Here is a 56,453-nt window from a genome sequence, read left to right on the forward strand (position 1 = left end):
GCGCTGAAGCGGGGCTCGCGCACGTGAGCACCGTCCAGCCTGCCCCTGTCGTCGAACTGGACGGCGCCGACCTGGCCCGCCGCTTCGGCGGCCTGGAGCGGCTTTATGGGGTACCGGGCGCGGCCCGCATCCGCGACGCGCATGTACTGGTCGCCGGCATCGGTGGCGTCGGCTCCTGGGCTGTCGAAGCGCTCGCGCGCAGCGGAGTCGGGCGGCTGACGCTGATCGACCTCGACCACATCTCCGAGTCGAACATCAACCGCCAGATCCACGCGCTCGACAGCACCATCGGGCAAGCAAAGGTCGAGGCCATGCGCGAGCGCATCGCACACTTCCATCCTGCCTGCGAGGTGCTGGCTGTCGACGACTTCGTCGAGCCCGGCAACTGGCAAACGTTGCTTGCGAGCGCGCAGGCTGCGAACGGGCCGGTGGACGCCGTCGTCGATGCCTGCGACCAGGTGCGCGCCAAGCTGGCGATGGCCGCATGGGCGCGCCAGACCGGTGCCGGCTTCATCACGGTGGGGGCGGCCGGCGGCAAGCGGCTCGCGCACAAGGTCGACATCGACGATCTCGCCGCGGTGACGCACGATCCGCTGCTGGCGCAACTGCGTCAACGGCTGCGCAAGGAATATGGCGCACCGCGCGAGGGCCGCAAGATCGGCGTGACCTGCGTCTTCAGCCGCGAAAGCGTCGCACCGCCCGATGCTTCCTGCGCCATCGAGGACACGGGCGACGGCTCGCTGAACTGCCATGGCTACGGCTCCGTGGTCAGCGTGACGGCCACCTTCGGGCAGTGCGCGGCCGGCTGGGTACTGGATCGGATCGCCCGCAGCGGGACGCTATAATTTCGGGCTTTGCCGGCTTCGATGCCGGCCGAGAGAAGAAGATAAAAAGTGTGGGACGTTAGCTCAGTTGGTAGAGCAGCGGACTTTTAATCCGTTGGTCACAAGTTCGAATCTTGTACGTCCTACCAGAATCTCAAAAAGATCCCCTATGCGATAAGCATCAGGGGATTTTTTTTTGACTACTCAAAGCGGGAATCGCTGAGCGTGTGAACCACCACCTTGGAATCACGCCTGCCTCAGCTCGGCAAGATCCCCAGGCGCTTGATCAGGTCCCCCCAGCGCTGGCTGTCCGCCAGCACGAGCTTGCGGAAGTCGTCCCCATAGACCTGTGACGGAATCCCGCCGCCCTTGCGCACGGCTTCCTGGAACACGGGGTCCGCCTGCATGTCCTGGATGGCCTTGCCGAGCTTGGCTAGTATGGCGGGCGGCAGGTTGGCCGGAGCGACCATGCCGAAGAGCTGGTCGGGCAGCGCCGCAGGGGACCCTGCCTCCTTGAGCGAAGGGACGCTGGGCAACGAGGGATCGCGGGTCTCGCCCGTCACCACCAGGGGCTTGAGCTTGCCGGCGTTGATCAGCCCCAGCGAAGTGGGCACGGAGGCGAAGGTGTATTGCACCTCGCCGCCGATGATTGCTGCATCCGTCTCCGGCCCGGCCTTGAACGGAATGTGCACGGCCTTGATGCCCACGGCCGAGTTGAACTCCTCGGCGGCCAGGTGAATGCTGTTGCCGATGCCGGAAGAGCCGAAGTTCAGCGCGCCCGGCTTGGACTTGGCGAGCGCGATGAACTCGGCCAACGTGTTGACGCCGAGCTGCGGCGACACCACGAGGACCTGGCGCGATGTCTGGATCAGGCCCAGGTAGGTGAACGAGCGCGCGACGTCGTAGCCGGGGCTCTTGATCAGGTGCGGCGCAGAGGTCAGTGCCGTGCTGGTGCCCATGCCGATGGTGTAGCCGTCCGGAGCCGCGCGGGCGACGTGCGCCAGGCCGATGGTGCCCGAGCCGCCCAGCTTCAGGTCGACGATGACGTTGCCGTTGAGCCGCTGGTTGAGCTGCACGACGATGAGGCGCGCCAGGAAGTCGACAGCGCCACCGAAGGGCGAAACCAGGGTGATCGGCTTCTCCGGATAGGCGCCCTGTGCCAGTGCGGCCAGCGGCATGGCGCCGAGCGACGCGGCGGCCAGGCCGCCCGAGATGATGGCCGTTCGGCGGGTGACGAGAGGGCGGTCGGTCATGGGTTTCCTTCGGGACGGTTGAGTCCAATAGATTAATGGACGGACCAATGGACGGTCACTCTCATTTACCCGGATGTCGAATGCCGTGGCTGCGTCAGGAAGCGGCTGTCGAACATGAACGCGGCTCTGCGCATGCCCGCGTCGCATTTTTGGGTCGTAAGTTGGCTTTTAAAATGGTATAACCATTCTATCCGCCCATCGACAGGAGACTTCCTTGCAATCCAATCAACCCGTCGCGCTGGTCGCGGGAGCCAGCGGGATCGTGGGCACGGGCATCGCGCAGCGGCTCGTGGCCGACGGCTGGCGCGTGTTGTGCGCCTCGCGCTCGGGCGGCGGCGGCGTCGCCGTGACCGAGGGCATCGCCGTGGACCTGATGGATCCGCACGCATGCCGCAAGGCCATCGCGCCGCACGAGGGAATCAGCCACGTCTTCTACGCGGCTTACCAGCAGGCACACAGCCGGGCTGCCGAGGTGGCGCCCAATCTCGGCATGCTGCGCAACGTGGTGGAGGCCGCGAGCGCCTCGGCACCGCGCCTGCGAAAGATCGTTCTGGTCACGGGTGCCAAGTTCTACGGCATCCAGTGGGGCGCCGTGTCCACGCCATGCCGCGAGAGCGATGCGCGGCAACTGCCGCCCAATTTCTACTACGACCAGGAAGACTTCCTGCGCCAGGCGCAGCGCGGCCAGGCATGGTCGTGGGTCAACCTCATTCCGCCTTTCGTCTCGGGCTTCGCGGTCGGCAACCCGATGAACCTGGTGCTGGGGGTCGGCATCTACGCTGCCGTCTGCAAGGAGCTGGGGCTGCCGCTGCGCTTTCCGGGCAGCGCGGGTGCCTACGATGCCTTGCACCAGATCGCCGACGCCCAGCAGATCGGCGCGGCTGCGAGCTGGGCCGCGACGGCCGACACAGCGGCCAACCAGGCCTTCAACGTCGCCAACGGCGACGCCGCGCGCTGGCGAAATACGTGGCCGGTGATCGCCGCGGGCCTGGACATGGAAGCGGCGCAGCCCAAGACCATGCCGCTTGCCGACGTGATGCCCGACCAGCAGGCCGTGTGGGATCGGATCGCGCAGCGGCACGGCCTGCGCAGCATCGAGATTGCGAAGATCGTGAACTGGGCCTGGGTCGACTACATGCTGCGCATGTCGCATGACGTGGTGCTCGAGACCGGCAAGATCCGCCGCGCGGGCTTTCATGACTGCATCGAGACCGACCGTGTGTTCGTGCAGCGTCTGCGCGAACTGCAGGAGCACAAGGTGATTCCACAATGAATGCGCGGCACCGCAGGACGGCTGACCTGACACTGGGCTTCCTGACGCTGGGCGCGCAGGCAGCACCGCTGGACACCATCGAGGCCGCCGCACAGGCCGGCTTCGGCGCGGCCGGGACGCGCGTGAGCGGACGCTACCCCGGCGATGCCTGGCCGTCGGTCGAGGCCGACCCTTCGGCATTCGAGAGGATCCGCGCCACCGCTGCCGAGAAGGGCGTTCGCATATCGAGCATCAGCGGCTACTACCTGTCGCCGCAGGTGCGCTCCTCGCACCTGATGGCCAACGTCGAGGCGGCCAGGGCCGTGGGCGCCCCGATGATCCTGCAGGGCTGCTTCGAGGCGGACCACGCGCGCGTCGCATCGCTGCTGCGCGACTACGCGGCCGCCGCTGCCGACGCGGGCATCCGGATCGCGCTGGAGTTCATGCCGATGAGTGAACTGAAGACGATCTGGCAGGCGCAGGCGGTCATCACCGCCAGCGGCGCGGGCAATGCCGGGCTCCTGATCGACACGCTGCACCTCGCACGCTCCGGCGCCACCGCCGCAGATGTGGCCGCGCTGGACCCGGCCATCATCTACCTCACGCAGCTCAGCGATGCGCCTGCGCAACTGGCCGCCGGCAGCACGCTGTTCGACGAGGCGATGTCGGGGCGCATGTATCTCGGCGACGGCGGTCTCGACCTGGCGTCCGTGGTGAATGCGCTGCCGGCCGATGCAGAGCTCGAACTGGAGACGCCGGTGGTCGCGCACGCCGGGCTACCGCCGGCGGCGCGCGCGCGCCAGGCTGCCGAGGCGGCGCAACGATTCTTCGACCGCCACTTTCCCGCTGCCATGGAGGGACCATGATGCTCATCAAGACGCTTTGCCTGGCTGCCTCGCAACCGGCTCCCGCGGCCGCGGATGCACTCGAGCGGACGGCCGCACAGGCGTTGCGCGAGGTGCCTGGCCTGCAGCTGGCGCAGGTGAACCGCGTCGTGCGCCATGTGCCGACGGACTACATCGAGAACGACAGGCCTTATGGCGGCGTGGTGGCGCAGGCGGATGCCATCGATGTGTCGATGGATCTGCATTTCGCCGATGCCGCAGCCGCCCGGCAGGCCGTCGAGTCGCCCGCATGGGCGGCGCTGATGAAGGGCATGCAGGGCGTCGCGCGTCTGCTCTTTGCGATGGACAGCGAACCGAACGTGCCGGTGCCCCTGCGCCACGGTGCCGTCGACGGCGGGTTCCGCCGCTGGTTGCTGCTGACGCGCAAGGCCGCCTCGCGAGAGGATTTTCGAGCTGCCTGGTTCGGCCGCCATGCCAGCCTGGTCAGGCACCTGCCGCTGCTCGACGGCTACGTGCAGAACCTCGTGTCGGCGCGCTACGACGCAGCCGGGCGGCCGGCTGCCTACGAGAGCCTGCCGATCGACGGCATCGCCGAGGTGTGCTTTGCCGACGAAGCCGCCATGAACACGAGCTATGCATCCGATGCGCGCCTGCCGCTCAAGGACGATGGACGCGAGCTCAATGCGCGGGTGAGCACCATCCTCGTCCAGGGCAGGTGGTCCGATGAAGGCGGCAAGCGAGGGCTTCGACCAGACGGTCGACGTGGTGGTGATCGGCACCGGGGCCGGCGGCATGGCGGCCGCGGTGGCCGCACGCAAGATGGGGCTCGAGGTGCTCCTGCTCGAAAAGGAGCCGCTGTACGGTGGCACAACGGCGCGATCGGGCGGCGTGCTGTGGATCCCGTGCAATCCGATCTCCACCTTCAAGCCCGAGCCGGACTCGATGGACGACGCACGCACCTACCTGAAGTACGAATGCGGCGATTTCCACGACGGCGAGCGCGTGGAGGCCTTCCTCGCCAACGGTCCGCGCATGGTCGATTTCTTCGTGCGCCAGACCGCGGTGAAGCTGATCGCGCTCCCGGATTACCCGGACTACCACGCAGAGAGTCCCGGCGGGCGCATGGCCGGGCGTTCGATCATGGCCGCGCCGCTCGACGGGCGCGAGCTCGGCGATCACATCCGATCGCTGCGGCCTCCGCTCAAGGAGATCACCTTCGTGGGCATGATGTTCAACTCGAGCGCCGAGGTCGGGCACTTCTTCAACGTCACGCGGTCATTCAAGTCGGCGGCCTACGTCGCGAAGCGGCTCGTGACGCATGCGATCGAGATGATGTTCCACGGCCGTGCGATGCGGCTGACCAACGGCAATGCACTGGCCGCAAGGCTGGCGAAGTCGGCCTTCGATCTCGGCATTCCGATGTGGCTCGAATCGCCGGCCCGGGCGCTCGTGCGCGATGGCGGGCGCGATGGCGGACGCATCAGTGGCGTCGTCGTGGGCAAGCCAGACGGCAGCAGCGTGCGTGTCGGCGCGCAGCGCGGCGTTGTGCTGGCGGCGGGTGGATTTCCGCAGGATGTCGAGCGCCGGAAAAGGCTGTTTCAGCATGCGCCGACCGGCCACGAGCACCTGTCGCCCGCACCGTCCGGCAACACCGGCGACGGCCTGCGCCTGGCCGAGTCGGTGGGCGGGCAGGTCGGCACGGAGCTGCCGAACGCGGCGGCATGGATTCCGGTGTCGAAGGTGCGGCGCGCCAATGGCGAAACCGGCGTCTTCCCGCACCTGATCGACCGCTACAAGCCGGGCATCATCGCCGTCAACCGCGAGGGCCGGCGCTTCACCAACGAGTCCGACTCGTACCACGACATGGGCATGGCGATGCAGAAGCACTGCGCCGACGGGACCGAGGTCGCCGCCTGGCTGATTGCCGATCACCGCACCATCCGCCGCTACGGACTCGGCTTCGCGAAGCCGTTCCCGTTGCCACTGGGCGCGCATCTTCGCTCGGGCTACCTGCTGCGCGGAAAGACGCTGGGCGAACTCGCCGCCCAGGCCGGCATCGATGGCGCGGCGCTGCAGATGACGGTGGACGACTACAACGTCGGCGCGGAAGAAGGCAAGGACCTCCAGTTTCGCCGCGGCTGGCGTGTCTACAACCGCTTCCTCGGCGACAAGACCCATGGGCCCAACCCCTGCGTCGCGCCGGTGAAGGACGGGCCGTTCTATGCGGTCAAGGTCGTCATGGGCGACCTGGGCACTTTCGCCGGCATCAGGACCGACCGCTTCGCGCGCGTGCTCGACGGCGAAGGCCGGCCGGTGCCCGGGCTGTTCGCGGCCGGCAACGACAACGCGAGCGTCATGGGCGGCGGTTACCCCGGAGGCGGCATCACCCTCGGGCCGGCGATGACGTTCGGCTTCGTGGCGGCCGAGTTCATGGCCGGGCACGGCGCGTCGGAGGCCACCGCGGAGGCACGGCCGTCGATGACCACTGCCCGAGGCGGGAGCGAGAGATGAGCCGCACGGCCGTTCCGAAGGCGAATAGCACCGCAGCCGAAGGCGAAGGTATTCCAGGAAGCCGCGCCACCGGCCCCTTGGGCGGCCTCAGGATCATCGAGATGGCCGGGCTCGCGCCCGGCCCCTTTGCCGCCATGATGCTCGCCGACATGGGCGCGACGGTGCTGCGCATCGACCGGCCCGATCCGGCGGCGCGCGCAATGCCGCAGCGCTTCTACTTCACCGACCGCAATCGCCGTTCGATCGCGGTGGACCTCAAGTCGAGCGGCGGCGCCGCGCTGGTCAAGCGCCTCGTTGCAGGTGCGGACGCGCTCATCGAGGGCTTCCGCCCGGGCGTGATGGAGCGGCTGGGACTGGGTCCCGAACCTTGCCTGGCGCTCAACCCGAAGCTGGTCTACGGCCGCATGACGGGCTGGGGCCAGGAAGGCCCGATGGCCATGGCGCCCGGGCACGACATCAACTACATCGCGCTGTCAGGCGCGCTGGAGGCGATCGGCAATGCGGACGGCCCACCGGTGGTGCCGCTGAACCTGGTCGGCGACTTCGGCGGCGGCGGCATGTACCTTGCCTTCGGCATCGCCTGCGCGCTGATCGAAGCCGCTCGCTCCGGCAAGGGCCAGGTCGTCGATGCGGCCATGGTCGATGGTGCGGCCTCGCTCATGACCTACTTCTTCGGCTATCGCGCAGGCGGTGCGTGGCCGGGGAGGGGGCGCAGCGTGACCGGCGGCGGCTCGCCGTTCTACGCCGTGTACGAGACGCGCGACGGCAAGTACATCAGCATCGGCTCGGCCGAGCCGAAGTTCTACGCCGAGCTGCTGCGCCAGACGGGACTCGAGAACGCGGGCCTGCCCGATCGCGCTGACCCGGCCAACTGGCCGGCCATCCGTGCGCGACTGGCCGAGGTGTTCCGCACGCGCACGCGCGGCGAGTGGTGCGCGCAGCTCGAGACCAGCGAGACCTGCTTCGCGCCCGTCCTGAGCATGGAGGAGGCCGCCGCGCATCCGCACAATCGCGCGCGCGGCACCTTCGTCGAAGTCGACGGCATGGTGCAGCCCGCGCCGGCGCCGCGCTTCTCACGAACGCCGGCCGCGTTGCCGGCAGCCGGGGTGGAGCCGGGCATCGATCTGCATGCGGCGCTGGCAGGCTGGGGCCTGGAGCTGGCAGAGATCGACGGGCTCGCGGCCGCCGGCGTCGTGGGCTGAAAGCCGCCGACCCGGGGATACCCGCTTCCTGTTGACGAACATCGGGCTTCAAGCATAATGGTCTTACCAATGAATGACAGGGCCATGCGGCAACAGCAACCCTGCGTCCGAATCCAAGGAGACGAACCATGATTTCACGCCGCCACCTCATGGGCGCCGCTGCCCTTGCGAGTCTGCCGTATGGCATGGCCCGCGCGCAGGGCTTCCCGAACAAGCCGATCCGCATCGTCGTGCCCTTTGCCGCCGGCGGCACGGGCGACGTGCTGTGCCGCAACCTGCAGGAGCCGCTGCAGCGCCTGCTCGGCCAGCCGATCGTCATCGACAACCGGCTGGGCGCCAGCGGCACGATGGGCACGCAGTATGTCAAGAACGCGGCGCCTGACGGATACACGCTGCTGCAGGTGGGCAACAGCACAGTCACCACATCGCTGATGCAGAAGACGGCCGGCTACGACGCCATCAAGGACCTTGCGCCGGTCGCGAACATCGCGACCACGCCGATGGTGTTCCTGCTCAACCCGGTGATCCCGGCCAAGAGCATCGCCGAGCTGATCGCGTATGCCAAGACGCGGCCGGGCGAGCTCGAGTACGCGTCTGCCGGCCGCGGCTCGCTGGGCCATCTCGCGAACGAGCTCTTCAACCAGATGGCCGGGCTGAAGATGGTCTACGTTCCGTACCAGGGCTCGTCGCAGGCCACCAACGCGGTGCTGGCGGGAGACGTCAAGGTCGTGATCACCACGCCCTCCGATGCGATCAATGCCTTCGTGGGCAGCGGCAGGCTGCGCATGCTGGGCGTGTCCTCGCCCAAGCGCAGCCCGCTGCTGCCGAAGGTGCCCGCCATCGCCGAGTCGCTGCCCGGTTTCAGCGTGATGGCGTGGTTCGGCCTGGCGGCACCGGCGGGCACGCCCGCGGAGATCGTGGCGCGGATCAACGAGGCCGTGAACATGGCGGTGGCAGAGGCGGCCATGCAGGAGAAGCTCAAGGGCCTGGGCATGACGCCCCAGCCCGGCAATGCCGCCGCCTTCGGCGAACTGATCCGCAACGACCAGCAGATCTGGACGCGCGTCATGCGCGAGGCCAACCTGTCGCCTGAGTGAGAAGGTGACCGCGGCAAGGGTTCACCTGCAACAGTGTTCGGCCGGCCATTGAACCGATAGATACAAATGGATATTCAGCGATGACGAATCGATCACTTCGGGGCCGCGTTGCCATCGTCGGCATCGGCGAGACCACCTACTACAAGCACAGCCAGTCGCCCGATGCCGAGTTCAAGCTCGCGCTGAAGGCGGTGCTGGCCGCCTCGAAGGACGCGGGCATCGACCCGCGCGACATCGATGGCTTCGCCTCCTATTCCAACGACCGCACCGACCCTTCGCGCCTTTCTGCGGCGCTGGGGGCGAAGCAGCTGCGTTCGACCACGATGCAGTGGGGTGGCGGAGGCGGTGGGAACTGTGGGGCCGTTGCCAACGGGGCCGCGGCCATTGCGGCGGGGCTGGCCGATTGCGTGGTCGCCTTTCGCGCGCTGGCCCAGGGCGAGTACGGCCGCTTCGGCAAGGCGCCGACCGCGCCGACCATCGCGGGCGACATGGCCTACCAGGCGCCCTACGGTGTGCTCTCGCCGGGGCAGAAGTTCGCGATGAAGGCGCGGCGCTTCATGCATGAGCACGGGGTACGGCAGGAGGCGTTGCGCGCCATCGCCATGGCCTCCTACCGCCACGCGCAGTCGAACCCGCGCGCCGTGATGTACGGCAAGCCGCTCACCGAGGCGAAGTACGACGACTCGCGCTGGATCGTCGAGCCCTTCCACCTGTTCGACTGCTGCATGGAGAACGACGGCGCCGCCGCGGTGATCATGGTGCCGGCCGAGCGTGCGAAGGATTTCCCGAACAAGCCGGTGTACGTCCTCGGCGCGGCAACCGGCTCGGACCATCGCGTGGGTGCGAATGCGCACAACCAGCCGAACTACGCGAGTTCGAGCTTCTCTACCGTGGCGCCCCACATGTACGGGATGGCCGGCCTGGGCCCGAAGGACGTGGGCGTGGTGCAGAGCTACGAGAACTTCACCGGCGGCGTGCTGATGGCGCTGGCGGAGCACGGCTTCTTCGAGCCCGAGGAGGCCAACGATTTCCTGCGGCTCGAGAACCTGCTGGCACCGGGCGGCAAGCTGCCGCTCAACACCAGCGGCGGCAACCTGGCCGAGTGCTACATGCATGGCTTCGAGCTGGTGCTCGAAGCAGTGCGCCAGGTGCGTGGCACTTCCACCGCGCAGGCGCCGCGCAACGACGTGGCGCTGGTGATCGGCGGGCCAATGGTCACGCCGGTGAGCAATCTACTTCTCGGATCGGAGGCGACCCTGTGACCCCCAGCACGACGAACGAAGCGTACCTGCCGGCCGGGCTGCCGATCCCGGTGCCGGAGGCAGACGGCCTGTCCGCGCCTTTCTGGAACGGCCTGCGGGAGAACCGGGTGATGGTCCAGCACTGCCGGGCCTGCGGCACGTTCCAGCATGGCCCCGAATGGATCTGCCATGGCTGCCATGCTGTCGATCCGCCGTTCGAGCAAGTGGCGCCGCGCGGGCGGATCTTCAGTTGGGAGCGCGCCTGGCATCCGGTGCACGCCTGCCTGAACGGGCACGGCCCCTATCTGGTGGTCGTGGTCGAACTGCGCGATGCGCCCGGCGTGCGAATGCTGGGCAACCTGCTGGGCGATCCGATGGCCGAGGTCGTCATCGGCGCCGAGGTCGAAGGCGTGTTCGAACACCATCTCCAAGCAAGCCCGCCCTTCACGCTGCTGCAGTGGCGTTGCGTGAAGTAGAACCGCCGAACCGGTGCTGGTTCAAGGATGAACCTGCACCATCGCGGAGCCGATGCCGAGTGCCAATGCGGCGACGCCCAGGCAGATCAGCGCGAACACGTGGTTGACCCGGACGGTGACGGCATAGATCGAGAAGCCGGAGTAGCGGCTCGTCATGAGGGCGATCATGGAGAAGGGCGTCGAACAGGTGGCGATGGCCCAGCCGACCAGGATCGCCGCGAGATGCGGCATCGGCGCGAGATGCAGCACGCCGGGCGGCAGGGACGAGGCCACCAGCACGGCAGACAGGACCGGATGCACAGCCATGAAGCCGAGGGCGATGATCGCCAGCATCAGGGCCAGGCAAGCGAGCACGGGTGAATGCGACAGTGCGCCGCCGATCGTCGCCGTCCAGGCCGGCGGAACGGCGCTGGCGATGATCGTGCCGCCGCAGCCGGCGACCATGAAGAGGGCGACCTCTCCGGCCAGCGCAGGCAGGGCGAGCACATCGGTGCGCAGCAGCGCGAAGGCCTGCGCAAGACGGTGCGGGCCCTTCGCCTGGGCCCGGTGCAAAGCGAGCACGGCCGGCGGGATCAGGACCACGATGGCGCCGACCACGGCGATGTGCAGCGCCTGCGCCAGCAGCATCACGGCGCCGAGAAAGCCGGCCATGGCCGCGATCATCGGCAGCAGCGCGCGGTACAGCGCGATGTCAGGCCGCGCCGCGGGAGCCGGCGTCTTGCGGCCGCGCAGCCGCCACAGGTCGAGCGCCGTGCCGATCAGGACGGCGCTGACAGCCAGGCCCAGCGTCAACGGGACGATGGTGAACCAGTCGAGGCCGGGATAGAGCGCAACCAGGATCGTCAGGTTGCTGACCATGGGGCTCCACAGGGTGGCCGCGGCGAAGCTGCGGTTGATCGCCGCGAACATCGCCAGCCGGTCTTCCTCCACCGCGAACTCGCCTCTCGAGGCCATCTGCAGCAGCAAGGTGACTCCGGCCATCCCCAGCAGGCCGCCGAAGAGCTGGGCTGCCACCGAGAACCACGCGTACCGGCTGCGCATGCTGCTCGCCAGCAGGTGCTGCGTGACGACATGCGTGTGCGGGCTGTGCAGCGCGGCGCGTGCCAGCAGCGACACCGAGGACACCAGCGAAACCAGCAGTCCTCCGATGGCAATTCCCTTTGCAAGGCTTGCGATCGGCGCCGCCGAGAAAGGCAGCATCAGCAGGCTCGCCGAGCCCACGGCAAGTGACATGCGGCGGATGCTGGGCGGAATGCGCCGGTGCTCCAGCAGAAGAAAAAGTGCCGCCGCGGCACCCATCACCCACACCGCGCCGGCCCGCGGCCAGAACAGATGGGCGAGCGTTCCGAGCGCGACCACGATGAGGCAGGCCGCGCCGGGCCAGCCTCGGGATCCGGTCACGGCGATTGCTTCGTTCACTGGAGTACCTTCGCCTTCGGCTGCGGTGCTATTCGCCTTCGGAGCGGCCGTGCGGCTCATGGGCGCAGTCAACTCAGGAGGAGCAAGGCGGCTTCCTTCGCGCTCTGGCCGACCTGCACGCCCTTGTCGCGGGCGAGCTTGTTGGCGGCGCTGATGACGCCGTCGAAGTAGGTGCTCTGGCCGTCGCCCATGCGGGCGGTGAGCGCGCTGACCGAGGCGCCGGGGATGCCGTCGGGCTCGACGGCTTCCAGCGCGCTCAGTCCGGAGTTGTTCTTGCCGATGCCGCCGTCAGAGCAAATGAAGGCCCAGGGCCGGTAGTCGCGGAAGTAGCCGACCACGCTGCGCCCGGTGTGCCCGGCGGTGCACAGCACGTTGCGCTCCCTGTCCTCGGGCAGGGCGTAGGCGATGGAGTCGGTGCACACGATGCTGCGTCCGTTCGCCGCAGTGTGGACCAGGCGCCGTCGCGTCGGCTCGAACACCGCCGGCTTCTTCTCGCCGGAGAGAAGGTATTGCGCGGCCTCGCGGGCGCGCATGCCAGGCTCGATGCCCAGCGCCTGAGCCGCAACGTTGACGCGGCTCACGATGCCGTTGTCGTGGAGGTCCGAGCCGTTGCCCATTTCGGCGGTCATCACGTCCACGGCGGCGGACGGGATACCCAGCGCCTCGTAGTACCAGAGTCCGGCAATGCCGGCGCCGTCCTTGCCGATGGCGCAGTCCAGCCCGATGACGGCACGGGGCCTGGCCGCCATCACCATGCGTGCGCACAACACGCCGCAGTAGGAGGCGTTCACCACCACATCGCCGGCGGTCTCGGGCGCCTGGGCAACGTAGCCCTCGACGTAGGTGGCCGAGTCGAAGATGAGGACGCGCCCCTGGGGGCTGCGAACGATTCGGGGAGCGGGGCTGGATGTCATGGAAGAGGGGCCTTTGCCGAAAGAGTAGGTGCCTGGACGGCAAAATGCCGTAATGGTAAATCCATTTGCACAATCTTGGGCGCGGGCACGGCGGGTCGGGTATGCCCCCCAGCCCCCTCTGGGCGAGAAGTGCCCGATAAGGGTGTTGACCAATTGTTTGTGCCAGGCATAATGGTAAGACCATTATATTGGAATGCACATGGCCGCGTTCACTCCCTTTCATCCGCACCACGAGAAGCTCGCCGACGACGCCTCGCGCTACGTCGACGTCGCGAGCATTCCATGGAAGCCGACGCCAACGCCGGGCATCGACATGAAAGTCCTGATGCAGGACGAGGCGAGCGGCCTGCTTACGGCGCTGTTCCGCTGGGAGCCCGGCACCCAGCTGCCGCTGCACGAGCACGTCGAGATCGAGCAGACCTACGTGCTCAAGGGCAGCATCGTCGACGAGGAGGGCGAAGTGCGCGAGGGCGGCTACGTCTGGCGTCCCAAGGGCAACCGCCACCTCGCGCGTTCGCCCAAGGGGGCGCTCGTGCTGTCCTTCTTCCTGAAGCCGAACAAGTTCCTCGAGGGCGACCACGCGGGCGAGGAGCTCAAGTAGATGATCCACCGCTGCATTGTTCATCCCATCATCGTGGACAACCCGCCCGGCGCTTCCGCCGGCAAGACCGGAATCACCGCCGAGTGAAGCCGGGGTTCGATGTCCTTGTCGTCGGCGGCGGCGCGTCGGGGCTGAGTGCCGGCATCGAGGCTGCGGCGGCGGGCGCGCACACGGCGGTGCTCGAGAAGAACGCCCAGCCCGGAGGCAGCAGCCGCCTGTCGGTCGGATCGATCAATGCCGCCGGCTCGAGCCTGCAGAAGCGCGCCGGCATCGTCGACACGCCTGACGAGCATTTCGAGGACATGGATCACTACATGGGTGCATTCGCCTCGCACGAGAACCTGGCGCTGCGCCGGCTGCTGGTCGACAACGCGGCGGGCACGCTCGATTGGCTGATGTCGCTCGGCCTCAGCTTCTACGGCCCGACGGCGGATCCGCCGCACCGCCATCCGCGCATGCACAACGTGGTGCCGAATTCGCGCGCCTATCCCTACTACCTGGGCCGCGAGGCAAGGCGCAGGGGTGTCGACCTGCGGCTCGGCACGCGCGTGGTCGGTCTGCTGCGCGCGGATGACGGCGGCGTGCGCGGCGTGTCCGCACTGGTGGACGGCCAGACGGTGGAAATCGAAGCGCGCAAGGGTGTGGTTCTCGCTGCCGGCGACTACAGCAACGGACGCGATCTCATGCAACGCTTCCGTCCCGAGCTGGCCGGCATCCCGGGGGTGAATCCAACGGCGACCGGCGACGGGCACCGGATGGCCGAGGCCTTCGGCGCGCGGCTGGTCAACGGCGAAGTCATCTATGGGCCGGGGCTTCGCTTCGCGGAGCCCGCGCGGCCGAGCCTGGTGCGCCGCCTGCCGCCCTCGTGGCTGCTGGGCAAGCTGATGCAGCTGTCCTTGAACCATTTGCCGATCGCGCTCTTCCGGCCCTTCGTGATGGCCTTCATGACGGCGTCGCTCGGGCCCGAAGCATCGCTCCTGCGCGCCGGGGCCGTGCTCGTCAACGCCGACGGACGGCGTTTCACCGACGAACTGGCACAACCGGGCCTGGCGATCGCGCACCAGCCCGCCGGGCAGGCATGGCTCGTGTTCGACGAACGCGTGGCGCAGATGTTCTCGAAGCCGCCGCACTACGTCTCGACCGCACCAGGCGTGGCCTTCGCCTACCTGCCGGACTACCGGCGGCATCGCAAGGATCTCTATCACCGCGCTGGCGACCTCGGCGCCCTGGCCCGCAGCCTGGGCATGCCGCCTGATGCCCTTCGAGCCACGCTCGAGCAGCACAACGCGGACCTGGCCGCAGGCGCCGCCGGTGCGGCGGCAGGCCGGGGAACGCTGGCGCAAGCACCGTTCCACGCCCTGGGCCCGTTGGAGAGCCGCATCGTCATCACTGACGGCGGGCTGGCGGTCAATGCCGTCCACCAGGTGCTCGATCGAGAAGGGGCCGTGATCCCCAGGCTCTATGCCGCCGGGGCCGTGGGGCAGGGCGGGGCGCTCCTGGCCGGCAACGGCCATCACATCTGCTGGGCGGTGACTTCCGGGCGGCGCGCCGGGCGGTTCGTGGCGCAGGGCCGAGTTGGTTGATCCATCAACACTCTTGCTTCGGGCGACTCAGCAGGGCCGCCGGTCCGGGTGCAAGGAGGCCGTAGCGAGGAACATCAGGTAGCGCTCCACGGCCTGTTGTTCCGCTTCTTCCAGCGACGCCAAGGTCTGGATCTGTTCCGGCGTGGGGCCGCCACCGCTCCCGCACAGGCGATTCCCCAGGGACTCGATCAACAGTTCGCGCCACGCAACGGTGGCCGCCCTGGTGCTCAGCACCTTCGAGCGCAGCCGTTCCAGTTCTGCGTGGTCGGATGTTTGCATGCCATCCCTCTTGATTAGAGTGCTTAAGTTCTAATTCAAGATCGAGGATGGCTCCAATCTCGTCTGTAGGCAATCAGCCGAAAAGTGAGCGGGCGCAGAGGTGCAGGGAGGTCATCTCCGCCCGGATTGGACGCGGCCCTCAACGCTTCGGATGAACGTAGGCCAGCGCCTTGAAGTCCTCGAAACTCGGGAGCTCCCAATCTACGTCGCTCGAGAAGCGGTGGCTGTCCAGCCAGGCCGACCAGCAGGCGAACTGTGGTGGAGACGGCGCCACGATGGGGCGCTGCTTCTTCATCAGCGCGAGCGCGTCGAGCGGCGCGAGGCCGCGGTGCACCAGCAAGCACAGCGCCAGCGTGGCGGAGCGGCCGATCCCGTACTCGCAATGGATCAGCACACGCTGGCCCTGGTCAAGAAACTCGTTGGCGAAGCGAATGCCATGCTCCAGATCCGGCATCTCCACCGGGCGCATGTCCGTGGTAGGGAGGTGCAGCAGCGTGATGCCGTGGCGCCGGAACAGTTGCGTGTCGGGCATGGCCTCGCCACGCAGGTCGATCACGGCCTGGATTCGATGCTCGTGCGCCAGCAGCTCCGCACATTCGGAGGGGTAGCTGCCCCCGACGGCAAGCAGGTCGGTGATCCAGTTGAAATTGGGTTGCCAAGCATCCACGGAAAAAACTCTAGCGTCATTGATCCAGCGGGAGCGCAACGGGATACCACAGGCCGCGCGACCCTGATGTAGGTGGATTCTGTAGACGAAGGTGTGCTTTTTTACCTGGATCTCGCGGCCCGATGTAAGCACAATGGATTACATGAAGAGCACCATCCAACCGACGACCCACGAATGGTGGGAGGACCATACGGATCAAGCCGAGCAGCGCGCCTTTCTGGATTCATATCGGTCTGCTCAACGCATCGAGCATGCGGTAGCTTGGCGCCGCAACGTGATGCTCGGTTTTCTGGCTGTCGCAGTGCCGTTCCTGGTGCGCTTGCTCAGCACCTTGTGACGAGGGGACTCCGCGGCAACGAGCTGCCGACTGGGCCGTTTGGAGAAGAGAGACTCTCGAGGATCGATCAGTCGGGAACGTCGCCCAGTATCGGCTGGCCGCCCGCTATCGCCGAGACGAGGCCGACGGCGCCTGCACGCAGCAGTTCCTGCCTCAGCGCCGTCTCCAGCTGATGGCGAGCCGTGTCCGGCCGATCGTGGTCGTACTCGTCGTCCAACTCGCAGTGCAGGTAGTAGTCAACCCGTGCCATGAGCCGTTCCACCGATGCTGCGAGATCTGTCTCATTCATCTGTTAACTCCTCACCTCGATCCCTGACATGAATTTCGGGCTGCCTTGTTCGGTTCGCTTCGGCACCTTGCCCGGCATTATGAACTTGACAGTCGGCCAGACTGGATTTCGTCAGATGGTATGCCGTCATCATGTGGGGACAAACAAACAGGTCCAGCCGGGATGACAGCGATGCCTGCTCAGTTGGGGCGCAGCCGCGCCCATCCGGAGCGGCGGCGCGGGGCGGCGCCGGCCTCGATCTGCCCTTGTTCGGGCCCTGGCGGAGGCGGAAGGAGATGCCGCACCGACTGCGCTACCACGACGCAATCGCGGATGTGGAGCTCGCCCAAGGCCCGCAAAGCGGCGTAGCCGATTGCGGCGGAGACCAGTTGGCCCGCGACGGGAACGTATTTGGTGGCCTGCTTTGCCGTCAGGCGTATGCCGGCGTGACTGGCCAGCTTGATCAACAGCTCGCGCGTCATCAGCTTGCCCACCAGCAGGGCGCCGGCGGCGGCAGCAGCTTTCTGTATGCGCTCGCGCTGATGAGGCGCAAGCCCCTCGATCTGGGCCACCGAGAGACCGAATTCGGCGCTGATCCGGGGAATCAGCCGCGACAGCAGGGCGGCGTCGGCGGCCCAGTCGACGCCGGGAATGGGCACCGCGCTGGCCGCGGCGGCGATCAGCGCCTTGTGGCCGAGCATGCGCCGGCTGCGCTGGATGGCAGCGATCAGCTGCGGATCGCCGCGTGCGAGTTCGAGGGCCGAGGGCATGGTTCGCCGAAGGCTATCACGTCCGGTCAGCCGGCGGCGAGTGCCTCGATCTGGTCCGACAGGGCGAGCCAGCGCTCCTCCAGCCGGCCGATCTCCTCGTTCAGCGCCTTCAGGCGACGGCCCGTCTCGGCAATCTCAGGCGCCGGAAGCGGGGCCGATAGCCGTGCCTCCAGCGCGGTCTTTTCGGCGCCGGCGGCGGCCAACTGCTCGTCGACCTGCGCCAGCTCGCGCTTCAGCGGCCTGGCCTGGCCGCTGCGTTGCTGGCGATCCTGCGGGGCCACCGAGGCGGGGGGTGCAGCCGGAATGGCGGCATTCTCGGCCTCGCGCGTGGCCAGCCTGGCCTCCTCGCGCACGCGCTTGGCCTCGTCGAGCAGGTAGCGCTGGTAGTCGTCGAGGTCGCCGTCGAAGTCGCTTACGCGGCCGCGGCCGACCAGCCAGAACTCGTCGCAGACCGAGCGCAGCAGCGCACGGTCGTGGCTGACCAGCATCAGCGTGCCCTCGAACTCGTTGAGCGCGACGGCCAGGGCTTCGCGGGTGGCGAGGTCCAGGTGATTGGTCGGCTCGTCGAGCAGCAGCAGGTTGGGGCGCTGCCAGACCATCATCGCCAGCACCAGGCGCGCCTTCTCGCCGCCGCTCATGGTGCCGACTGCCTGCTTCACCATGTCGCCGCTGAAGTTGAAGCTGCCGAGGAAACCGCGCAGGTCCTGCTCGCCGGTGCGCTCGCGGGCGTTGGGGCCGAGCTCGCGCGCCATGCGAACCATGTGCTCCAGCGGCGTGTCCTGCGGGCGCAGCACGTCGAGCTCCTGCTGCGCGAAGTAGCCTATGTTGAGGCCCTTGCCCTCGGTCACCGTGCCGGCGAGCGCACGCATCTCGCGGGCGATGGTTTTCACCAGCGTGGACTTGCCCTGGCCGTTGGCGCCCAGGATGCCAATGCGCTGCCCGGCCAGGACCGAGCGGTTGACGCCGCTCAGGATGGTCCTGGGCGGCCCGTCGTCCTGCAGATAGCCGAAGCTCGCCGCGCTGATCGTGAGCATCGGATTCGGGATGTTCCCTGGCTCCTTGAACTCGAAGCTGAAGTCGGCCTCGGCCAGCAGCGGCGCGACCTTTTCCATGCGCTCCAGCGCTTTCACCCGGCTCTGGGCCTGCTTGGCCTTGCTGGCCTTGGCCTTGAAACGGTCGATGAACTTCTGCAGGTGGGCGATCTTGTCCTGCTGCTTGGAGAAGGCAGCCTGCTGCAGCTCCAGCTGCTGAGCGCGCAGCGTCTCGAAGGCGCTGTAATTGCCGCCGTAGCGAGTGAGCTGTTCGTGGGCGATGTGCAGGGTCACGTCGGTCACGGCGTCGAGGAACTCGCGGTCGTGGCTGATCACGATCATGGTGCCGGCGTATTTCTGCAGCCAGGCTTCGAGCCAGACCAGGGCATCGAGGTCCAGGTGATTGGTCGGTTCGTCGAGCAGCAGGAGGTCGCTCGGGCACATCAGCGCCCGCGCCAGCTGCAGGCGCATGCGCCAGCCGCCGGAGAAGCTGTTGACGGGCTGGTCGAGCTCCTGGACCTTGAAGCCCAGGCCGAGGATCAGCGCCTGCGCGCGGGGCACCGCGTCGTGTTCGCCGGCGTCATGCAGGTCGGTGTAGGCGTGAGCCAGGGCCATGCCGATGTCGGGGTCGTCGGGGTCGGCGGCATGGCCGGCTTCGGCGAGCGCGAGCGCCTCGCGCAGTTCCACCAGGCGGGTATCGCCGCCGACCACGAAGTCGGTTGCCGACTCATCGGTCTCGGGCATGTTCTGCGCGACCTGGGCCAGCCGCCACGACGGCGGCACCGAGAAATCTCCGCCGTCCTCGTGCAGCGTGCCGTTGAAGAGCGCGAACAGGGTGGACTTGCCGGCGCCGTTGCGACCCACCAGCCCGACCTTCTCGCCGGGGTTGATGGTGACGCTGGCGCCGTTCAGCAGGACCTTGGCGCTGCGGCGCAGGATGACGTTCTTGAGGGTGATCATGAAAGAAGGGATTCGCGGGTGACCAGGAGCACCTGGTCCTCGCCGGCGCTGGTGGCGAGCCACACCACCTCGAGTTTGGGGAACGCCGCCTCGAAATGCAGGCGCTCGTTGCCGATCTCGAGCACCAGCACGGCGTTTTCGCTCATGCGGGCCGGTGCATCGGCGAACAGGCGGCGCACGAAGTCCATGCCGTCGGCGCCGCCGGCCAGGGCCAGCTCGGGCTCGGCACGGTACTCGGCAGGCAGGGCGGCCATGCTCCGTGCGTTGACGTAGGGCGGGTTGCACAGGATCAGGTCGTACGGTCCGCGCACGGCGGCGAGCCCGTCGGATTCGATCAACGTGATGCGATCGTCCAGCGCATGCCGCGTGACGTTGATGGCTGCGACCTCGAGGGCCTCGGTCGAGAGATCGGCCGCATCGACGCGGATGTCCGGATAGGTCAGGGCGGCCAGCACGGCAAGACTGCCGTTGCCGGTGCACAGGTCCAGCACCCGTTGCGTGTGCTCGCCGAGCCAGGGGTCGATGGTTCCGTCGGCCAGCAGCTCGGCGATGAAGCTGCGCGGCACGATGGCGCGCTCGTCCACGTAGAAGGGCACGCCCTGCAGCCAGGCTTCCTTGGTGAGGTAGGCCGCGGGCTTGCGCGTGGCGATGCGCGCCGCCAGCAGCTCGGCCACGCGCGCGGCATCGGCTGGCGAAACAGGGCGCCCGGCCGCTTCGTCCAGGCTGTCGAGCGGCAAGCCCAGGCGCCACAGCACCAGCCACGCCGCCTCGTCGAAGGCGTTGGTCGTGCCGTGGCCGAAGGCGACGCCGGCCTCGGCCAGCTGCTTTTCGCCGGCCTCGATCAGTTTCATGACCGTGGTCATCACGGTCCCACGCTCGGCATTGTCATACGCCAACCAGCGCTTCGAGCCGATCCAGCGTGCGTTGGTAGATGTTCTTGAGCTGCTCGATCTCGGCGACGGCGATGTGCTCGTCGATCTTGTGGATGCTCGCGTTGACCGGCCCCAGTTCGACCACCTGCCTGCAGATCTTCGCGATGAAGCGCGCATCGCTGGTGCCGCCGCTGGTCGAGAGCTCGGTCTCGATGCCGGTCTCGTCGCGGACGGCCTGCTGCACCGCGGCTACCAGTTCGCCGGGCGGCGTGAGGAAGGGCAGGCCGCCCACGGTCCACGAAAGGGTGTAGTCGAGCCCGTGCGCATCGAGCACCGCCTTGACCCGCGCCTGCAGGGACTCGGGGGTGGCTTCGGTCGAGAAGCGAAAGTTGAAGTCGACCACCGCACTGCCGGGAATCACGTTGCTGGCGCCGGTGCCCGCATGGATGTTGCTGATCTGCCAACTGGTCGGCTGGAAGTACGGATTGGGCGCGGCGTCCCAGCCGCCCGCCGCGTTGATCGTGACGAGTTCCGCCAGTGCGGGCGCAAAGGCATGCACCGGATTCTTCGCGAGGTGCGGGTAGGCGATGTGGCCTTGCACGCCATGAATGGTGAGCCGCCCGCTCATGGTGCCGCGCCGGCCATTCTTGATCATGTCGCCGCAGCGCTCGACCGAGGTGGGCTCGCCGACGATGCAGTAGTCGATTCGTTCCCCACGCGCGGCCAGCGCATTGCACACCACCACCGTGCCGTCGACGGCGGGGCCCTCTTCGTCGCTGGTGAGCAGCAGGGCCAGGGTGAGACGCGGGTCGGGCCGGGCGGCCAGGAAGTCCTCGATCGCGACCACGAAGGCGGCCAGCGAGGTCTTCATGTCGCAGGCACCGCGGCCGTACAGCTTGCCGTCGCGGTGGGTGGGTGTGAAGGGGTGGCTCGTCCACTGCTCCAGCGGGCCCGTGGGCACCACGTCGGTGTGTCCGGCAAAGGCCAGTGTGCGCGCGGCCTCGGCGCCCGCGCTGCCCGGGCGCACGGCCCACAGGTTGGTCACGCGAAAGTCGGCGGGGCCACTCTCGAAGGTCTCGAGCCTGAAGCCCAGGCGGGCCAGCCGCTCGCCGAGGATCTGCTGGCAGCGCGCGTCGTCGGGGGTTACCGAGGCGCGGGAGATCAGTTGTTCGGCGAGTTGCAGCGTACGGGACATGAATGAAGCTAGTCCAATGAATCGTTGGAATGGCATCCCGAGGGACGCGCGAGACGGGCTGCGATGCAAGGCGCGAAGCGCAGCGATGCCCTGTGGCATCGCGAGCATTCGCAACGCCGCAGCGCGGCTCGTATCGCGGGGACAGCGGGTGTCATTTCAGTGATTCAGTGGACCTAGTGTCGGACGTCGAGCGTGATGTCCGTGAAGGAGGGTTCGTCGACCTGGTCGAGCAAGGCGTGCTCTTCCTTGCGGGCCGGTGCCGCATTGCGGTTCTGCAGGCGCCACATCAGGTTGGTCGGGGAATCGGCCTGCGACAGGACTTCCTCGCGGCTGACGCGGTTCTCGGTGATGAGGCGGGCGATGTCCTCCTCGAAGGTCTGCGAGCCTTCGGCCATGGATTGCTCCATCGCCTCCTTGACACCGGAGAAGTCGCCCTTGCTGATCAGGTCGGCCACCAGCGCGGTGTTGAGCATGACCTCCAGCGCCGGCACGCGGCTGCCCTCGGGCGTGCGCAGCAGGCGCTGCGCGATGATGGCCCGCATTGCGCCGCTCAGGTCGCCCAGCAGGGTGGCGCGCACTTCGACTGGGTAGAAGCTCAGGATCCGGTTGAGCGCGCGGTAGCTGTTGTTGGCGTGCAGCGTGGCCACGCACAGGTGGCCCGACTGGGCGTAGGCAATGGCGGCCGTCATGGTCTCGCGGTCGCGGATCTCGCCGATCTGGATCACGTCGGGCGCCTGGCGCAGCGCGTTCTTGAGCGCGATCTGCAGCGACTCCGTGTCGCTGCCGACGTCGCGCTGGTTCACCATCGACTTCTTGTTGGTGTAGGTGAATTCGATCGGCTCCTCGACGGTGAGGATGTGGCCGCTGGCGTGCTCGTTGCGGTAGTCCAGCATCGAGGCCAGCGTGGTGCTCTTGCCGGCGCCGGTGGAGCCCACCATCAGGATGAGGCCGCGCTTTTCCATCACCAGGGTCTTGAGGATCCCGGGCAGGTTCAGGTCGTCGAAGGTGGGGATCTCCGAGGCGATGTGACGCACCACCACGGCGTAGCTGCCGCGCTGGCGCATGCCGCTGATGCGGAAGTTGCCCGCGCCCTCGAGGGCGACCGCCATGTTGAGCTCGCCGGTACGCTCGAGCTCGGCGATGCGCGCCTCGGGCACCACCTCCGCCAGCAGGGCCAGCGGCGCCTCGGGCGGCAGCACCTGCGCGTTGATGGGCAGGCAGTTGCCGTTGATCCGGATCAGCGCCGGGGAGTGCGCCGACAGGTAGATGTCGGAGGCCTTGCGCTCGGCCATCAGGCGCAGAATTCTCTCCATCGTCTTCATCGGCTCTCTCCTCCAGCGTGGTTGGGAATGGGTGTCGCGGCTTCTTAATCGCGCAGCAGGTCGTTCAGCGAAGTCTTGGCGCGCGTCTGCGCGTCCACGCGCTTGACGATGATCGCGGCGTAGAGGCTGTACTTGCCGTTGTCCTTGGGCAGCGTGCCGCTGATGACGACCGAACCCGCGGGCACGCGGCCGTATGTGACTTCGCCGGTCGTGCGGTCGTAGATCGGGGTGCTCTGGCCGATGTACACGCCCATCGAAAGAACGGAGTTCTCTTCGATGATCACGCCCTCGACCACTTCGGAGCGCGCGCCGATGAAGCAGTTGTCCTCGATGATGGTCGGGCCGGCCTGCAGCGGCTCCAGCACGCCGCCGATGCCCACGCCCCCCGAGAGGTGCACGTTGGCGCCGATCTGGGCGCAGGAGCCGACGGTGGCCCAGGTGTCGACCATGGTGCCCTCGCCGACGTAGGCACCGATGTTCACGTAGGAGGGCATCAGGATCGCGCCCTTGGCGATGTAGCTGCCGCGGCGCGCCACGGCCGGCGGCACGATGCGAACGCCGGCTTCCTTGAGCTCGTTGGCCGAGAGATGCGAGAACTTTGTCGGCACCTTGTCGTAGAAGCCGAGCGAGCCGGCCTGCATCTGCTCGTTGTCCTTGAGGCGGAAGGACAGCAGCACCGCCTTCTTGATCCACTGGTGCACGGTCCACTGGCCCACGGCCTCGCGGGTGGCAACGCGCAGCTGGCCGTTGTTGAGTTCTGCGATCACATGCTCGACCGCATCGCGAACTTCCTTCGGGGCACTGGTGGCGGAGAGGTTGGCGCGGTCTTCCCACGCGGCGTCGATGGTCTGCTGGAGTTGCTGGGTCATGGATGGGCTCGGTTCTGGATGAAGTTCACGATGCGCTGCGCGGCCTCGGTGCATTCAGCGGTGTCGGCCACCAGCGCCATGCGGATGCGGCCGCGGCCCGGATTGGCGCCGCCGGCTTCGCGGGCGAGATAGCTGCCGGGCAGCACGGTCACATTGTATTGAGCGTAGAGCGCGCGGGCGAAGGCGGCGTCGTCGCCCTGCCACGACGCGGGCACGCCGGCCCACAGGTAGAAGCTGGCATCGGGCAGCCGCACGTCCAGCACGTTTTCGAGCAGGGGCGTGACTGTCGCGAACTTGGCGCGGTACTGGGCGCGGTTCTCGATGACGTGCGCCTCGTCGCCCCACGCCGCGATGCTGGCCGCTGCCACCGCCCCGCTCATCGCGCTGCCGTGGTAGGTGCGGTAGAGCATGAAGGACTTGATGATCGCGGCGTCGCCCGCCACGAAGCCGCTGCGCAGGCCGGGGACGTTGCTGCGCTTGGACAGGGAGGTGAGCGCGATGAGATTGCGGAAGTCGCTGCGGCCCAGCTTCGCCGCGGCCTGCAGGCCCCCGAGCGGCGGCTCGTCGCGGAAGTAGATTTCGCTGTAGCACTCGTCGGCCGCGATCACGAAACCATGGCGGTCCGACAGGGCGAAGAGCTTCTGCCACTCCTCCATCGGCATCACCGCGCCGGTCGGGTTGCCGGGGGAACACACGAAGACCAGCTGGGTGCGCTCCCACACCGCGGCCGGGACGCTGTCCCAGTCGACCGCGAAATTGCGCGCCGGCACGCTGGGCACGTAGTACGGCTCGGCGCCCGCCAGCAGGGCCGCGCCCTCGTAGATCTGATAGAAGGGGTTGGGCGAGAGCACCACCGGGGCAGGTGTCGTCGACGCATCGACCACTGTTTGTGCGAGCGCGAACAGCGCCTCGCGCGATCCGTTGACCGGCAGCACCTGCGTGGCAGGGTCCAGGTCGAGCGCGTATCGGCGCTGCAGCCAACCAGTGAAGGACTGGCGCAGCTTCAGGTCGCCGGCGGTCGCCGGATACACCGCCAGTGCGCCCAGGCCGGCGGACAGCGCCTCCTTGATGAACTCCGGCGTCGGATGCTTGGGCTCGCCGATGCCGAGGCTGATGGGCGCGAATTCCGGGTTCGGCGTGACATCCGAGAAGAGCCGGCGCAGCCGCTCGAACGGGTAGGGCTGCAGCTTGGAGAGCAGGGGGTTCATGGTGTCGATGTTCAGAGCTTCTTGACCAGCACCTGGCTCTTGCGGTCCCAGTTGTACTTGCGCTTGCGCGCCTCGGGCAGCCAGTCGGGGTTGACTTGCTGGAAGCCGCGCCTGAGGAACCAGTGCATCGTGCGGGTGGTCAGCACGAAGATGCTTTCGAGCCCGCTGGCCTTGGCGCGCTGCTCGATGCGCTTGAGGATGCGCTCGCCATCGCCTTGCGACTGCGACTGCGGCGACACGGTGAGCGCCGCCATCTCCGCCGTCTTCGCCTCCGGATAGGGGTAGAGCGCTGCGCAGCCGAAGATCACGCCGTCGTGCTCGATCACCGTGTACTGGCCGATGTCGCGTTCGATCTCGGTGCGGCTGCGCTTGACCAGCGTGCCGTCTCGCTCGAAGGGCTCGATCAGCTGCAGGATGCCACCGATGTCGTCGGCCGTGGCTTCGCGCAGTGACTCGAGCTTCTCGTCGATCACCATGGTGCCGATGCCGTCGTGCACGTAGACCTCGAGCAGCAGCGATCCGTCCACCGCGAAGGGAATGATGTGGTTGCGCTCCACGCCCGCCTCGCAGGCCTTGACGCAATGCTGCAGGTAGAAGCCCGTATCGGTCGGCTTCTGCGGCGGCGCAAGCGAGGCCAGCAGCTTCCTGGCACTGTCGAGCGGCAGCTCGGTGTCGATCGGATTGTCTTCGCCTACGGGCTGGGCGGGGTCCTGAGGGATGCCCGGCACCTCGGTCAGGAAGATCAGCTTGTCGGCCTGGATCGAGATCGCCACGCTGGTCGCGACCTCCTCCATTGTCAGGTTGAAGGCCTCGCCGGTGGGCGAGAAGCCGAAGGGCGACATCAGCACCATGGCGCCGAAGTCCAGCCCGTGGCGGATGCCGGCGGCGTCCACCTTGCGCACCAGGCCCGAGTGCTGGAAGTCGACGCCGTCCACCACGCCGACGGGCCGCGCGGTGATGAAGTTGCCGGAGACCATGCGCACGGTGGAGCCTGCCATGGGCGTGTTCGGCAGGCCCTGGCTGAAGGCGGCCTCGATCTCGTAGCGCAGCTGGCCGGCGGCTTCCTGTGCGCAATCGAGCGCCACTTCGTCGGTGATGCGGATGCCATGAGAGTACTTCGCCGCGTGGCCCTTCGCGCGCAGCTGCTCGTTGACCTGCGGCCGGAAGCCGTGCACCAGCACCACCTTGACGCCCATGCTCTGGATCAGCGCCAGGTCCTGCGCAATGTGGGGCAGCTTGCCGGCGGCGATAGCCTCGCCTGCCATGGCGACCACGAAGGTCTTGCCGCGATGCATGTGGATGTAGGGCGCCACCGAGCGGAACCAGGGGACGAAGGTGAAATTGAAGACGGTGGACATGGGGAGGCCGTGAGGGGGCTGACGTCAGCTCGAATGGAAAGGATTTTCGACGACAAGCCTCCCGAATCGCTGGCCGTGCTGGCCGTCATGCGACACGAGCACGTCGGCATTGGCGCGCAGCGCGGCTTCGAGAATCAGCGCGTCCCACCACTGCAGCCGATGCTTTTGAGCCAGCTCGGCCGCGGCCACGACGCTCTCGGCGGTGGCGCCGACCACGTCGAACGCGCACAGCTGGCTGATCTGGCTGGTGGCTTCGCGTGTGCTGAGCGGGGGCTTCAGCTTGCGCGTCGTGATGTTGTAGAACTCCTGCAGCACCTGGGTGCTGAGCGCGACCGTGTCGTCCTTGATGGCTCGGGCAAAGCGGTCGATCGCGATCTCCTTGCGGACGGGATCGCCCGCGTCGACTGCGTAGACCAGCACGTTGGTGTCGAAAAAGGTGGTCATCAGGAGGGGTAGGGACGATCGTGTGCGTCTTCGCGCGACCACTTCGCGCCCTGGCTGTTCGCCTTGCTGCGCCGGGCCGCGGCGATAAAGGCCTCGCCGGCAACCTGCTGGCGATCATTGCCCTGGGCGTAGTCAGCGAGGAACTCGCGGATGCGGGCACTGACGGACGTGCCTTCGTTGATGGCGCGTACGCGCGCCTTGCGCACGATGGCTTCGTCGACGGCGATGGTCAAATTGGTCATCCGTTTCCCCTCTGCAGCGATACGAGAACCAGTGTAGCACGTGAACCCGTGAAGTGAGATAATCGGCCGGTTCATGAGTTCCCATCCACCCCTCGCGGTGCAGGCGCGCGCGCCGCTCGCCATCGAATTTCCAGAGTCCCTGCCCGTCTCGGCGCGGCGTGACGAGATCATGGCTGCCATCGCGGGCCACCAGGTCGTCATCGTCTGTGGCGAAACCGGCTCCGGCAAGACCACGCAATTGCCCAAGATCGCGCTGGCGATGGGCCGCGGCAAGCTCAATGCACCGCCCGGGAAGGGTCGGCTGATCGGCCATACCCAGCCGCGGCGCATCGCCGCCTCCTCGGTCGCCAAGCGCATCGCGGAAGAGCTCAAGACGCCGCTGGGCGAGGTGGTCGGCTACAAGGTGCGCTTCCAGGACCGCCTGTCGCGCGATGCCTCGGTCAAGCTGATGACCGACGGCATCCTGCTGGCCGAGACGCAGACCGACCCGCTGCTCAAGGCTTATGACACGCTGATCATCGACGAGGCGCACGAGCGCTCGCTCAATATCGATTTCCTGCTGGGCTACCTGCGCGAGATCCTGCCGCGGCGGCCCGATCTCAAGGTGATCGTGACCTCGGCCACCATCGATGCCGAGCGCTTTGCGCAGCATTTCGCGTCGGCAAAAGGTCCTGCGCCCACCATCTATGTCTCGGGCCGCATGTACCCCGTCGAGCAGCGCTACCGCCCCTACGAGGAGTCGCGCGACTACGACCTCAACGACGCGATCGCCGACGGCGTCGACGAGCTCTGGCGGGACCCGCGCGATGGCGGCGACATCCTGGTCTTCCTGCCTGGCGAGCGCGAGATCCGCGAGGCCGCGGACCACCTGCGCAAGCACCTGAGCCACCAGCCGCTGCTGCGCAACGCCGAGGTGCTGCCCCTGTTCGCGCGCCTGTCGCAGGCCGAGCAGGACCGCATCTTCGACAGCCACAGCGGCCGGCGCATCGTGCTCGCGACCAACGTGGCCGAGACCTCGCTGACGGTGCCTGGCATTCGCTACGTGATCGACGCCGGCACGGCGCGGGTCAAGCGCTACAGCTTCCGCAGCAAGGTGGAGCAGTTGCTGGTCGAGCCGATCAGCCAGGCAGCGGCCAACCAGCGCGCCGGCCGCTGCGGGCGGGTGGCCGATGGCATCTGCATCCGGCTTTATGACGAGAAGGATTTCGAAGGGCGCCCGCGCTTCACCGACCCGGAGATCCTGCGATCGTCGCTGGCCGGCGTGATCCTGCGGATGAAATCGCTGCATCTGGGCGATGTCGAGCGCTTTCCCTTCCTGGAGGCGCCGCAGCGGCGCGCCATCGCCGACGGCTACCAGCTGCTCAACGAGCTCGGCGCGGTCGACGATGCCAACGAACTCACGCCCATGGGCATGGAGCTCGCGAAGCTGCCGCTGGACCCGCGCGTCGGCCGCATGATCCTGGAGGCGCGCACGCGCGGCGCGCTCGACGAGGTGCTGGTGATCGCCAGCGCGCTGTCGGTGCAGGACGTTCGGGATCGGCCTCTCGACGCGCAGCAGCAGGCGGACCAGGCGCACGCCAAGTTCGATGACGAGAAGAGCGAGTTCAGCGGGTATCTGCGGCTGTGGCAGTGGATCCATGATGCGCGCGGTGGAGGTGCGGGGGAGGGCCGCGGTGGGAGCGCGCCCACCCACAAGCTCAGCAATCGACAGTACGAGCAGCTCCTGCGCCAGAACTTCATCAACGTCCGCCGCGTGCGCGAGTGGCGCGACATCCATTCGCAACTGCTCACGGTGGTGACGGAGCACAAGTGGCGCGTCAACAGCGCGCCCGCCAGCTACGAGGCGCTGCACCTGTCCATGCTGTCGGGACTGCTCGGCAACGTGGGCTGGAAGATGGAGGAAGAAGAGGCCTACCTCGGCGCCCGCGGCATCAAGTTCCATCGGCATCCCGGCGCGCACCTCAAGAAGAAGCCCGGCCGCTGGATCGTGTGCGCCGAGCTGGTGGAGACCACGCGCCTCTTCGGCCGCGGCATCGCCAACATCGAGCCTCCATGGCTGGAGCAGGTGGCGGGCCATCTGCTGAAGAAGCAGCTGCTCGATCCGCATTGGGAGAAGAAGAGCGCGCAGGTCGTGGCGCTGGAGCGCGCGACGCTCTACGGGCTGGTGGTCTACAGCGGGCGTCGCGTGGAATTCGGCCGCGTCGATCCGGTCGCGGCGCGCGACATCTTCATCCGCGAGGCGCTGGTCGGCGGGCAGTGGGAGAGCAAGCTGCCCTTCCTTGCCGCCAACCGAAAGCTGGTGCGCGAGGTCGAGGGGCTGGAGCACAAGTCGCGCCGCCAGGACGTGCTGGTCGACGACGAGCTGATCTACGCCTTCTACGACGCCCAGCTGCCTTCCGACCTCGCCAGCGGCTTCGCGTTCGAGAGCTGGTACCGACAAGCCTCGAAGGAGGCGCCGAAGCTGCTTTACCTGACGCGCGAGGAGCTGATGCGCCACCAGGCGGCGGGGATCACGACGCAGTCCTTCCCGCCGACGCTGCGACTGGGTGGCGTGGACTGCGCGGCCAGCTATCTGCACGAGCCCGGCGATCCCAGAGATGGGCTGACGGTGACCGTGCCGCTCTTCGTGCTGAACCAGGTGAGCGAGGAGCGCTGCGAGTGGCTGGTCGCGGGCATGCTCAAAGACAAGGTGCAGGCGCTGCTCAAGAGCTTGCCGCAAAAGCCGCGGTCGCGGCTGGTGCCGTTGCCCGAATCGGCCGCACGGCTCGCCGAAGCGCTGGGGGCTCCCGAGGCCTTCGGCCACGGATCGCTGACCGAGGCGCTGCTCAAGCGGGTTCGCAACGAGGCCAGCCTGGACGTCAAGCGCACCGACTTCAAGCTCGACATGCTGCCGCCTCACCTGTTCATGAACCTGCGCGTGGTTGACGAACACGGCCGGCAGCTGGGCATGGGCCGCAACCTCGGGGCGCTGAAGGCGGAGCTGGGCGCGCAGGCACGCGGTGCCTTCCAGGCGCTGGCAGGGCTGCAGGTGAAGGTCTCGCAGGATGCGCCACCCTCCGCGGAGGCCGGCGAGGCCAAGCAGACCGCGGGCCGCGCCGCGACGAAGGAGGACGCACCTTCCCTGCCAGCGGGCCAGCGCTACACGAGCTGGAGCTTCGGAGAGCTGCCCGAGCTGATGGAAGTGCGCCGTGGTGCCCAGTCGCTGATCGGCTTCCCGGCCCTGGTCGATGCCGGCGACGCGGTGACGATCGAGGTGTTCGACGAGCCGGCGGTAGCCGCGGCCAAGCATCGCGCCGGCCTGCGTCGCCTGGTCGCATTGCAGCTCAAGGACGCGCTCAAGTACCTCGAGAAGAACATCCCGGACCTGCAGAAGATGGCGGTGGCCTACATGCCGCTGGGCACGGCCGAGGAGCTGCGCGCGCAGATTGTCGAGGTGGCGCTGGAGCGAGCCTTCCTGCAGGAGCCGCTGCCCGCCGACCAGGCCGCCTTCGAGCGCCGTGTGGAGGAGGGGCGCGGGCGGCTCACGCTGATTGCCAACGAGATTGCCCGCCTCGCGGGCACCATCCTCGCGGAATACACCTTGGCAGCGCGCAAGATCAAGGACACCAAGGTCCAGCCCGAAGCGACGGCGGACGCCGCGCAGCAGCTGCAGCGCCTGGTAGGCAAGCGTTTCGTCGCGCAGACGCCGTGGCCCCGGCTCGCGCATTTCGCACGCTACCTCAAGGCCATCAGCCTGCGGTTGGACAAGCTGCGCGCCGACCCTGCCCGTGACGCCCAGCGGCTGGCGGAGCTGCGGCCGCAGGAGCAGCGTTACTGGCGCCTGGTGGCCGAGCGCAAGGGTGCCGTGGACGAGCGCATGGACGAGTTCCGCTGGTTGCTGGAGGAGTTGCGCGTGAGCTTCTTCGCGCAGGAGCTGCGCACACCGCAGCCGGTGAGCATCAAGCGGCTCGACAAGCTCTGGGCGCAGCTTCAGGGCTGAGCATCCGAAACGCCGGCGAAAAAAAGCCCACCGGGGGGTGGGCCTTGCCGTTGCGGCGCCGGGGCGCCGCGAGCTACTTCTTCATTTCTATATGCGCCCCATCAGGAGCAGCACGATCACCACCAGCACCACCAGGCCCAGGCCGCCGCTCGGCCCGTAGCCCCAGCTGCGGCTGTAGCCCCAGCTTGGCAGAGCGCCTATCAGCAGCAGGATCAGGACGATCAGCAGGATCAGCGAGAGCGACATGGATGACTCCTTGGTGTTGTGTACCGAGGACCCATGGTCATTGGGAGCGCTGCCTTTGGCCGCCGGAAGGCGCGCCCTCCGGCGGTCAGGACTCTCCTACCGTTCGTGTCAGAGCCGGGCCAGCCGGTCGAGCGCCGCCCTGAGCGTCTCGTCTTTCTTGGCGAAGCAGAAGCGCACAACGCGCTGGTCGAAGCCCTCGGCGTAGAAGGCCGACAGCGGGATGGCGGCTACGCCGATCTCGCGGGTGAGCCATTGGCAGAAATCGGCTTCGCCCAGGTCGCTGACCTCGCGGATGTCGACGCACTGGAAGTACGTACCGGCGCTCGGCAGCAGCTTGAACCGGGTCTTCGCCAGGCCCTCGGCGAACAGGTCGCGCTTACGCTGGTAGAAGGCCGGCAACTCCAGGTAGGGCGCCGGGTCGGCCATGTAGCTGGCGAGCGCGTGCTGCATCGGCGTGTTGACGGTGAACACGTTGAACTGGTGCACCTTGCGGAACTCGGCCGTGAGCGGCGCCGGCGCCGCGACGTAGCCGACCTTCCAGCCGGTCACGTGGTAGGTCTTGCCGAAGCTGCTGACGATGAAGCTGCGCGCTGCCAGGCCGGGGAAGCGCGCGGCGCTTTCGTGGCGCGCGCCGGCGTAGACCATGTGCTCGTAGACCTCGTCGCTGATCACCAACACGTCGGTCGGCGCGAGGAGTTCCTCGAGCCGGCGCATTTCGGCCTCGGTCCACACGGTGGCGCTGGGGTTGTGCGGCGTGTTGACGATGATCGCGCGCGTACGCGGGGTGAGCGCGGCCGCGATCCTGTCGAAGTCGGGCCGGAAGCTGCCGGGTGTGAGCGGCACCCGCACCACCGTCCCGCCGGCCAGTTCGATATTGGGGGCATAGCTGTCGTAGCAGGGCTCCAGCACGATCACCTCGTCGCCGGCATGCACCACCGCGAGGATGGCGGTGATGATGGCCTGCGTGGCGCCGGCGGTGATGGTGATCTCGCTCGCCGGGTCGTAGCGGTGTCCATAGAGCGTCTCGACCTTCGCGGCGATCGCCTCGCGCAGCGGGAGGATGCCGGGCATCGGCGGGTACTGGTTGTGGCCGGCGGCCATGGCGGCAGTCACCGCATCGAGCAGCTTGGGGTCGCAGTCGAAATCGGGGAAGCCCTGGCCGAGGTTGACGGCATTCTTCTCGGCGGCCAGCGCCGACATCACGGTGAAGATGGTCGTGCCGACGCTCGGCAGCTTGGTTTGCACATTCGGAGTGCGGGCAACCGGATTGCTCACAGTTCGTAGTCCTGGTTGTGACCAGCCAATGCCTTGGCGATCAGGTTGCGGTCGAGCCGGTCCGACAGCAGCTCGGCGAATTTGAAGACGAAGTTGCGCAGGTAGGCGCTGCGCTTGAAGGCGACGCGTGCGATGTTGCTGCCGAACACGTGGCCCATGGGCCGCACCACCAGGTCGGCATTGGAGTCGTCGCGCACGGCCATCTCGGCCACGATGCCGACGCCCAGGCCGAGGCGCACGTAGGTCTTGATCACGTCGGAGTCGATGGCCTCCAGCGCGATGCGCGGCGTGAGCTTCTTCTGCGCGAAGGCATGGTCGATGCGTGTGCGGCCGGTGAAGGAAGGGTGGTAGGTGATGATGGGCTCGGCCGCCAAGTCCTCGAGATGGATGCGCTCCTTGTCCGCCAGCGGGTGCGTCTTGGGCAACACCAGCACGTGCTGCCACTCGTAGCAGGGCAGGGTCACGAGCTCGGCGTAGTCCGCGAGCGACTCGGTGGCGATGCCGATCTCGGCGATCTCATCTATCACCATCCTCGCCACCTGGTCGGGCGAGCCCTGGTGGAGGCTCACGTTGACCTTGGGATAGGCCTCGCGCAGCCTGGCCACCGGCACCGGCAGCACGTACCGGGCCTGCGTGTGGGTGGTGGCGATCGAGAGGGTGCCGCTGTCCTGCGCGCTGAACTGCTCGCCGATGCGCTTGAGGTTGCCCACCTCGCGCATGATGAGCTCGATGCTCGCGAGCACATGCTGGCCCGGCTCGGTCACGCGCTTCAGGCGCTTGCCGTGGCGCGCGAAGATTTCCACGCCCAGTTCTTCCTCGAGCTCGATGATTGCCTTGGACACGCCGGGCTGCGAGGTGTGCAGTGCCTTGGCCGCCTCGGTCAGGTTGAGGTTGCGACGCACCGCCTCCTGCACGAACTTGAACTGGTGAAGATTCATAACAAGTTCCGTCTTATTTCCGGATTCATTATGCCTTCCCGGTCTATCGAAAACGCCGGAAATGTTCAGGATCCGAGAGCCAGCCGGGCCAGCAGGTCGAGCACCTCGGGCTCTTCGCCGACGGTCCGCGCCAGTTCGACCGGCACCTGCGGGTGGGATGCGCGCAGTTCTTCGAGCAGCCGCGGCAGGTCTTCCCGCAGATGCTTGCCCATGCCGAGGAAGAGCGGCACCACACGCACCGCCCCGGCGCCACCGGCGACCAGCTCCGCCATGGCGGTTCGCAGATCCGGCTGCGACAGCTCGAGGTAGGCGCTGCGCACCTGCACTGCCGGATCGAGATCAGCCACCCGCCGCGCCACGGCTTCCACCGGCGCGCGCCAGCGGACATCGCGAGAGCCGTGCGCGAGCAGCACGATGCCGAGAGTGCGTTCCTCCATGCGCGTCGCTAGCGCCGCAGCACCAGCCAGGTGAAGGCCGCCAGCGACATCACCGAATAGATCAGGCCAGGGGCCGCGGCCGTGATCCAGGGCCACCAATTGCTCAGGTTGCCCAGGTAGCCGAACACGTTGTTCAGCAGGAAGAAGCTGATGCCGATCATCACGCCGCCGAACACGTAGGCCGTAATGCCCGCCTGGCGGAAATGCAGGTAGGCGAAGGGCAGGGCGAGCACCACCATCACCAGGCAGGACAGTGGATAGAAGACCTTGCGCCAGAACTCGATCTCATAGCGCTGGGCGGTCTGGCCGTTGGCATCGAGGTGCTGGATGTATTCGAACAGGTCGATGGTGCGCATGCGGTCCGGCCGCAGCAGCGCCACCGAGACCATCTCGTTGGTGAGCGAACTTGGCCAGTTCACGACCGGGGTTTGCGTGGTGATGACGCGGACCTTGTCGGCATTGCCCGTGTCGTACTGCTGCTGCTCTACGCCGACCAGCGTCCACACCCCGTTCGAGATGTGCGCCTGCAAGGCGGAGGTGTGCGAGACCAGAAGGCCCTTCGCGCCGAACTCGAAGATGCGCAGGTCCTTCAGCGTGCCGTCGCGCGAGATCGAGGCCACGTTCACCGCATAGGACTTGTCGCCCTGTTTTTCCCTGAGCCACGCGCCGGTGTAGCCCACCAGCGAATAGGTGCCCTGGTAGCGCGACTTCAGCAGCTGGGCGGTGCGGTCGGAAGCAGGCGAGACATAGTCGCCCACCGCGAAGGTCAGGAACACGAAGCCGAGGCCCAGCACGAGCAGGGTGCGCAGCGCACGCCAGGGGCCGAGGCCGCTGGTGCGCAGGATCGTGTACTCGGAGCTCTGCGCCAGCCGCGCCATCACGAAGATGGTGCCGATCAGCACCGCGATCGGGAGCAGCTCGTAGAGATGGCTCGGGATCAGCAGGGCGACGTACATCAGGGCCTGGGCCCCGCCGTAGCCCAGGGTGCCCGGCTGTCCGATGGACTGCAGCTCGTCGACGAAGTCGAAGAAGAAGAACAGGCTCAGGAAGCCCAGGGTCACGAAGGCCACCGCCTTCAGCACCTCGACGTAGATCAGCCGGCGAATGGTTTTCACGTTTCGGAACTCGCCGGCGACCGGCTTCGGACGGGGAACGGGTGCCAGCTCCAGTTGAAATGGCGCTTGGCGAGCCAGAGCAGGGCGAGCGCAAGCGCGCCGCCATGCAGCGCCAGCATGAAGCCACCCATGCTGTAGCGGCCCGTGCCGACCCAGTTCTGGCCGAGATTGAGCAGGTTGTAGTAGAGGACGAAGGCGCACAGCGCGAACAGCAGGTTGCCGCTGCGGCCCACGCGCGGATTGGCGCTCGAAACGGTCAGCGCCAGCACCACGAAGTTGATGGCCGCGAGCACCATGCCGATGCGCCAGGCCAGCTCGCCGTTATTGGCCACGCTGGGCTCGCGCATCAGGTTCAGGGTGGTCTTGGCACGCACCGGCGCGGCGCCGTTGGAGGGATCGATGTCGCTGCCGACCTTGGCGCCGTAGCTGCGGAACTCGCTGATCTTGAGCTCGCCGGGCAGCAGCGGGCGTTCCAGCCGCTGGCCGTTGCTCAGCATCAGGTAGCGCGATTCGCCGATGTTCTCGATGCGGCCGCTCTGCGCGGAGGTGATGATCTGCAGGTTGCGCTCGATCGAGGAGATGAACACGTTGCTGGCGGTGGCGCTGTCGGGCGTGTCCTTGTCGATGAAGAACACCCGCAGCCGTCCAGCTGACTCGCGGAACTCGCCGGGCGACACGCGTTCGATGTCGCTGCGGCGCTGGTACTGGTCGCGCATGCCCTGGGTCTGCGAGTTGGCCCAGGGCCAGCCGACCAGGGCGAACACGGCGATCAGCAGCAGGATCGGCCAGGCGAAGCGGAACAGCGGAGGCAGGAAATCGGCCAGGCCGCGGCCGCTGGAGAACCAGATCACCATCTCGCTGTCGCGGTACATGCGAGACAGCGTGCCCACGATGGCGACGAACAGGCTGAGGCTCAGGATGGTGGGCATGTAGCCGAGCACCGTGTAGGTCATCACCAGGAAGACCTCGGAGGGATTCACGCTGCCCCTGGCCGCCAGGCCGAGCGTGCGGATCAGCATCATGGTCATCACGATGGTGATCAGCACCACCAGCGTGGCCCCGAAGCTGCGCGACAGCTCCTTGCGTATGGAGGAATGGAATAACATCGTCGAGGGAAAAAAAGGATTATGGACTTTCAAATCAAGACCCTCTCCACCGCCCAGGCTGCCACTGACAAATGCGATGCGCTGATCGTGCTCGCCGCAGCCGGAGCCTCCCCCTCCAAGGATGTGATCGCGACGCTCGTGGCCGACGCCCGCAAGTCCGGCGACCTGGGCGACAAGGCCGGCAAGGTGCTGGCCTTGTACCGTCCGGCCCGTATCGCGGCGCCGCGGGTGCTGCTGGCCTCGGTGGGCGACGGCAAGCCTGCCTCGGTGCGCACCGGCGTGCTGGCCGCCGTCGCCGCGGCCAAGGCAGCGGACCCCAAGCGGGTGGCGATCGTCTTTGCCCAGCCCACCGACGCGGCAGGCCTGCGCAGCGCGGTGATCGCGGCGGCCGACGCGAGCTATGTCTACACCGCCACCAAGTCCAAGCCCGAGCCGCGCTCGATTCGCCAGCTGGACTTCGGCGTGGCCGATTCGGCGGCGCTTCGCGAGGCCTTCGGCGAGGCCGCGGCCACGGTCGCGGGCATCGAGCTGGCCAAGGAATGGGCCAATCGCCCCGGCAACCACTGCACCCCCACGATGCTGGCCGAGGCCGCGCAGAAGCTCGCCGCGCTGCCGCAGCTGAAGTGCGAGGTGCTGGGGCCCAAGGAGGTCCAGAAGCTCGGCATGGGCGCGTTCAGCGCGGTTGCGCAGGGCTCGGCCGAGCCGCTGCGCTTCATCGTGCTGCGCTACCAGGGTGCCCCCAAGGACGAGGCGCCCGTGGTGCTGGTGGGCAAGGGCATCACCTTCGATACCGGCGGCGTCTCGCTCAAGCCGGCGGCGGAGATGGACGAGATGAAGTTCGACATGTGCGGCGCCGCCAGCGTGCTGGGCGTGTTCCGCGCGCTCGGCGACATCCGTCCCTCCATCAACGTCGTGGGGCTGATCCCGACCTGCGAGAACATGAACGACGGCCGCGCGATCAAGCCCGGCGACGTGATCACCAGCATGAGCGGGCAGACCATCGAGATCCTCAACACCGATGCCGAGGGGCGCCTGATCCTGTGCGATGCGCTGAGCTACGCCAGGCGCTTCGACCCTGCGGTGGTGGTCGACATCGCCACGCTGACCGGGGCCTGCGTGGTGGCGCTGGGCGGCGTGCGCAGCGGCCTCTTCGCCAGCGACGACGCGCTGGCCGATGCGCTGCTGGAGGCCGGCGAGGCATCGCAGGACCGCTGCTGGCGCATGCCGCTCGACGATGACTACGCCGAGGGCCTCAAGACCAATTTCGCCGACGTGGCGAACGTTGCGGGCCGGGCCGGCGGCGCGGTCACCGCGGCCAAGTTCCTGCAACGCTTCGCGGGCGACTTCCCCTGGGCGCACCTGGATATCGCGGGCACGGCGTGGAAGAGCGGGGCGGCCAAGGGCGCGACCGGACGCCCCGTCGGTCTGCTGCTGTCCTATCTGCTGGAGCGGGCCCGCCAAGGCGACGCCCGGCCGGTGCCGCGCAAGGCTCGCAGGCACGCCAAGGCCCGGTAGCGGCCATGACCGAGATCGACTTCCACTTCAACACGCCGGACAAGGTGAACTACGCCTGCCGGCTGCTGCGCAAGGCCGTCGGTGCGCGGGGCGCACGCGTGGTGGTGGTCGCCGATGCGCAGATGCTCGACGCGGTAGATCTCGCGCTCTGGACCTTCGCGCCGGCGGAGTTCATCGCCCACTGCCGCAGCGATGGCGAGCCCCACACGCTTGCGAGATCGCCGGTGGTGCTGGCCGAGAGCTGCGATGCGCCGCTGCCGCATCGCCAGGTGCTGGTGAACCTCGGTCACACGGTGCCCGGCGGCTTCGAGCGCTTCGAACGCCTGATCGACATCGTGAGCGCCGACGATGCCGATCGGCAAGCCGGCCGCGCGCGCTGGCGGCATTACGCCGACCGCGGCTACGCGATCCAGCGCCACGACTTCGCAGGGAGCACTGCCTGATGTCCGCCCGTACCCCGCCACGCTTCGTGCCCACGCTCACCACCGTGCTCGAGGTGCCGGCCGGGTCAGTGCCCGCGAGCCAGCCAGTTCCCGAGCAGGCCGTCGCTGCGGACCGGTCGCAGGCCGTCGCGCTCGGTCCACAGACCCTGTTGTCGGAGGTCGAAGCCTTCCGTGTCGAGGAGCACCTGCTGCATCGCGTTCTCCAACGCGTGGACCTCTCGCTGGAGGAGCGCCTGAGCGATACGGTGTCGGCCGCAGTTCAGCAACAGCTCGACAACATGATCCCGCGCCTGCGCGACGAAATCGAAGCGGTGCTGCGCGAGTTGGTGAGCGAAGCCCTTGCCCAGGAGCTGTCCGACAACCCAGGGTCAACGCCACCTTTTCGCCCCTGATCCTTGGGCTACACTGCGCGCCAGGTCGAAGGCGCGAGGCGCTGAGGGTCTGCGGCGTGAAACTTGCTGAGGGTTCGCGCACGGATCAAAAGGCCGTATATCTAGTGTTCTTATCCACCAATACTTGGAGGTTCCTCATGCAATTGAAATGGACTGCAGTCACGCTTGCAGCACTCACGCTCGTGGCTTGTGGCAAGAAGGAAGAAGCAGCGGCTCCGGCGACTGCGCCGGCACCCACCGCGGCAGCCCCTGCTCCCGCGGCTCCTCCGGCCGATGCATTGGTGGTCAAGATCGGTCACGTCGGCCCGACCAGCGGCGCCATCGCCCACCTCGGCAAGGACAACGAGCTCGGCGCGCGCATGGCCATCGAGGACCTGAATGCCAAGGGCCTCAAGATCGGCGACAAGGTCGCCAAGTTCGAGCTGCTCGCCGAGGACGACGCAGCCGATCCGAAGCAGGGCACCGCGGTTGCCCAGAAACTGGTCGACAGCAAGGTCAACGGCATCGTCGGCCACCTGAACTCGGGCACCACCATCCCCGCTTCCAAGCTCTACAGCGACGCCGGCATCCCGCAGGTCTCGCCTTCTGCGACCAACCCCAAGTACACCCGCCAGGGCTTCAAGACCACCTTCCGCGTGGTGGCTGACGACACGCAGCTCGGCGGCACGCTGGGCAAGTACGCGGTCGATACGCTCAAGGGCAAGAACATCGCCGTCATTGACGACCGCACGGCGTACGGCCAGGGCGTCGCCGAGGAGTTCGAGAAGGCCGTCAAGGCCGCCGGCGGCACGATCGTCGGCCACGAGTTCACCACCGACAAGTCGACCGACTTCAACGCCATCCTCACCAAGCTCAAGGGCGCCAAACCCGACGTGCTGTTCTTCGGCGGCATGGACGCCGTGGGCGGCCCGATGCTCAAGCAGGTCAAGCAACTGGGCCTGAACGTCAAGTTCATGGGCGGCGACGGCCTGTGCACCGGCGAGTTGGCCAAGCTGGCCGGCGATGCGATCGGCGAAGAAATGGTGGTCTGCGCGGAAGCCGGCGGTGTCGAAGGCGACTTCAAGCAGCCGCTGGAAGACTTCAAGACCAAGTTCAAGACCAAGAACGGCGTCGACGTGCAGATCTATGCACCGTACGTGTACGACGCGGTCAACGTGCTGGCCGAGGCCATGGTGAAGGCCGGTTCTGCCGATCCCGAGAAGTACCTGCTGGAGCTCGGCAAGATCCAATACAAGGGCGTGACCGGCCCGATCGCCTTCGACGAGAAGGGCGACATCAAGAACGGCGCGCTGACGATCTACACCTACAAGGGTGGCGCGCGTACCCAGATCGCCGTGGTGCGCGGCGCGAGCTGAAACAAGCCCGCTCCATCTGCCGAAAGAAGGGCCCTCAGGGGCCCTTTTTACATGGCGCTGCGGCTGGCGTCGTTGCAGTAGTCGAAGAAGGCCTCGAGCTCCCGCGACTTGTCGAACACGGCATCAGCGCCCAACGCCCTACAGCGTGCTCGTATGTCGGCATTGACGTAGTTGCTCAGCACCACGGCGCGCTGGGTTGCGCTGCGCTGCCTGCAGGTTCTCAGCACGCCGAGGCCGGAGCCCTGCTTGAGGAACACGTCGATCACCACGAGCTGCCACTCGCCGGCGTGGGAGGCCAGCCAGGTGGCCGCTTCGTTTTCGCTGTCGGCACAACCGACGACCTGGGCGCCGACCAGGTCCTCGAGGGCAGGGATCAGGTTGTCGCGGATCGTCTTGTTGTCTTCGACAAGGAAGGTGGAGAGCGTCATACGCTTTACGCTTTCTTGCCTGTGAAGCCGAAAGCCTACCGCAATGCAGCATGCGCCGGCCCGCCCAAGCTGCTCGCGGTTGCGTAGGATAAGGCGCACGAAAAAGAGGCAGCCCGGGCGATTGAAGCAAAAGAAAACGGGGCGCTGGGCCCCGTATTTGCTGATCGAGTGGCGGAGCAGGCGGGATTCGAACCCGCGGAGGGCTATTAACCCTCACACGCTTTCCAGGCGTGCGACTTAAACCACTCATCCACCGCTCCGAAGCCCGCGATTGTAGCAGCGGCGACGGGGCCTTCTCAGGCGGTGCTCGGTGTCTTTCCGGCCTGCACCATGCGCATCGCCGAGGCGATGAGCGCGGCGGTTTCGTTCATGTTGCTGGGCACGATCAGGGTGGTGGTGGCGTCGGCCGCGACCTTGCCGTAGGCATCGACGGCGCGCTCGGCCACCTTCAGCTGCACTGCCTGCTCGCCGCCGGGCTGGCGGATGGCGGCGGCCACGCGTTCGATGGCGCCGGCCGTGGCCTCCGCCACTGCCGTGATGGCCGCCGCCTCGCCCTGCGCGTTGTTGATCTGGGCCTGCTTCTCGCCCTCGGAGCGCGCGATGAAGGCTTCGCGCTCGCCGGTGGCGATGTTGATCTGCTCCTGGCGGCGGCCTTCGGAGGCCGCGATCAGCGCGCGCTTTTCACGCTCGGCCGTGATCTGGCGCTGCATCGCCTGCAGGATCTCCTTCGGCGGCGTCAGGTCCTTGATCTCGTAGCGCAGCACCTTCACCCCCCAGTTCAGCGCCGCCTCGTCGATGGCGGCCACTACCTGTGCGTTGATGATGTCGCGCTCCTCGAAGGTCTTGTCGAGCTCGAGCTTGCCGATCACGCTGCGCAGCGAGGTCTGCGCCAGTTGTGTCACGGCCACGATGTAGTTCGACGAGCCGTAGCTCGCGCGCATCGGGTCGGTGACCTGGAAGTAGAGGATGCCGTCGACCTGCAACTGCGTGTTGTCGCGGGTGATGCAGATCTGGCTCGGGACATCCAGCGGGATCTCCTTCAGGCTGTGCTTGTAGGCCACCTTGTCGATGAAGGGGATCAGGAAGTTGGGCCCGGGCGTCATCGTGTTGTGGTACTTGCCCAGGCGCTCGCGCACCCAGGCGTTCTGCTGGGGCACGAACTTGATGGACTGGCTGATGACGATGATCGCGATGACCAGCAGGACCAGGGGGACGGTGAATTCCATGAAGATGTTTCCTCGTTGTGCTTGTTTGCTTGGGTGTCAGATCTTGTCGACGACCAGCCGGCTGCCGACGACTTCGGCCACCCGGTGCTCGCCGATGCTCGGCGTGACGCCGGGGCGAGGCACCACGGTCCATTGCGCGCCGCGGTAGCGCACGGTGGCAGTGCCGTCCGGATGCCAGGCGTCGACAAAGATGCTTTCGCCGATGTCCAGGTTGATGTCGCGGTTGGCTGCGGCCGGCGGTTCGGCCGGGCGCTTGCGGCGGATCGTGTGCCAGACGAGCACCGCGCCGACGCCGACGACCGCTGCCACGACAAGCTGGGTACCCAGCCCGGCACCGGCATGCGCCGCGATGGCCGCAGCCGCGAAACCCGCACTCAGGAGCAGCAGGTAGACGGTGCCGGACAGCAGCTCCAGCACGATCGCTCCCCCCGCAATCAGCCACCAGACGGTGGAACTCGCCATGTCACGACTCCTCTCTAAGTGAAGGCATGACATTCTGTGTCAAAAGGGCGGCGATCCCTTCATCTGAATTCCGTACACTTCGCGGCTGTTTGCTTGTCCCGCCCCCCGGAGCCCCCCATGAAATTCCGTTTCCCGATCGTCATCATCGACGAGGACTTCCGCTCCGAGAACACCTCGGGACTCAGTATCCGCGCCCTGGCCCAGGCCTTCGAGAGCGAGGGCTTCGAAGTGCTGGGTGTCACCAGCTACGGCGACCTGAGCCAGTTCGCCCAGCAGCAGAGCCGCGCCAGCGCCTTCATCCTGTCGATCGACGACGAGGAGTTCACCCCTGGGCCCGACCTGGATCCGGCGGTATTGAACCTGCGCAACTTCATCGAAGAGGTGAGGCGCAAGAACGCCGACGTGCCGATCTACATCTACGGCGAGACGAAAACCTCACGCCACCTGCCGAACGACATCCTGCGCGAGCTGCACGGCTTCATCCACATGTTCGAGGACACGCCGGAGTTCGTGGCGCGCCACATCATCCGCGAGGCCAAGTCCTACCTCGAAGGGGTGCAGCCGCCGTTCTTCAAGGCGCTGATCGACTATGCGGAAGACGGCTCCTACTCCTGGCACTGCCCCGGCCACTCGGGTGGCGTCGCCTTCCTCAAGAGCCCGGTCGGCCAGATGTTCCATCAGTTCTTCGGCGAGAACATGCTGCGCGCCGACGTCTGCAACGCGGTGGAGGAACTGGGCCAGTTGCTCGACCACACCGGCCCGGTGGCGGCCAGCGAGCGCAACGCGGCGCGCATCTTCAACGCCGACCACTGCTTTTTCGTGACCAACGGCACCAGCACCAGCAACAAGATGGTGTGGCACCACACCGTGGCCCCCGACGACGTGGTGGTGGTGGACCGCAACTGCCACAAGTCGGTGCTGCACGCGATCATCATGACCGGTGCCATTCCCGTCTTCATGAAGCCGACGCGCAACCACTTCGGCATCATCGGCCCGATCCCCAGGAGCGAGTTCGAGCCGGCGGCCATCAAGGACAAGATCCGCGCCAACCCGTTGCTCGCGCATGTCGATGCCGACAAGGTCAAGCCGCGCGTCATGACGCTCACGCAGTCCACCTACGACGGGGTGATCTACAACACCGAGACCATCAAGGGCATGCTCGACGGCTACGTCGACACACTGCACTTCGACGAGGCGTGGCTGCCGCACGCGGCTTTCCATCCCTTCTACGGCGCCTACCATGCAATGGGCAAGCGGCGCGTGCGGCCGAAGGAGTCGCTGGTGTTCGCCACCCAGTCCACCCACAAGCTGCTGGCGGGTATCAGCCAGGCCAGCCACGTGCTGGTGCAGGACTCGCAGAACCGTGCACTCGACCGCGACCTCTTCAACGAGGCCTACCTGATGCACTCCTCGACGAGCCCGCAGTACGCGATCATCGCCAGCTGCGACGTGGCCGCCGCGATGATGGAGCCGCCCGGCGGCACCGCGCTGGTGGAAGAGAGCATCCTCGAGGCGCTGGACTTCCGCCGCGCAATGCGCAAGGTGGAGCAGGAGTTCGGCAAGGACGAGTGGTGGTTCAAGGTCTGGGGCCCCGAGAAGCTGGTGGAGGAAGGCATCGGCCGCGCCAGCGACTGGATCATGCAGGGCGAGTCGCGCAGCGGCCCGAACGCCAGGAACGGCGCACGCAACTGGCACGGCTTCGGCAAGCTCGCCGACGGCTTCAACATGCTGGACCCGATCAAGTCGACCATCGTGACGCCGGGCCTGGACCTGAACGGCAAGTTCGCCGCCACCGGCATTCCGGCCAGCATCGTCACCAAGTTCCTGGCCGAGCACGGTGTGATCGTCGAGAAGACGGGGCTCTACAGCTTCTTCATCATGTTCACCATCGGCATCACCAAGGGCCGCTGGAACACGCTGCTCACGGCGCTGCAGCAGTTCAAGGACGACTACGCGCGCAACCAGCCGATGTGGCGCATCCTGCCGGAGTTCTGCCAGAGCCACCCGGGCTATGAGCGCCTCGGGCTGCGCGACCTCTGCCAGCACGTCCACGAGCTCTATGCGCGCCACGACGTGGCCCGGCTCACGACCGAGATGTACCTGAGCGACCTCCAGCCGGCGATGAAGCCCAGCGACGCCTTCGCACACATCGCGCACCGCAAGACCGAGCGGGTGGAGATCGATCACCTCGAGGGCCGCATCACCACGAGCCTGATCACGCCCTACCCGCCGGGCATTCCGCTGCTGATCCCGGGCGAGGTTTTCAACAAGAAGATCGTCGACTACCTCAAGTTCGCGCGCGCGTTCAACAGCGAGTGCCCGGGCTTCGAGACCGACATCCACGGGCTGGTGGCCCGGTTCGACGAGAGCGGCAAGAAGCGCTACTACGCAGACTGCGTGCGCGCGGGCTGAGGGGCGGCAGGCTAATCCAAATCGGCGCGGCTTTCGTATTGGTTGCAGCCGACGTCATTCCGGCGTCGGTTTCAACCCTCGAGGAGCCTTTCATCATGAGCAGCAGATTCCACCGCCTTGCCTCTCTCACCCTGGCTGCCGCAATGGCGGTCGGCGCCGCCGCGGCCTCGGCGCAAGTCATGGTCGGCGGCGCGCCGATGTCGGCGAGCAAGGACATCATCGACAACGCCGTCAACTCGAAGGACCACACCACGCTGGTGGCAGCGGTCAAGGCCGCAGGGCTGGTCGAAACCCTCAAGGGGCCGGGTCCCTTCACCTTGTTCGCGCCGACCAATGTGGCCTTCGCGGCATTGCCCGCCGGCACCGTGGACACGCTGCTCAAGCCCGAGAACAAGGCCCAGCTGACAGCCGTGCTGACCTATCACGTGGTGCCCGGCAAGCTCGACGCCGCAGCGCTGGGCAGCCAGATCATGGACGGCAAGGGTACGGCCACGCTCAAGACCGCGGCCGGCGGCACGCTCACCGCCAAGGAAAGCGGCGGCAAGATCATGGTGGGCGACGAAAAGGGCGGCTGGGCCACGGTGAGCACCGCCAATGTTTACCAGTCCAACGGCGTGATCCACGTCGTTGACAAGGTACTGCTGCCCAAGTAAGGGATCAGCGGTCTAGGAGGAGGACGCGAGGTCGTCCCGCACCCGCAGGAAGCGCGCGAACCTCGGCAGGCCACCGGGGTTCGTGCCGTTGTAGCGATAGCTGACCCAGCTTCCCACGGCAGGCGGATGGTCGCGCTGCGCGTCGCTGAAGCCGCCGCCCAGCTTGAAGCGCCGGCCTTCGGGCGTCTCGACCAGCAGCGCGCCCATTCGGCCTGCGTGCCGGCCGCGGCCTGGTACATGGGCCAGCACGCGCGCGTCCGCATCCTCGTAGGGCTTGAACTTGAGCAGGTCGGCCGATCGTTCCGTGCGGTAGAGGGAGGCACCCCGATGCAGCATCAGGCCTTCGCCGCCCATGCGCATTGTCTTGTCGAGCAACGCCTGCAACTCCTCGTGCGTGCCGGCCCGCGCCTGGGGCACCGGTACCACCCAGGGGGCGTCCTTCAACGGCAGCAGCTTGCGCAGCGCAGCCAGCCGTGCCGTGAAGTCGCCGGTCTGGGCCGGCAGGTCGAAGACCATGAAGCGGATGTTCCGCCAGGCCGGCTCGTTCGGCGTCTGGTCCCGGACCGTGGATAGCGTCTCCGCAAAGCGCCCGCGGCCCGCCCATAGCTCGCCGTCCATTGGCACCGCCGGCAGCGCTGCGGTGAACCAGGCGGGGGCGGCCACGCGCTCGCCGCCACGTGTCCAGAGCTGCCTGCCGTCCCAGTAGCCGCGCATCCCGTCGTACTTCTCGCTGACCCAATAGTCCGCCAGCGGCATGCCGCGGCGATAGACATCGGCCAGCATGAGCTTCGGCGCGGCTGCATGCGCCAGCGCGAAGGGCGCCAGCGCGAAGGGCGCCAGCGCGAGCGCCGGGCCGAGAAGCAGTAGCTTTCGACGATCCATGTGTTGTTCCCTGAATGATCTTCTTGTCTTGACGCGAGCCGGCCCGCCGCCGGCCGATAGCCCGGAGCGGCGCGGCTATTCGGCGATGCCGCCCACCACCTGGCTGAAGCCGCCGTCGACGTGGGTGATCTCGGCCGTCACGCCGCTGGCCAGGTCACTCAGCAGGAAGGCGGCAACGTTGCCCACTTCCTCGATGGTGACGTTGCGGCGAATCGGCGAGACCTCCGCCACCACGGAGAGGATCTTGCCGAAGCCCTTGATGCCGCTCGCCGCCAACGTCTTGATCGGTCCGGCGCTGATGCCGTTGACACGCATGCCCTTCGGCCCCAGCGACTCGGCCAGGTAGCGCACCGAGGCCTCCAGCGAGGCCTTCGCCAGGCCCATGGTGTTGTAGTTGGGCAGCGCGCGCACAGAGCCCAGGTAGGTGAGCGTGAGCAGGGCCGACTTGTCGTTGAGGTAGGGCAGGGCCGCCTTGGCCATGGCGGGGAAGCTGTAGGCGCTGATGTCGTGCGCCACCTTGAAGCCCTCGCGCGACAGGCCGTCGAGGAAATCGCCGGCGATCGCCTCGCGCGGCGCGAAGCCGATGCTGTGCACGAAACCGTCGAACCTGGGCCAGGTCTGAGACAGGTCGGTGAAAAGCTTGGCGATCTGGGCGTCGTCGCCGACGTCGCAGTCGAACACCAGCTTGGAGCCGAAATCATTGGCGAACTCGGTGATGCGGTCCTTGAAACGCTCGCCTACGTAGCTGAAGGCAAGCTCGGCGCCTTGCTCATGGCACGCCTTGGCGATGCCGTAAGCGATGGAGCGGTTGCTCAGCACGCCGGTGATCAGGAATTTTTTGCCGGAAAGAAAGCCCATGGAGCGACCTCGTGAAAATCTTGGGCAGAATTCTCGCATGCGAGGTTGGCTGCTCTTGGTGTTGGCGCTCTCGGCTGCCCCCTCGTGGGCTGCCTATGCGTACGCGCAGTTCGGTGACATCAAGTACCCGCCCGACTTCACGCATTTCAGCTATGTGAATCCGAACGCGCCCAAGGGCGGCGAGATCCGCATGGTGCCGCCGACGCGGCCGACGAACTTCGACAAGTTCAATCCTTTCACGCTCAAGGGCACCGCGCCCTACGGCATCGGCGCCTTGCTTTTCGAGAGCCTTTTGACCGGCAATTCGGAGGAGCCGACCACGGCCTACGGGCTTCTGGCCGAGGACGTCGAGGTCGCAGGCGACAGGCGCTCGGCGACCTTTCGCATCCGGCCCAGCGCGCGCTTCAACGACGGCTCGCCGGTGCTGGCCGCCGATGTCGTGCATTCCTTCACGACCCTCACGGGCCCCCTGGCGGCACCTCAGTTCCGCACGATCTATGCAGAGGTGAAGGGTGTCAAGGCGCTGGGCGAGCGACTCGTGCGCTTCGAGTTCGCAAGCCCCAATCCCGAGCTGCCGCTGGTGGTGGGCGGCATGGCCGTGTTCAGCCGGTCATGGGGAGCCGGCAAGCCTTTCGACCAGGTCACGACGGAGGTGCCGATCGGCTCCGGACCCTACCGGATTGCCAACCCGCGGATGGGCCGCGACATCACCTATGCACGCGATCCGAACTACTGGGGTGCCGACATTCCGGTGCGCAAGGGCTTCTTCAACTTCGATCGCATCACCTTCAAGATCTACCTCGACGACACCTCGCGCTTCGAAGGACTCAAGGCCGGCGAATTCGACTTCATGCGCGAGTTCACCTCGCGCAACTGGGCGCGCCAATACACGGGAAAGCAGTTCGCATCGGGCGAGCTCCTCAAGCGCGCGTTCGAGAACCAGAACCCCGGAGATTTCCAGGGCTATGTGTTCAACCTGCGCAACCCGAAGTTCAAGGACATCCGGGTACGGCAGGCCATCGGACTCGCGTTCGATTTCGAGTGGCTCAACAAGCAGCTCTTCTACGGCCTGTACAAGCGGGTCCAGGGCTACTACCCGAACAGCGAGTTCCATGCCGAAGGACTGCCCAAGCCGGACGAGCTGGCGCTGCTCGAGCCGCTGCGCGACAAGCTGCGCCCCGAAGTGTTCGGTCCCGCGGCGATTCCGCCGAGCACAGCGCCTCCGGGGAGCCTGCGTGAGAACCTGCGCAATGCCAGGAATCTGCTGGCCGATGCAGGCTGGACGTATCGCGAGGGCGCCCTGCGCAACGAGAAAGGCGAGGCCTTCACCATCGAGTTCCTGAACGATCAGCCGTCGCTGATCCGAGTCGTGACCCCGTTGCAGACCGCGTTGCTGAAGCTGGGCATCCAGATGAGCTTCCGCACGGTGGACTTCTCGCTCTCGCAGCAGCGCATGGACAACTTCGACTTCGAGATGACGTCCGTGCGCCTGCCCGGCACCACGGCGCCGGGCGGGGAGCTGCTGGAGTTGTTCGGCTCCAAGGCGGCGGCAACCCACGGTTCGCGGAACATCTGGGGCATTGCGGATCCAGCGGTCGATGCCCTGCTGCAGAAGGTCGTGAGCGCCACGACCCGGCCAGAGCTCAGCGCCGCCATGCGCTCGCTCGATCGCGTGCTCTCGCACGGGCACTACTCGGTCCCCCAGTACTATGGCGACGCCTTCCTGATCGGCTACCGGCCTCGGCCCTTCGTTCTGCCGGACAGGATTCCGCCCTACTACCAGGCCGACACCTGGGCCATGAGCACGTGGTGGGCATCGCCCTCCAACAAGTGAAACCGCGATGGTCAGCTACATCCTCAAACGCCTGCTGCTGATGGTGCCCACGCTCTTCGGCGTGCTGCTGCTGACCTTCGTCACGGTCCAGTTCGTGCCGGGCGGGCCCGTCGAGCAGATGGTGGCGCAGCTGCAGGGGCGGGATTCGGGCGGCGAGCGCGCGGCCAGCTCGGGCGCCGGCTACCGTGGCCGGCAGGGCCTGGACGAGAAGCGCATCGAGGAGATCAAGAAGCTCTACGGCTTCGACAAGCCGCCTGCGGAACGCTTCTGGATGATGCTCAAGTCCTTCGCGCGCCTCGATCTGGGGACCAGCTTCTACCAGCACAAGGACGTCTGGGAACTGGTCAAGGAAAAGCTCCCGGTCTCGATCAGCCTCGGCCTCTGGACCTTCTTCATCAGCTACCTGATCGCGGTGCCGCTCGGCGTGGCGAAGGCCGTGCGCGCCGGGTCGCGATTCGATACCGTCACCACGCTGATCGTGCTGGTGGGCTACGCCATTCCGGGTTTCGTGCTTGGGGTGGCGTTGCTGGTGGTGTTCGGCGGGCAGCTCCAGTGGTTCCCGCTGCGCGGCTTGACGTCGTCCAACTGGGACAGCTTGGGATGGAGCGCGAAGATCGTCGACTACCTGTGGCACATTGCGCTGCCGGTGACGGCCATGGTGCTGGGCAGCTTTGCCGTGACTGCGATGCTGACCAAGAACTCCTTCCTCGAGGAGATCCGAAAGCAGTACGTGCTGACCGCGCGCGCCAAGGGCCTGACCGAGCGCAAGGTGCTTTGGAAGCACGTGTTCCGCAATGCGCTGATTCCGATCATCACCGGCTTTCCGGCCGCCTTCATCGGCGCCTTCTTCACTGGGTCGTTGCTGATCGAGACCCTGTTCTCGCTCGACGGGTTGGGCCTCCTGAGCTACGAGAGCGTGATCAGGCGCGATTACCCGGTGGTGCTCGGCACCCTCTACCTTTTCACCCTGATCGGCCTCGTGACCAAGCTCGTTTCCGATCTCTGCTACGTCCTCGTGGACCCGAGGGTGAAGTTTGACTAGCGCAACGTCCTCGGTTTCCCCCGCCCGGCGCGCCTGGCTGCGCTTCAAGCGCAACAGGCTCGGGTTCTGGAGCCTCGCGCTTTTCAGCGTCCTGGTGGTCCTGAGCCTGTTCGCCGAAATTGTCTCGACCGACAAGCCGCTGGTGGTGCGCTACGAAGGGCAGACCTACTTCCCGGTGCTGCGCAACTACTCCGAGAAGACCTTCGGCGGCGATTTCGAAACGCCCGCCGACTACCTCGATCCCTTCATCCGCGAGCGAATCACCCAGGGTGGCAACTGGGCGATCTATGCGCCCAACCCCTACGGGCCGAAGACGCTCAACTACTTCGCGACATCGCCCAATCCGGCCGCCCCTTCGAGGGAGAATTTCCTGGGAAGTGACGACCGTGGCCGCGACCTGCTGGCGCAACTGATCTACGGCTTCCGCGTCAGCGTCCTGTTCGCGCTGGCGCTCACCGCCATCGGCGTGGTGCTCGGTATCGTCACCGGAGCGATCCAGGGCTACTTCGGCGGCAAGACCGACCTCGCTTTCCAGCGTTTCATCGAGATCTGGAGCTCCATGCCCGAGCTCTATCTGCTGATCATCTTCAGCGCCATCTTCGCGCCCAGCGTGGCGCTGCTGCTGGTCCTGCTGAGCCTGTTCGGCTGGATGGGCCTGTCGGACTACGTGCGCGCCGAGTTCCTGCGCAATCGGCAGATGGACTATGTGCGGGCCGCCCGCGCGCTCGGCGTGGGCAATCTGCAGATCATGCGGCGCCATATCCTGCCCAACAGCATGACGCCGGTCGTGACCTTCCTGCCGTTTCGCATGAGCTCGGCGATCCTGGCGCTCACCTCGCTCGACTTCCTGGGCCTGGGCGTGCCGCCGGGCACGCCCTCGCTGGGCGAATTGCTGAGCCAGGGCAAGGCCAACATCGATGCCTGGTGGATCTCGATCTCTACCTTCGCCGTACTTGTCGTGACGCTGATGCTCCTGACCTTCATGGGCGATGCCTTGCGCGATGCGCTCGATCCGCGGAAGGCCGACCGATGAACGCAGCGTCGGGCCCGTCGAAGTGCAAGGCGAGGGAGGCGGTATGAGCACGGCGCTGCTCGAGGTGCGAGGCCTGCGTGTCTCCTTCGGTGGCAAGGAAGTGGTGCGCGGCATCGATTTCGGCATTGCGCCCTGCGAAAAGCTGGCCCTGGTGGGCGAATCGGGCTCCGGCAAGACCGTGACAGCACTGAGCCTGCTTCGGCTCGCCCTCAACGCCGAAGTGTCCGGCCACGCGCGGCTGGCCGGCAACGGGGAGGGCGCCGGCCCGCGCGATCTGCTGACCCTGCCCGAGCGCGACCTGCGCGCGATCCGCGGCAAGGAGGTCGCGATGATCTTCCAGGAGCCGATGACCGCCCTGAACGCGCTCTACACCGTGGGTGACCAGATCGCCGAGGTCCTGGAAGTGCACGAGGCGCTGCCCAGGCGCGCGGCGCAGGAGGCGGCGGTCCAGCTCCTGGCAGACACCGGCATCCCGGAGCCGGCGCGCCGGGCGCGGGCCTTTCCGCACCAGCTTTCGGGCGGCCAGCGCCAGCGCGCCATGATCGCCATGGCCCTGGCCTGCAAGCCCCGCCTGCTGCTGGCCGATGAGCCCACCACGGCGCTCGACGTGACGGTGCGGGCGCAGATCCTCGACCTGCTGGCCGAGCTGCAGGACAAGCATCGCATGGCCGTGCTGATGATCACGCACGACCTCAACATGGTGCGCCGCTTCGCCGACCGCGTGGCGGTGATGGAGAACGGTGCGATCGTCGAACAGGGCGCCGTGGCCCAGGTGTTCGGAACCCCGCAGCATGCCTACACCCGCAAGCTGATCGACAGCCGGCCTGCGCGCGATGTGCCCCCTGTGCCCTCCCAGCAGGAGCCGCCGGTGCTGGAGGCCCAAGGCCTGCGGGTGAGCTACCCGGTCTCGCGCCCCGGCTTCGCCGGCTGGTTCCGCAAGGGCGAGTTCGTGGCGGTGCAAGGCGCCGATTTCCGCATCGGGCAGGGCGAGACCTTGGGGGTGGTGGGCGAGTCGGGCTCGGGCAAGTCGACCCTGGCCTTGGCCGCCCTGGGCCTGCTCAGACACGGTGGCAGCCTCGGCGTCACGGGCCAACGCTGGAACAGCGGCCGGGCGAGCGACCGCGCGCTGCGCCGGCAGATGCAGGTGGTGTTCCAGGACCCGTTTTCCTCGCTCTCGCCGCGCATGACGGTGGAGCAGATCGTCGGAGAAGGCCTGACGGTGCACGCGCCCGAACTCGACATCGCCGCCCGCCGCGTACGCGCGCTCGAGGCCTTGGCCGATGTGGGCCTGACCGAGGCCCAGTTCCCGTCGCTCCTCGATCGCTATCCCCATGAATTCTCCGGTGGCCAGCGCCAGCGCCTGGCCATCGCGCGGGCGCTGATCGTCGGCCCGCGGCTCCTGGTACTCGACGAGCCCACCAGTGCCCTCGATGTCACCATTCAGAAGCAGGTGCTGGGCCTGTTGCAGCGCCTGCAGCGCGAGCGCGGCCTGAGTTACCTGCTGATCACGCACGACGTCGAGGTGATCCGCGCCATGGCGCATCAGGTCATCGTGATGAAGGACGGCGCGATCCTCGAATCCGGCGCTGCCCTGCGGGTCCTCGATGCGCCGGAGCATCCCTACACGCAGAAGCTGGTGGCCGCGGCCGTTGGCTGATCGAACGAATCCGGAAACGCATCGATGTCGACAATCGGAAGCGACCGGCGCAGCGCGTGGCGCGCCGCGCTGGCCTGCATGGTGGCCCTGGCGGTGGCGATGGGTCTCGGGCGATTCGCCTTCACCCCCATGCTGCCGGTCATGCTGCACGAGGGCCGGCTGGGCCTGGAAGCGGGCGGACTGCTGGCGTCGCTCAACTACCTCGGCTACTTCCTGGGCGCGCTGTCCTGCGCGGCGATCCGGGTCGAGGCTGCCCACATGGTGCGCGGCGGGCTGGTCGCCACAGCGGCGCTGCTGCTCGGGATGGGGCTGTGGGACAGCTTCACCGCCTGGGGCGTGCTGCGCACGGCGGCGGGGGTTGTGAGCGCCTGGACCTTCGTCTTCGCGTCGGGCTGGGGTCTCAGGCGCCTGGCCGAGACGCACGCGCCCACCCTGCAGGGGGTGATCTACACCGGCCCCGGCATCGGCATTGCGGTCACGGGGCTGCTGGGCGGCGCGATCGGCCGCTGGGGTTCGGAGGCCGGGTGGATCGGCTTCGGGCTGTTGTCGGCGGTGCTGATCGCCGGAGTCTGGCGCATGTTCGGCGACGGTGCGCATGCGCTGGCGCCCGCGCGGTCCGCAGCCTTGGCCTCTGCCGAGCCAGCCGACTCCGCCGCCGCCAGAGCCGATGCGTGGTGGCTGGTCGCGCTCTACGGCCTCGCCGGCTTCGGCTACATCATCACCGCCACATTCTTGCCCGTGATCGCGCGCCAGGCTCTGCCGGGATCGTCCTGGCCCGACTTCTTCTGGCCGCTGTTCGGTCTGGCGGTGGTGCCGGGCGCACTGATCGGCGCGCGGGCGCCTGTCCGCTGGGACAATCGGCTGCTGCTGGGACTCGCCTACGGGCTGCAGGCGGTCGGTGTGCTGCTGTCGGTGGCCTGGCCGAGCATCGGCGGCTTCATGCTGGGCAGCTTGCTGCTGGGCCTGCCGTTCACGGCGATCACCCTCTTCGCGATGCGGGAGGCGCGCCGCCTGCGGGGGAACGCGGCGGCCGGGCTGATCGGCTATGCGACGGCTTCCTATGGCGTCGGGCAGATCCTGGGACCGCTCTTCGCCGCCCCGCTGGCCCAGCGCACAGGCTCTTTCACCCTGCCGCTCCTGGTGGCTGCAGCTGCGCTGGCGCTGGGTGCGCTGCTGTTCGCCTCGGTCTGGTGGCGTGCCAGGCGGTCGGCAGGCGCCATTGCGGCCTAGAAAGGAGCGATTCCTGACACGTTTGGCATATAATTCGAGGCTCACGACCAAACGGGCGGGTACCTACCGCCCGTTTTTTATTGGTCGAAGCATTTTTCGCGGCGCTGGGCGGGCGGCGCACCGACACACACAGAAGGCGCACTAAAGCACGTGGCATTGCAGCAGACAGTGGAACGAACCGTGGCCGGCCTCGGCTACGACCTGGTCGAGATCGAACGCTCGGCGGGAGGGCTGCTGCGTGTCACGATTGATTTGCCCTGGAGCGGCCCCACATCGGAGGCTGCGGCACCCGGCGCGCCGGAGGCTCTCGTCACCGTCGAGGATTGCGAAAAGGTCACCCGCCAGCTGCAGTTCGCGCTCGAGGTGGACGACATCGACTACAAGCGCCTCGAGGTTTCTTCGCCGGGGATTGACCGGCCGCTGCGCAATGCGCAGGATTTCGAACGTTTCGTCGGCGAGGTGATCGACATCACGCTGAAGGCGCCCATGGGCGCCGCCGCGGGGGGGCAGGTGGCGGCCAACCGCAAGAAATTTCGCGGCACGCTGGAGCGGGTCGCAGGGGCCGATGGAGCCCAGGGCTGGCAGATCGTCTGGAGCCAGGAGCCCGAAGGAAAGACGGCGCCGAAGCCCGGCCAGAAGATCAGCGCGAAGCGCGCGCCCGCCCCGGTGCAGGCGCTGGGCTTCACCCTGGACGAGCTGCGCGAGGCGCGGCTCGCCCCGATCGTGGATTTCAAGGGGCGCAGGCCCAAACCCGACGTGACGGTGTCGGACTGAACAAGGAGAGTGGTGGCATGAATCGCGAAATGTTGATGTTGGTGGATGCGATCTCGCGCGAGAAGAACGTCGAACGCGACGTTGTCTTCGGCGCGGTCGAGTCCGCCTTGGCGCAAGCCACCAAGAAGCTCTACCAGGGCGATGTGGACATTCGCGTTGCGGTGGATCGCGACAGCGGCGACTACGAGACCTTCCGCCGCTGGCACGTGGTGCCCGACGAGGCTGGCCTGCAGCTGCCCGACCAGGAGATCCTGCTGTTCGAGGCCAAGGAAGAGATGCCCGACATCGAGGTAGACGAGTACATCGAGGAGTCGGTGGATTCGGTGCCGATCGGGCGCATCGGCGCGATGGCGGCCAAGCAGGTCATCCTGCAGAAGATCCGCGACGCCGAGCGCGAGATGCTGCTCAACGACTTCATGTCGCGCGGCGAGAAGATCTTCACCGGCACCGTCAAGCGTCTCGACAAGGGCGACATCATCGTCGAGGCGGGGCGCGTCGAAGGGCGACTGCGCCGCAGTGAAATGATCTCCAAGGAGAACCTGCGCAACGGCGACCGTGTACGGGCGATGATCATGGAGGTCGACCTCACGCTGCGCGGCGCGCCCATCATCCTGTCGCGCGCGGCGCCCGAGTTCATGATCGAGCTGTTCCGCCAGGAAGTGCCCGAGATCGAGCAGGGTCTGCTCGAGATCAAGAGCTGCGCCCGCGACCCCGGCTCGCGCGCCAAGATCGCGGTGCTCTCGCACGACAAGCGTGTCGATTCGATCGGCACCTGCGTCGGCGTGCGCGGCACGCGCGTCAACGCCGTCACCAACGAGCTCGCCGGCGAGCGCGTGGACATCGTGCTGTGGAGCGAGGACCCGGCACAGTTCGTGATCGGCGCGCTCGCCCCGGCCAACGTGTCGTCGATCGTGGTCGACGAGGAAAAGCACGCCATGGACGTGGTGGTCGACGAGGAAAACCTCGCGATCGCGATCGGCCGCGGCGGCCAGAACGTGCGGCTTGCCTCCGAGCTGACCGGCTGGAAGATCAACATCATGGATGCCAACGAGTCTGCCCAGAAGCAGGCGAGCGAGACCGACGCCAGCCGCAAGCTCTTCATGGAGAAGCTCGACGTCGACGAGGAGATCGCCGACATCCTTATCTCCGAGGGCTTCACCAGCCTGGAGGAGGTGGCCTACGTGCCCATCTCCGAGCTGCTCGAGATCGAGAGCTTCGACGAGGACACGATCAACGAGCTGCGCTCGCGCGCGAAGGATGCGCTGCTCACCATGGAAATCGCCCGGGAAGAGAACGTCGAGAGCGTCTCGCAGGACCTGCGCGATCTCGCGGGCCTCGACCCCGCCCTGATCCCGAAGCTGGCCGAAGCGGGCGTGCATACGCGCGACGACCTGGCCGACCTCGCGGTCGACGAACTCACCGAAATCACCGGCCAGAGCGCCGATGAAGCCAAGAACCTGATCTTGAAGGCCCGCGAACACTGGTTCGCCGGCCAAGAGTGACGGTCATGGAGGCACGAAAGCAATATGTCCAGTACCACTGTCGCCGAGTTCGCGAACGAGCTCAAGAAGACGCCCGAAACCCTGCTTGACCAGCTCAAGAGCGCGGGTGTGCCCAAGGCCGCCGTCACCGACGCGCTCACCGAGGCTGACAAGCAGCGCCTGCTCGGCTTCCTGAAGGCCAGCCATGGCACGGTCGAGCCCGAGCGCAAGAAGATCACGCTGACCAAGAAATCGACCACCGAGATCAAGCAGGCCGACGCCACCGGCCGTGCGCGCACGATCCAGGTCGAAGTGCGCAAGAAGCGCACGTTCATCCAGCGCGACGAGGGACACACGGCCACGCCCGAGCCGGTGAAGGGGGCGGTCGAAGCTCCCATGCCCCCCGCTGCCGAGCCCGCTGCGCCGCGCGTCGACGAGGCAGAACTCGCGCGCCGCGAGGAAGAGGCGCGCCGTCAGGCGGAGCTGATCCGCCGCCAGGAGGAAGAGCTGGTCGAGAAGCGCCGCCTGCGCGAGGAAGCCGAGGCACGCGAGCGCGAGAAGGCCGAGCGTGCCGAACAGGCCGAGCAGCAGGCCCGCGCCGCGCGTGCGAAGGCGGCCGCGGAAAAGGCTGCCGCCGCCG

General features: G+C 67.2%; 53 protein-coding genes, 2 tRNA genes and 1 pseudogene (1 of these 56 cut by a window edge). 28 read left to right on the forward strand and 28 right to left on the reverse strand.

Features of this window, described 5'->3' with window-relative positions; genetic code table 11:
• The first annotated feature begins 23 nt into the window (after positions 1–23).
• The gene (locus APY03_RS37165; RefSeq protein ID WP_068685418.1) at positions 24–845 is read left to right on the forward strand and encodes a tRNA threonylcarbamoyladenosine dehydratase; all 822 of its coding nucleotides are present in this window, start codon (positions 24–26) and stop codon (positions 843–845) included.
• A 52-nt stretch (positions 846–897) separates the two neighbouring features.
• A tRNA-Lys gene (locus APY03_RS37170) sits at positions 898–973 on the forward strand.
• 108 nt (positions 974–1,081) lie between these two features.
• On the opposite strand, the gene APY03_RS37175 is transcribed toward APY03_RS37170, so the two are convergent.
• On the reverse strand, positions 1,082–2,077 hold the full coding sequence (locus APY03_RS37175; RefSeq protein WP_068685420.1) for a Bug family tripartite tricarboxylate transporter substrate binding protein: 996 nt from the start codon (positions 2,075–2,077) through the stop codon (positions 1,082–1,084).
• A gap of 214 nt (positions 2,078–2,291) precedes the next feature.
• Between APY03_RS37175 and APY03_RS37180 the strand changes: the two genes are divergently transcribed.
• The 8 genes and pseudogenes from APY03_RS37180 (at position 2,292) to APY03_RS37215 (ending at position 10,701) form a co-directional block, all read left to right on the forward strand.
• Positions 2,292–3,350, forward strand: coding sequence for an SDR family oxidoreductase (locus APY03_RS37180; protein ID WP_068685422.1), 1,059 nt, complete (start codon positions 2,292–2,294; stop codon positions 3,348–3,350).
• Positions 3,347–4,195 carry a sugar phosphate isomerase/epimerase family protein gene (locus tag APY03_RS37185; protein ID WP_068685424.1) on the forward strand — a complete coding sequence of 283 codons (849 nt, stop codon included), beginning with the start codon at positions 3,347–3,349 and terminating at the stop codon, positions 4,193–4,195. Before APY03_RS37180 ends, APY03_RS37185 begins: the two co-directional genes overlap by 4 nt.
• A 320-nt stretch (positions 4,196–4,515) precedes the next feature.
• A pseudogene (locus APY03_RS45815) lies at positions 4,516–4,830 on the forward strand (EthD domain-containing protein); the annotation flags it as partial.
• Positions 4,831–4,897: 67 nt separating this feature from the next.
• Positions 4,898–6,685, forward strand: a complete 1,788-nt coding sequence (locus APY03_RS37195) for an FAD-dependent oxidoreductase (protein WP_068685427.1) — start codon at positions 4,898–4,900, stop codon at positions 6,683–6,685.
• Positions 6,682–7,887: a CaiB/BaiF CoA transferase family protein gene (locus tag APY03_RS37200; protein ID WP_083944865.1), complete on the forward strand. Its 1,206-nt coding sequence runs from the start codon at positions 6,682–6,684 to the stop codon at positions 7,885–7,887. The genes APY03_RS37195 and APY03_RS37200 overlap by 4 nt, the downstream gene beginning before the upstream one ends.
• A gap of 128 nt (positions 7,888–8,015) precedes the next feature.
• A complete protein-coding gene (locus tag APY03_RS37205) occupies positions 8,016–8,984 on the forward strand; it encodes a Bug family tripartite tricarboxylate transporter substrate binding protein (protein ID WP_068685429.1) in 969 nt (322 codons plus the stop codon).
• Between the two features lie 80 nt (positions 8,985–9,064).
• Positions 9,065–10,246: a thiolase C-terminal domain-containing protein gene (locus tag APY03_RS37210; protein ID WP_068685430.1), complete on the forward strand. Its 1,182-nt coding sequence runs from the start codon at positions 9,065–9,067 to the stop codon at positions 10,244–10,246.
• A complete protein-coding gene (locus APY03_RS37215) occupies positions 10,243–10,701 on the forward strand; it encodes a Zn-ribbon domain-containing OB-fold protein (RefSeq protein WP_068685432.1) in 459 nt (152 codons plus the stop codon). Before APY03_RS37210 ends, APY03_RS37215 begins: the two co-directional genes overlap by 4 nt.
• A gap of 21 nt (positions 10,702–10,722) precedes the next feature.
• Here APY03_RS37215 and APY03_RS37220 read toward each other — a convergent pair whose 3' ends face one another.
• Positions 10,723–12,120, reverse strand: coding sequence for a hypothetical protein (locus APY03_RS37220; RefSeq protein WP_232324558.1), 1,398 nt, complete (start codon positions 12,118–12,120; stop codon positions 10,723–10,725).
• Positions 12,121–12,188: 68 nt separating this feature from the next.
• Positions 12,189–13,034 carry a hypothetical protein gene (locus APY03_RS37225; RefSeq protein WP_068685436.1) on the reverse strand — a complete coding sequence of 282 codons (846 nt, stop codon included), beginning with the start codon at positions 13,032–13,034 and terminating at the stop codon, positions 12,189–12,191.
• Between the two features lie 199 nt (positions 13,035–13,233).
• Here APY03_RS37225 and APY03_RS37230 point away from each other — a divergent pair, with 199 nt between their 5' ends.
• Positions 13,234–13,635, forward strand: a complete 402-nt coding sequence (locus APY03_RS37230) for a cupin domain-containing protein (protein WP_068685563.1) — start codon at positions 13,234–13,236, stop codon at positions 13,633–13,635.
• A gap of 83 nt (positions 13,636–13,718) precedes the next feature.
• Positions 13,719–15,218: an FAD-dependent oxidoreductase gene (locus tag APY03_RS45445; protein ID WP_068685438.1), complete on the forward strand. Its 1,500-nt coding sequence runs from the start codon at positions 13,719–13,721 to the stop codon at positions 15,216–15,218.
• Between the two features lie 27 nt (positions 15,219–15,245).
• On the opposite strand, the gene APY03_RS37240 is transcribed toward APY03_RS45445, so the two are convergent.
• Both APY03_RS37240 and APY03_RS37245 read right to left on the reverse strand, forming a co-directional pair.
• On the reverse strand, positions 15,246–15,497 hold the full coding sequence (locus tag APY03_RS37240) for a hypothetical protein (RefSeq protein WP_068685440.1): 252 nt from the start codon (positions 15,495–15,497) through the stop codon (positions 15,246–15,248).
• Between the two features lie 139 nt (positions 15,498–15,636).
• Complete coding sequence (locus APY03_RS37245; protein WP_068685442.1) at positions 15,637–16,164, reverse strand: protein-tyrosine phosphatase family protein; 528 nt, start codon at positions 16,162–16,164, stop codon at positions 15,637–15,639.
• A gap of 142 nt (positions 16,165–16,306) precedes the next feature.
• On the opposite strand from APY03_RS37245, the gene APY03_RS37250 reads away from it, so the two are divergent.
• A complete protein-coding gene (locus APY03_RS37250; RefSeq protein WP_146039348.1) occupies positions 16,307–16,501 on the forward strand; it encodes a hypothetical protein in 195 nt (64 codons plus the stop codon).
• Positions 16,502–16,568: 67 nt separating this feature from the next.
• On the opposite strand, the gene APY03_RS37255 is transcribed toward APY03_RS37250, so the two are convergent.
• From APY03_RS37255 to APY03_RS37305, 11 genes are all read right to left on the reverse strand, one after another.
• Positions 16,569–16,790, reverse strand: a complete 222-nt coding sequence (locus APY03_RS37255) for a hypothetical protein (protein WP_068685446.1) — start codon at positions 16,788–16,790, stop codon at positions 16,569–16,571.
• Between the two features lie 179 nt (positions 16,791–16,969).
• A complete protein-coding gene (locus APY03_RS37260; protein ID WP_232081091.1) occupies positions 16,970–17,539 on the reverse strand; it encodes a hypothetical protein in 570 nt (189 codons plus the stop codon).
• A 26-nt stretch (positions 17,540–17,565) separates the two neighbouring features.
• Positions 17,566–19,530, reverse strand: coding sequence for an ABC-F family ATP-binding cassette domain-containing protein (locus APY03_RS37265; protein WP_068685448.1), 1,965 nt, complete (start codon positions 19,528–19,530; stop codon positions 17,566–17,568).
• Complete coding sequence (gene prmB / locus APY03_RS37270) at positions 19,527–20,393, reverse strand: 50S ribosomal protein L3 N(5)-glutamine methyltransferase (protein WP_068685564.1); 867 nt, start codon at positions 20,391–20,393, stop codon at positions 19,527–19,529. The genes APY03_RS37265 and prmB overlap by 4 nt, the downstream gene beginning before the upstream one ends.
• A 22-nt stretch (positions 20,394–20,415) precedes the next feature.
• Positions 20,416–21,597 (reverse strand): succinyl-diaminopimelate desuccinylase, encoded by a 1,182-nt coding sequence (dapE, locus tag APY03_RS37275; RefSeq protein WP_068685450.1) that lies wholly within the window; start codon positions 21,595–21,597, stop codon positions 20,416–20,418.
• 173 nt (positions 21,598–21,770) lie between these two features.
• Complete coding sequence (locus APY03_RS37280) at positions 21,771–22,919, reverse strand: PilT/PilU family type 4a pilus ATPase (RefSeq protein ID WP_068685452.1); 1,149 nt, start codon at positions 22,917–22,919, stop codon at positions 21,771–21,773.
• A gap of 44 nt (positions 22,920–22,963) precedes the next feature.
• On the reverse strand, positions 22,964–23,788 hold the full coding sequence (gene dapD, locus APY03_RS37285; RefSeq protein WP_068685454.1) for a 2,3,4,5-tetrahydropyridine-2,6-dicarboxylate N-succinyltransferase: 825 nt from the start codon (positions 23,786–23,788) through the stop codon (positions 22,964–22,966).
• Positions 23,785–24,996, reverse strand: a complete 1,212-nt coding sequence (dapC, locus tag APY03_RS37290) for a succinyldiaminopimelate transaminase (protein ID WP_068685456.1) — start codon at positions 24,994–24,996, stop codon at positions 23,785–23,787. Before dapC ends, dapD begins: the two co-directional genes overlap by 4 nt.
• An 11-nt stretch (positions 24,997–25,007) precedes the next feature.
• A complete protein-coding gene (argA, locus tag APY03_RS37295; protein WP_068685458.1) occupies positions 25,008–26,354 on the reverse strand; it encodes an amino-acid N-acetyltransferase in 1,347 nt (448 codons plus the stop codon).
• Between the two features lie 24 nt (positions 26,355–26,378).
• Positions 26,379–26,798 carry a PIN domain-containing protein gene (locus APY03_RS37300; protein WP_068685460.1) on the reverse strand — a complete coding sequence of 140 codons (420 nt, stop codon included), beginning with the start codon at positions 26,796–26,798 and terminating at the stop codon, positions 26,379–26,381.
• A complete protein-coding gene (locus APY03_RS37305; RefSeq protein ID WP_198161370.1) occupies positions 26,798–27,031 on the reverse strand; it encodes a hypothetical protein in 234 nt (77 codons plus the stop codon). The genes APY03_RS37300 and APY03_RS37305 overlap by 1 nt, the downstream gene beginning before the upstream one ends.
• 82 nt (positions 27,032–27,113) lie before the next feature.
• Between APY03_RS37305 and hrpA the strand changes: the two genes are divergently transcribed.
• Complete coding sequence (hrpA, locus tag APY03_RS37310) at positions 27,114–31,019, forward strand: ATP-dependent RNA helicase HrpA (RefSeq protein ID WP_068685463.1); 3,906 nt, start codon at positions 27,114–27,116, stop codon at positions 31,017–31,019.
• A gap of 87 nt (positions 31,020–31,106) precedes the next feature.
• Here hrpA and APY03_RS41005 read toward each other — a convergent pair whose 3' ends face one another.
• From APY03_RS41005 to lptF, 6 genes are all read right to left on the reverse strand, one after another.
• Positions 31,107–31,265, reverse strand: a complete 159-nt coding sequence (locus APY03_RS41005; protein ID WP_083944858.1) for a DUF3309 family protein — start codon at positions 31,263–31,265, stop codon at positions 31,107–31,109.
• 108 nt (positions 31,266–31,373) lie between these two features.
• Complete coding sequence (locus APY03_RS37315; protein WP_269475624.1) at positions 31,374–32,510, reverse strand: pyridoxal phosphate-dependent aminotransferase; 1,137 nt, start codon at positions 32,508–32,510, stop codon at positions 31,374–31,376.
• Between the two features lie 26 nt (positions 32,511–32,536).
• Complete coding sequence (locus tag APY03_RS37320; protein WP_068685467.1) at positions 32,537–33,478, reverse strand: CysB family HTH-type transcriptional regulator; 942 nt, start codon at positions 33,476–33,478, stop codon at positions 32,537–32,539.
• 65 nt (positions 33,479–33,543) lie between these two features.
• Positions 33,544–33,915, reverse strand: a complete 372-nt coding sequence (locus tag APY03_RS37325; protein WP_068685469.1) for a sirohydrochlorin chelatase — start codon at positions 33,913–33,915, stop codon at positions 33,544–33,546.
• Between the two features lie 8 nt (positions 33,916–33,923).
• Positions 33,924–35,030, reverse strand: a complete 1,107-nt coding sequence (lptG, locus tag APY03_RS37330) for an LPS export ABC transporter permease LptG (protein ID WP_068685471.1) — start codon at positions 35,028–35,030, stop codon at positions 33,924–33,926.
• Positions 35,027–36,136 (reverse strand): LPS export ABC transporter permease LptF, encoded by a 1,110-nt coding sequence (gene lptF, locus APY03_RS37335; RefSeq protein WP_068685474.1) that lies wholly within the window; start codon positions 36,134–36,136, stop codon positions 35,027–35,029. Before lptF ends, lptG begins: the two co-directional genes overlap by 4 nt.
• Before the next feature lie 21 nt (positions 36,137–36,157).
• Between lptF and APY03_RS37340 the strand changes: the two genes are divergently transcribed.
• From APY03_RS37340 to APY03_RS37355, 4 genes are all read left to right on the forward strand, one after another.
• Complete coding sequence (locus tag APY03_RS37340; RefSeq protein ID WP_068685476.1) at positions 36,158–37,651, forward strand: leucyl aminopeptidase; 1,494 nt, start codon at positions 36,158–36,160, stop codon at positions 37,649–37,651.
• Between the two features lie 5 nt (positions 37,652–37,656).
• On the forward strand, positions 37,657–38,094 hold the full coding sequence (locus APY03_RS37345; protein WP_068685478.1) for a DNA polymerase III subunit chi: 438 nt from the start codon (positions 37,657–37,659) through the stop codon (positions 38,092–38,094).
• Positions 38,094–38,486 (forward strand): hypothetical protein, encoded by a 393-nt coding sequence (locus APY03_RS37350; protein ID WP_068685480.1) that lies wholly within the window; start codon positions 38,094–38,096, stop codon positions 38,484–38,486. The genes APY03_RS37345 and APY03_RS37350 overlap by 1 nt, the downstream gene beginning before the upstream one ends.
• 137 nt (positions 38,487–38,623) lie before the next feature.
• A complete protein-coding gene (locus APY03_RS37355; protein ID WP_068685482.1) occupies positions 38,624–39,841 on the forward strand; it encodes a branched-chain amino acid ABC transporter substrate-binding protein in 1,218 nt (405 codons plus the stop codon).
• Between the two features lie 47 nt (positions 39,842–39,888).
• On the opposite strand, the gene APY03_RS37360 is transcribed toward APY03_RS37355, so the two are convergent.
• From APY03_RS37360 to APY03_RS37375, 4 genes are all read right to left on the reverse strand, one after another.
• Positions 39,889–40,269 carry a response regulator gene (locus APY03_RS37360; RefSeq protein WP_068685484.1) on the reverse strand — a complete coding sequence of 127 codons (381 nt, stop codon included), beginning with the start codon at positions 40,267–40,269 and terminating at the stop codon, positions 39,889–39,891.
• 169 nt (positions 40,270–40,438) lie between these two features.
• A tRNA-Ser gene (locus APY03_RS37365) sits at positions 40,439–40,529 on the reverse strand.
• 36 nt (positions 40,530–40,565) lie between these two features.
• Positions 40,566–41,495, reverse strand: coding sequence for an SPFH domain-containing protein (locus tag APY03_RS37370; RefSeq protein ID WP_068685486.1), 930 nt, complete (start codon positions 41,493–41,495; stop codon positions 40,566–40,568).
• A 36-nt stretch (positions 41,496–41,531) separates the two neighbouring features.
• Positions 41,532–41,957, reverse strand: coding sequence for an NfeD family protein (locus APY03_RS37375; RefSeq protein ID WP_068685488.1), 426 nt, complete (start codon positions 41,955–41,957; stop codon positions 41,532–41,534).
• Between the two features lie 117 nt (positions 41,958–42,074).
• Between APY03_RS37375 and APY03_RS37380 the strand changes: the two genes are divergently transcribed.
• Both APY03_RS37380 and APY03_RS37385 read left to right on the forward strand, forming a co-directional pair.
• Positions 42,075–44,369 (forward strand): arginine/lysine/ornithine decarboxylase, encoded by a 2,295-nt coding sequence (locus APY03_RS37380; protein WP_068685489.1) that lies wholly within the window; start codon positions 42,075–42,077, stop codon positions 44,367–44,369.
• 95 nt (positions 44,370–44,464) lie between these two features.
• On the forward strand, positions 44,465–45,022 hold the full coding sequence (locus tag APY03_RS37385) for a fasciclin domain-containing protein (protein ID WP_068685490.1): 558 nt from the start codon (positions 44,465–44,467) through the stop codon (positions 45,020–45,022).
• Between the two features lie 12 nt (positions 45,023–45,034).
• Here the strand turns inward: APY03_RS37385 and APY03_RS37390 are convergent, their stop codons facing one another.
• Positions 45,035–45,904, reverse strand: coding sequence for a DNA ligase (locus APY03_RS37390; protein WP_068685491.1), 870 nt, complete (start codon positions 45,902–45,904; stop codon positions 45,035–45,037).
• Between the two features lie 75 nt (positions 45,905–45,979).
• A complete protein-coding gene (fabI, locus tag APY03_RS37395) occupies positions 45,980–46,762 on the reverse strand; it encodes an enoyl-ACP reductase FabI (RefSeq protein ID WP_068685492.1) in 783 nt (260 codons plus the stop codon).
• Positions 46,763–46,799: 37 nt separating this feature from the next.
• Here fabI and APY03_RS37400 point away from each other — a divergent pair, with 37 nt between their 5' ends.
• From APY03_RS37400 to infB, 8 genes are all read left to right on the forward strand, one after another.
• The gene (locus APY03_RS37400) at positions 46,800–48,596 is read left to right on the forward strand and encodes an extracellular solute-binding protein (RefSeq protein WP_068685493.1); all 1,797 of its coding nucleotides are present in this window, start codon (positions 46,800–46,802) and stop codon (positions 48,594–48,596) included.
• A 7-nt stretch (positions 48,597–48,603) separates the two neighbouring features.
• Positions 48,604–49,638 carry a microcin C ABC transporter permease YejB gene (locus tag APY03_RS37405; RefSeq protein WP_068685494.1) on the forward strand — a complete coding sequence of 345 codons (1,035 nt, stop codon included), beginning with the start codon at positions 48,604–48,606 and terminating at the stop codon, positions 49,636–49,638.
• Positions 49,631–50,671 (forward strand): ABC transporter permease, encoded by a 1,041-nt coding sequence (locus tag APY03_RS37410; RefSeq protein WP_068685496.1) that lies wholly within the window; start codon positions 49,631–49,633, stop codon positions 50,669–50,671. The genes APY03_RS37405 and APY03_RS37410 overlap by 8 nt, the downstream gene beginning before the upstream one ends.
• Positions 50,672–50,714: 43 nt before the next feature.
• Positions 50,715–52,328 carry an ABC transporter ATP-binding protein gene (locus APY03_RS37415; protein WP_068685498.1) on the forward strand — a complete coding sequence of 538 codons (1,614 nt, stop codon included), beginning with the start codon at positions 50,715–50,717 and terminating at the stop codon, positions 52,326–52,328.
• Positions 52,329–52,352: 24 nt separating this feature from the next.
• Entirely contained in the window at positions 52,353–53,558 is a 1,206-nt protein-coding gene (locus tag APY03_RS37420) for a YbfB/YjiJ family MFS transporter (RefSeq protein ID WP_068685500.1), read from the forward strand.
• Between the two features lie 150 nt (positions 53,559–53,708).
• Positions 53,709–54,332: a ribosome maturation factor RimP gene (gene rimP, locus APY03_RS37425; protein ID WP_068685502.1), complete on the forward strand. Its 624-nt coding sequence runs from the start codon at positions 53,709–53,711 to the stop codon at positions 54,330–54,332.
• A 17-nt stretch (positions 54,333–54,349) separates the two neighbouring features.
• Positions 54,350–55,834 carry a transcription termination factor NusA gene (gene nusA, locus APY03_RS37430; protein WP_068685504.1) on the forward strand — a complete coding sequence of 495 codons (1,485 nt, stop codon included), beginning with the start codon at positions 54,350–54,352 and terminating at the stop codon, positions 55,832–55,834.
• A gap of 24 nt (positions 55,835–55,858) precedes the next feature.
• A protein-coding gene (infB, locus tag APY03_RS37435; RefSeq protein ID WP_068685506.1) for a translation initiation factor IF-2 crosses the window boundary here: on the forward strand, positions 55,859–56,453 show its beginning. Its footprint extends 2,324 nt past the window's final position; the window shows 595 of its 2,919 coding nt (coding positions 1–595); it begins with the start codon at positions 55,859–55,861; its stop codon lies off the right edge, out of view.

The organism is Variovorax sp. WDL1 (assembly GCF_001541225.1).
Lineage (GTDB): Bacteria > Pseudomonadota > Gammaproteobacteria > Burkholderiales > Burkholderiaceae_C > Variovorax.

Bases quoted from the DNA above. Each gene is read 5' to 3' on its own strand.
- APY03_RS37175 (WP_068685420.1), bottom strand. From the start codon at position 2,077: ATGACCGACCGCCCTCTCGTCACCCGCCGAACGGCCATCATCTCGGGC.
- APY03_RS37185 (WP_068685424.1), top strand. From the start codon at position 3,347: ATGAATGCGCGGCACCGCAGGACGGCTGACCTGACACTGGGCTTCCTG.
- APY03_RS37195 (WP_068685427.1), top strand. From the start codon at position 4,898: ATGAAGGCGGCAAGCGAGGGCTTCGACCAGACGGTCGACGTGGTGGTG.
- APY03_RS37200 (WP_083944865.1), top strand. From the start codon at position 6,682: ATGAGCCGCACGGCCGTTCCGAAGGCGAATAGCACCGCAGCCGAAGGC.
- APY03_RS37205 (WP_068685429.1), top strand. From the start codon at position 8,016: ATGATTTCACGCCGCCACCTCATGGGCGCCGCTGCCCTTGCGAGTCTG.
- APY03_RS37210 (WP_068685430.1), top strand. From the start codon at position 9,065: ATGACGAATCGATCACTTCGGGGCCGCGTTGCCATCGTCGGCATCGGC.
- APY03_RS37225 (WP_068685436.1), bottom strand. From the start codon at position 13,034: ATGACATCCAGCCCCGCTCCCCGAATCGTTCGCAGCCCCCAGGGGCGC.
- APY03_RS37230 (WP_068685563.1), top strand. From the start codon at position 13,234: ATGGCCGCGTTCACTCCCTTTCATCCGCACCACGAGAAGCTCGCCGAC.
- APY03_RS37240 (WP_068685440.1), bottom strand. From the start codon at position 15,497: ATGCAAACATCCGACCACGCAGAACTGGAACGGCTGCGCTCGAAGGTG.
- APY03_RS37250 (WP_146039348.1), top strand. From the start codon at position 16,307: ATGAAGAGCACCATCCAACCGACGACCCACGAATGGTGGGAGGACCAT.
- APY03_RS37255 (WP_068685446.1), bottom strand. From the start codon at position 16,790: ATGAATGAGACAGATCTCGCAGCATCGGTGGAACGGCTCATGGCACGG.
- APY03_RS37260 (WP_232081091.1), bottom strand. From the start codon at position 17,539: ATGCCCTCGGCCCTCGAACTCGCACGCGGCGATCCGCAGCTGATCGCT.
- APY03_RS37265 (WP_068685448.1), bottom strand. From the start codon at position 19,530: ATGATCACCCTCAAGAACGTCATCCTGCGCCGCAGCGCCAAGGTCCTG.
- prmB (WP_068685564.1), bottom strand. From the start codon at position 20,393: ATGACCACGGTCATGAAACTGATCGAGGCCGGCGAAAAGCAGCTGGCC.
- dapE (WP_068685450.1), bottom strand. From the start codon at position 21,597: ATGTCCCGTACGCTGCAACTCGCCGAACAACTGATCTCCCGCGCCTCG.
- APY03_RS37280 (WP_068685452.1), bottom strand. From the start codon at position 22,919: ATGAAGACGATGGAGAGAATTCTGCGCCTGATGGCCGAGCGCAAGGCC.
- dapD (WP_068685454.1), bottom strand. From the start codon at position 23,788: ATGACCCAGCAACTCCAGCAGACCATCGACGCCGCGTGGGAAGACCGC.
- dapC (WP_068685456.1), bottom strand. From the start codon at position 24,996: ATGAACCCCCTGCTCTCCAAGCTGCAGCCCTACCCGTTCGAGCGGCTG.
- argA (WP_068685458.1), bottom strand. From the start codon at position 26,354: ATGTCCACCGTCTTCAATTTCACCTTCGTCCCCTGGTTCCGCTCGGTG.
- APY03_RS37300 (WP_068685460.1), bottom strand. From the start codon at position 26,798: ATGACCACCTTTTTCGACACCAACGTGCTGGTCTACGCAGTCGACGCG.
- hrpA (WP_068685463.1), top strand. From the start codon at position 27,114: ATGAGTTCCCATCCACCCCTCGCGGTGCAGGCGCGCGCGCCGCTCGCC.
- APY03_RS41005 (WP_083944858.1), bottom strand. From the start codon at position 31,265: ATGTCGCTCTCGCTGATCCTGCTGATCGTCCTGATCCTGCTGCTGATA.
- APY03_RS37320 (WP_068685467.1), bottom strand. From the start codon at position 33,478: ATGAATCTTCACCAGTTCAAGTTCGTGCAGGAGGCGGTGCGTCGCAAC.
- APY03_RS37325 (WP_068685469.1), bottom strand. From the start codon at position 33,915: ATGGAGGAACGCACTCTCGGCATCGTGCTGCTCGCGCACGGCTCTCGC.
- lptF (WP_068685474.1), bottom strand. From the start codon at position 36,136: ATGTTATTCCATTCCTCCATACGCAAGGAGCTGTCGCGCAGCTTCGGG.
- APY03_RS37340 (WP_068685476.1), top strand. From the start codon at position 36,158: ATGGACTTTCAAATCAAGACCCTCTCCACCGCCCAGGCTGCCACTGAC.
- APY03_RS37345 (WP_068685478.1), top strand. From the start codon at position 37,657: ATGACCGAGATCGACTTCCACTTCAACACGCCGGACAAGGTGAACTAC.
- APY03_RS37350 (WP_068685480.1), top strand. From the start codon at position 38,094: ATGTCCGCCCGTACCCCGCCACGCTTCGTGCCCACGCTCACCACCGTG.
- APY03_RS37355 (WP_068685482.1), top strand. From the start codon at position 38,624: ATGCAATTGAAATGGACTGCAGTCACGCTTGCAGCACTCACGCTCGTG.
- APY03_RS37360 (WP_068685484.1), bottom strand. From the start codon at position 40,269: ATGACGCTCTCCACCTTCCTTGTCGAAGACAACAAGACGATCCGCGAC.
- APY03_RS37370 (WP_068685486.1), bottom strand. From the start codon at position 41,495: ATGGAATTCACCGTCCCCCTGGTCCTGCTGGTCATCGCGATCATCGTC.
- APY03_RS37375 (WP_068685488.1), bottom strand. From the start codon at position 41,957: ATGGCGAGTTCCACCGTCTGGTGGCTGATTGCGGGGGGAGCGATCGTG.
- APY03_RS37380 (WP_068685489.1), top strand. From the start codon at position 42,075: ATGAAATTCCGTTTCCCGATCGTCATCATCGACGAGGACTTCCGCTCC.
- APY03_RS37385 (WP_068685490.1), top strand. From the start codon at position 44,465: ATGAGCAGCAGATTCCACCGCCTTGCCTCTCTCACCCTGGCTGCCGCA.
- APY03_RS37390 (WP_068685491.1), bottom strand. From the start codon at position 45,904: ATGGATCGTCGAAAGCTACTGCTTCTCGGCCCGGCGCTCGCGCTGGCG.
- fabI (WP_068685492.1), bottom strand. From the start codon at position 46,762: ATGGGCTTTCTTTCCGGCAAAAAATTCCTGATCACCGGCGTGCTGAGC.
- APY03_RS37400 (WP_068685493.1), top strand. From the start codon at position 46,800: ATGCGAGGTTGGCTGCTCTTGGTGTTGGCGCTCTCGGCTGCCCCCTCG.
- APY03_RS37405 (WP_068685494.1), top strand. From the start codon at position 48,604: ATGGTCAGCTACATCCTCAAACGCCTGCTGCTGATGGTGCCCACGCTC.
- APY03_RS37415 (WP_068685498.1), top strand. From the start codon at position 50,715: ATGAGCACGGCGCTGCTCGAGGTGCGAGGCCTGCGTGTCTCCTTCGGT.
- APY03_RS37420 (WP_068685500.1), top strand. From the start codon at position 52,353: ATGTCGACAATCGGAAGCGACCGGCGCAGCGCGTGGCGCGCCGCGCTG.
- nusA (WP_068685504.1), top strand. From the start codon at position 54,350: ATGAATCGCGAAATGTTGATGTTGGTGGATGCGATCTCGCGCGAGAAG.